Here is a 56,812-nt window from a genome sequence, read left to right on the forward strand (position 1 = left end):
CTTCGCGTTGCGCCGGATGACCCCGCTGGTGACCATGCAGCCGGCGATGTTGCCGATCTTGGACGAGCGGAAGATCGCACGGATCTCCGCCTGGCCCAGGGTCGACTCCTCGAACTCCGGCTTGAGCATGCCCTTCAGCGCGGCCTCGATCTCCTCGATGGCCTGGTAGATCACCGTGTAGTACCGGATCTCCACGCCCTCGCGGTCGGCCAGCTCCGTCGCCTTGCCCTGCGGGCGGACGTTGAAGCCGATGATGATCGCGTCGGAGGCGGCTGCCAGGTCGACGTTGGTCTCGGTGATCGCACCGACACCGCGGTCGATGACCCGCAGGTTGACCTCGTCGCCGACGTCGATCTTGGCCAGCGCGTCCTCGAGCGCCTCGACCGAACCGGACACGTCGCCCTTGAGGATGAGGTTGAGCTCCTGGCTCTCGCCCTTCTCCATGGAGGCCATGAAGTCCTCGAGCGTACGACGCACGCGCCGCTTGGCCTGCATGGCCGCCCGCTCGCGGGCCTCACGCTTCTCGGCGATCTGACGCGCCATCCGGTCGTCCTCGACCACGATGAAGTTCTGGCCGGCACCGGGGACGGCGCTCAGGCCGAGCACCATCGCCGGACGCGACGGACCGGCCTCGGACAGCTCGTGGCCGAACTCGTCGAGCATCGCGCGGACGCGGCCGTGGGCCGGTCCGGCGACGATCGAGTCGCCGACGTGGAGCGTGCCGCGCTGGACGAGGATGGTCGCCACCGGACCGCGACCACGGTCCAGGTGCGCCTCGATGACCAGGCCCTGGGCCTCCCGGCCCGCGTTGGCACGCAGGTCGAGCGACGCGTCGGCGGTGAGCACGATCGCCTCGAGCAGCTTGTCGAGGTTGAGCTCGGACTTGGCCGAGACGTCGACGAACATCGTGTCGCCGCCGTACTCCTCGGGCACCAGGCCGTACTCGGTCAGCTGGCCACGGACCTTGGTCGGGTCCGCCTCCGGCTTGTCGATCTTGTTGACCGCGACCACGATCGGCACGCCGGCCGCCTTGGCGTGGTTGAGCGCCTCGACGGTCTGCGGCATCACGCCGTCGTCGGCCGCGACCACCAGCACCGCGATGTCCGAGGACTGCGACCCGCGAGCACGCATGGCGGTGAACGCCTCGTGACCCGGGGTGTCGATGAAGGTGATGCGCCGCTCGTCACCGTCGACGTCGGTGCGCACCTGGTAGGCACCGATGTGCTGGGTGATGCCACCGGCCTCGCCCGCGACGACGTTCGCGTTGCGCAGCGCGTCGAGGAGCTTGGTCTTGCCGTGGTCGACGTGACCCATGACGGTGACGACCGGCGGCCGGGCCACCAGGTCCTCCTCGTCGGTGTCCTCGTCGTCGCCGAACTCGATGTCGAAGGACTCGAGCAGCTCGCGGTCCTCGTCCTCGGGCGAGACGACCTGGACGACGTAGTTGAGCTCCTCGCCGAGCAGCTCGAGGGTCTCGTCGTTGACGGACTCCGTCGCGGTCACCATCTCGCCGAGGCTGAACAGCATCTGCACGAGCTGGGCGGCGTCGACGTTGATCCGCTCGGCGAAGTCGGTCAGGGACGCGCCGCGGGGCAGCCGGACGGTCTCGCCGTTGCCCTTGCGGACGCGCACGCCGCCGATCGTCGGGGCCTCCATGGCCTCGAACTCCTGGCGACGGGCCCGCTTCGACTTGCGGCCACGGCGCGAGGGGCCGCCGGGGCGACCGAAGGCACCCTGGGTCTGGCCACGCTGGCCGGGACGACCACCGCCGGGGCGACCGCCGCCGCTCGGACCGAAGCCGCCGGGACGACCCGGGGCACCGGCACCGGCGCCGGGAGCGCCACCGCGACCCGGAGCGCCACCGCGACCCGGAGCGCCGCCGCGACCCGGGGCACCGCCGCGGGCGGGGGCACCGGGACGACCGCCCGGACCCTGGCCGAAGGCGGCCGGGGACTTGGGCATCATCGCGGGGTTCGGACGGGGCATGCCCGGGCGACCGCCGGCGGCCGGCGGCCGCGGCGGACGGTTGTCGCCGCCGCCGGTGGCCGGGGCGGGCCGGTCGGTGGGCGCCGGACGGCGACCCATCCCCTGGCTCGACGCGAACGGGTTGTTGCCCGGACGCGGCGTGCCGCCGGGACGGCCGACCGGCCGGGGCGCGGGGGCCTTCGGGGTCGGCGACGAGGCAGCAGGTGCCTCCGGCGCTTCGGGCGCCTCCGGGGCCTCGGGCTCCGCAGCGGCCGGCGGCTCGTCGGCCTTCGGGCCGGGACGCGGACCGGGGCGCGGGGCCGTCGGTGCTGCCGGCGCCGTGGCCGCGGGGGCCGCGGCCTCGGCCGCGGGCGCCTCGACGGGCGCGGACGGCTGCTCGGCGGGCTGCTCGGGAGCCGGGGCCGCGGCCTTCTTGGCCGGGGCCTTCTTGGCAGGAGTGGCCTTCTCCGCCGGCGCGGCGGGCGCCGCGGCAGGAGCGGCCGAGGTCTCGGCCTTCAGCTTGTCGCCGTACTCCTTGCGGAAACGCATCTCCGCGGGGAGCTCGACGGTCGAGCTCGCCGACTTGACGAACTCCCCCATCTCCTTGAACTTCTCGAGAACGAACTTGCTCTCGACTCCGAACTCCTTGGCGAGCTCGTGAACTCGGGTCTTAGCCACGCTTCTCCTTCTGGCCACAAGACCCGGTTCCAGTTCAGTGCTGGGGGTGACTTGCGACCGTTAGTGGTTGTGCAAACTCATCGGGAAGTACTCATCGAGTGCTCATGAGCTGCTGCTCCAGTTTCTGTCGGTCGGTGGTTCTGTCGGTCGGTCGATCGGTGCCAGCCGAGCCAGGTACTCGCCGAGCGGTGTGCTGGCCAGCCCTGACCCGTTCCCCCGCCCCTGAGTTCCAGGGAAGCGCAGGGCCCGAGCGAAGGCTCGCCGGCGCACCGCGAGCTCGTAGCACTCGGTCGTCGGGTGCAGGTGCGCCCCACGGCCGGGTGCGGTGGCTGCCGGATCGGGCACGACGGCCGGGTGGCCGTGCGCATCCGAGCCGACGGTCACCCGCAGCAGCTCAGCCTTGGCGGCTCGTGTCCGGCATCCCACGCAGGTCCGGACGGGCCCCACGGGTGCGGGTCGGTCCGGGCAGGCAGAAGAGATGTGTTCACGCGCCACTGATCGTCAAGCCTACCCCGCGAGCGCCTCCTCTTTCGAACTGGGGCGAGGCGGTCAGGCACCCTCGGGCTGCTCGACCGGCTGCTCGGCGGGCTGCTCGGCGGGCTGCTCGGCGGGCTGCTCGGCCGATTGCTGGGCCGGCTGCTCGTCGTCGCTGCGGATGTCGATGCGCCACCCGGTGAGCCGCGCCGCGAGCCGCGCGTTCTGGCCCTCCTTGCCGATCGCCAGCGACAGCTGGAAGTCGGGGACGACCACGCGGGCCGACCGGGCGTCGGCGTCGACGACCTCGACCGAGGTGACCCGGGCCGGCGAGAGCGCGTTGCCCACCAGCTCGGCGGCGTCGTCGGACCAGTCGATGATGTCGATCTTCTCGCCGTGCAGCTCGGCCATCACCGCGCGCACCCGCTGGCCCATCGGCCCGATGCAGGCGCCCTTGGCGTTGACCCCCGGCACCGTCGACCGGACGGCGACCTTCGTGCGGTGCCCGGCCTCCCGGGCGATCGCGGCGATCTCGACGGTGCCGTCGGCGATCTCGGGCACCTCGAGCGCGAACAGCTTCTTGACCAGGTTGGGGTGCGAGCGCGACAGCGTCACCTGCGGGCCGCGCATGCCCTTGCGCACCGACACGACCAGGCACTTGATCCGGGTCCCGTGCTCGTAGCGCTCCCCCGGCACCCGCTCGCCCGTCGGCAGCAGCGCCTCGAGCTTGCCGAGGTCGACCAGCACGTCGTCGGGGTTGCGCCCCTGCTGGATGATCCCGGAGATGACGTCGCCCTCGCGGCCGGAGAACTCGCCGAACCGGACGTCGTCCTCGGCGTCGCGCAGCCGCTGGAGCATGATCTGCTTCGCGGTCGTGGCGGCGATCCGGCCGAACCCCTCGGGGGTGTCGTCGTACTCGCCGACGACGTTGCCCTCCTCGTCGACCTCGGACGCCAGCACCGTGACGTGCCCGGTCTTGCGGTCCAGCTCGACGCGGGCCTTCTCGTGGGCGCCCGGCGTCTTGTGGTACGCCGTCAGCAGTGCCTGCTCGATCGCCTCGACGAGCACGTCGAAGGAGATCTCCTTCTCCCGCTCGAGCATGCGCAGGACGCTCATGTCGATGTCCATCAGGCCTCCTCCTCCACCGAGACGTCACCGGAACCACTGGGGCGGTTGAACTCCACCTGCACGAGGGCCTTCTTCACCGCGGCGTACGCGACGTCGTGACGCTGCCCGCTGACGTCCAGCGTCGCCTTCTCGTCGTCGGACGAGAGCACCCGCCCGGTCAGCGACGAGCCGTCGGCCAGCGTCACCTTGACCAGCCGACTGGTGTTGCGACGCCAGTGGCGCGGCAGGGTGAGCGGCCGGTCGACCCCACGCGAGGTGACCTCGAGGGTGTAGGGCTGCTCGCCCATCACCTCGGAGCCGTCCAGCACGCGGTTGACCTCCCGGGTCGCCTCGGCGACCTCGTCCAGCGTCACGCCGCCGTCCTTGTCCACGGCGACCCGCAGGATCCGGCGCTTGCCGGCCGGGGTGATCTCGACGGCCTCGATGTCGAGGCCCAGGGCACGCAGGGGGTCGTCGAGCTCGGCCTCGATCCGTTCCCTGGTGGCGTCCTGGTTGGCGCTGCTCACGGGTGGGCGACCTCCTTGTGCTGTTGTTGATCGACCACCATAGCGGCTGTTCGGCCGCCCGCGGAGCGGGTGGATAGGGTCGGCGACGTGCCTGCCCGTCCCCTCCTCCGCCGCCGCTCGGCGCTCGCCGCCGGGCTGGCCGGCCTGACCGGCCTGGCGGCCGTCGGCGGGTGTGACCTGGGCGACTCGGCACCACGGTCGGGCCCGACCTCGACGCCCGGCACGGACCCCGACCCCGACGCCGCGCTGGTCGAGGAGGTGCTCGCCGAGCTCGGCCGTGCGGAGCGGGTCGCCACCGCCGGCGGCGCCCTCGAGCTGGCCGCCCTGCACCGGGCCCACATCGCCGCGCTCGACGGCGAGCCGCCGGCCGAGCGGACGTCGAGGACGGCCACCCCGGCCGTCGTACGCCGCCGCGAGCAGCACCTGCAGGTCCGGCTGGTCGAGGCCTCGGTGGCCGCCCGCAGCGGGTCCCTGGCCCGGCTCCTGGCGTCCATGAGCGCGGCCGTCTCCCAGCGGCTGGCCCTCGACGGGACGGCCGCATGAGCGAGACCGCCGCCCTGCAGACCACGCTCGCCGCCGAGCACGCCGCCGTCTACATGTACGGCGTCCTCGGCGGCCGCACCTCGCGCGCCGCGACCCCGCAGCTGTTCGACGCCGTCTCGTCGGCGTACGCCGCGCACCGGGCGCGACGCGACCACCTGGTCCGCGAGCTCACCGACCTCGGCGTCGACCCGGTCGCCGCGGACCCGGCGTACGAGCCCCCGCGGCCGCTGGACACGCCGGCCCAGGTCGAGCGAGCTGGTCTGGACCTGGAGCGGTCCTGCGCGCGGACCTACGCCTACCTCGTGGCGAGCACGGTCGAGGACCGGCGCCGGTGGGCGGTCGAGGCGCTGAACGAGACAGCGGTCCGCGAACTCGCCTTCCGGGGAACTCCCGAGACGTTCCCCGGGGCCGACGAGCACGCGGACCGCTGAGGCCAGTTGGCCGGTGAGCGGGTCTCCCGCCGGGATGTGGGGGGACTGGCGGGAGGACCGCTCTTGCAAAAGCATGCAACAGCCCACGTCAGCGCCGCGACAAGTTCGCCCCTCACGTTTTCGCATTGCACAAACGTGCAATCACGGCGGGGTCAGCGCCAGGAGCGGACGACCTGCGCGACGTCGGCGATCCGGTGCACCACGGCGTCCGGCTCGCCCTCGGTGTGGCCCACCTGCTCGGCCGGGATCCGGCTGTGCGGGACGTGGATCGCCCGCATCCCGGCGTGGTGGGCGCCCCAGACGTCGTCGAAGAGCCGGTCGCCGACATAGACGCAGCGCGCCGGGTCGGTCACGCCGACCGCGTCCATCGCCGCCGCGAACGCGTGCGGCGACGGCTTCGTCCACGGGATCTCGCTGGTGTAGACGTCGCCGTCGATCAGGTCGGCGACGCCGTCGCGCTCGAAGAACCCGACGTGCCAGGCCCGCGGCCAGATCGTGTTGGAGAGGACGCCGACCTTGACGCCGTCCGCGCGCAGCGCCTCCCAGAGCGGACCGACCTCGGGATCGGTCAGGGTGTGCGGCTCCCAGAACTCGAAGTACGCCGTCAGCAGCTCCGGGTCGTGCTCGAGCCCGGCCTCGGCGAACAGGTCCGCCACGGTCGCGCTCTGCTGGTGGTCGCGCGAGCGGCCCCAGATCGCCTGGTTGGCGGCGTGCAGCCGCGCCTGCGACACCTCGACGTCGTGGTCGACGTTGACGACCGCCTGCGCGAGCGCCAGCGACTCGGCGTGGAAGTCGATGTCGTGCCAGCGGGTGAGCGTCCCGCCCCAGTCGAAGACGACGGCGTCGACGCTCATCGCCGCACGAGGCGGACGACGTGGTCGACGACGTGGTCGGCCGGGACGTCCTCGCGCTCGCCGGTGCGGCGGTCCTTGACCTCGACCGTGCCGTCGGCGAGCCCCTTGCCGACGACGACGATGGTCGGGACGCCGATCAGCTCGGCGTCCTTGAACTTCACGCCGGGGCTGACCTTCACGCGGTCGTCGTAGAGCACCTCGATCCCCTGCCGGTCGAGCTCGTGGACGATCCGGTCGGCGGCCGCGTGCACGTGCTCGTCCTTGCCGGTGGCCACCAAGTGCACGTCGGCGGGCGCGACCTCGCGCGGCCACACGAGCCCGATCTCGTCGAGGGTGTTCTCCGCGATCGCGGCGACGGCCCGCGACGGGCCGATGCCGTAGGACCCCATCGTGACCGTCACGAGCTTGCCGAACTCGTCGAGGACCTGGAGACCGAGCGCGTCGGCGTACTTGCGGCCGAGCTGGAAGATGTGGCCCATCTCGATGCCGCGGGCGGCCTCGAGGACGCCGTCCTCGCAGTTCGGGCAGGGGTCGCCGTCGCGGACCTCGGCGGCCTCGATCGTGCCGTCGGGGGTGAAGTCGCGGCCGGCCACCAGGTCGATGACGTGGCTGCCGTCGACGTCGGCGCCGGTCACCCAGCGGGTGCCCTCGACGATGCGCGGGTCGACGAGGTAGCGGATGCCGGACGCGTTCTTCTCCCCGAGCACGCCGGGACCGATGTAGCCCTTGACCAGGCTCGGGTGCTTCTTGAACTCGGCCTCGTCGAAGGGCTCGACCTCGGTCGGCTCGAGCTGGCCCTCGAGCCGCTTCTGGTCGACCTCGCGGTCGCCGGGCAGCCCGACGGCGATCGGCTCACGCGTGCCGTCGGGGTGCTTGAGGGTGAGCAGCACGTTCTTGAGGGTGTCGCCCGCGTTCCAGGGGCGGTCGGCCCGCGGGAACCGCTCGTCGAGGTGGGCGACGAGCGTGTCGATCGTCGGGGTGTCGGGCGTCTGCTCGGCGTGGGCGGCCGGCGCGTCGTCGTACGGCACGGGCGAGGGCGGCCGCACCTGGACCGCCTCGACGTTGGCGGCGTAGTCGCACGTCGTGCAGCGGACGTAGGTGTCCTCCCCGACCTCCGCCTTGGCGAGGAACTCCTCGGACTTCGAGCCACCCATCGCCCCCGAGGTCGCCTTGACGATGACGTACTCGAAGCCGAGCCGGTCGAAGATCCGGATGTAGGCGTCGCGGTGGCGCTGGTAGCTCGCCTCGAGGCCGGCGTCGTCGACGTCGAAGGAGTAGGAGTCCTTCATGACGAACTCGCGACCGCGGAGCAGCCCGGCCCGGGGACGAGCCTCGTCGCGGTACTTGGTCTGGATCTGGTAGATCGCGAGCGGCAGGTCCTTGTAGGAGCTGTAGAGGTCCTTGACGACGAGGGTGAACATCTCCTCGTGCGTGGGGCCGAGCAGGTAGTCGGCGTCCTTGCGGTCCTTGAGCCGGAAGATGCCGTCGCCGTACTCGGTCCAGCGGCCGGTGGCCTCGTAGGGCTCGCGCGGGAGCAGCGCGGGGAACAGCAGCTCCTGGGCGCCGATGGCGTCCATCTCCTCGCGGATGACGTTCTCGATCCGGCGCAGCACCCTCAGGCCCAGCGGCAGCCAGGAGTAGATGCCGGGCGCGGCACGGCGGATGTAGCCCGCGCGCAGCAGGAGCCGGTGCGACGGCACCTCGGCGTCCGCCGGGTCCTCCCGGAGGGTCCGCACGAACAGGCTCGACATCCGCATGATCATGGTGAGCAGGCTACTGTCCGCGGCCTGCAACCTTCCTCCGGGTTATGCCGTCCTCCGAGCATGAAGACTGCGATCCTCTCGGCCCTGCTCACGCTGGCGGCCCCCTCCGTCACGATCCACCCGGCGCAGCTCGACCGCGGACCCGACGTCGCCGGGCCGCACGTCGAGGGGCGGACCCTCGTCGACGGGTCGACCCGGCTGACCTTCCACGACCCCGTGGTGACCTACCTCGGACGGTCCGGGGACCGGTACGTCGTGCACCTGATGACCCGCAACGGCGACCGCCCGCGGGTGGTCGCCGTCGGGGGCGGCGAGCACCGCACGGTCCTGGCGCGCGGCGTCCAGGCGGCCGAGACGGTCCTGAGCGACGACGGGAAGGAGCTGCTGACGGGGCGCTGGGGCGGCCGGACCGGCACGATCGTCCGGGTCGTGTCCGCCCGGACCGCCCGGCCGGTCGCGGAGCGGCACTTCCGCGGGGCCGTGTCGCTGCTGGACGCCGACGCGGGCCGGGTCGTGCTCGGCGGCTGGCGCCCGGCTCGGACGCTCACGTGGGACTACCGGTCCGGGGAGACGCAGCGGGTCAACGGGCACTCCGGCTACCTCGCGTCGATCTCGGCGGACCGGCTGGCGTCGTACACCGGCGACCCCTACGACGGGGGCTGCTCGGTGCTGACGACGCTCGACGGCGAGCGGCTCTCGCGGTCGTGCGCGGAGCGGGTGGTCGCGATCTCGCCGTCCGGCGACCGGGTCGCGACCGTCGGGCTGCTCTCCGACGGCCCCGGCCCGGCCGCGGCGCACGTGCGTCGCGCCGCGGGTGGCCGCGAGCTGGTCGAGTACCGGGCGCCGTACGTCTTCGGGAGGATCTCGTGGGAGGACGACCGGACCCTGCTGCTGGACACCCTCACGACCCGCAAGATCGCCACGGTCCGGTGCGTGGCCGAGGAGTGCGAGCGGGCGTCCGCGATCCGACCCAGCCCGATCAGCTGAGGGTCGGTCCGGGCTGGGCTGGGGTGGGCTGGGCTGGGGTCGTCGCAGGTTCACCATGGTCTCCAGCCGAACCTGCACTTCCCATGGTGTGCTCGCCGTGGGAAGTGCAGGTTCATCCCACGTACCGTGGTGAACCTGCGACGGGCGGGCCGGGCCGCGTGACGACCGGCGCGACGTCATACGTCGTGGCCGCGCCGACGACCGGGCCGCATGACGTCCCGCGCATCGTCATACGTCCTGGCGGCCCCGACGACCGGCCCGCATGACGTCCGGCGCAGCGTCATACGTCGTGGCCGCCCCGACGACCGGCCCGCATGACGTCCCGCGGGAGCGCGGCCTCAGTCGCCGACGAGCACCGGCCGGGCCGTGACGACGCGTAGTGCCTCGGGGCTGCCCGGGATCGTCACCGTCCCGGCCACGTCGCGCCACGCTCCCCCGTTCACGCGGAACTGCGCCGCGTAGGTCGTGTCCACGCTCGGCGCCACCCGCCCCTGGCGGAGGTAGCGGTGGGTGATCTCCAGGTCGGGGTACGCCGACCCCGGGCTGGTCGTCCACCGCACCGCGCCGTCGCCGAACCGCCACCCGTAGCGCGCCGGCCAGATCCGCAGCTCCACCCGTTGCCCGAGGAGGCTGACGGTCCGGGTGAGCTCCCCGTCGTCGGTGTAGAAGTTGGTCGCGAAGTTCACCAGGGTGCGGTGGTTGGGGGGCTGGATCCGGAGCTCGGACTCCGGGAGCGGCACGCGGCGGAAGGCCGCGGCCACGAGGCCGGGGGTGACGGTGGGTACCGGTGTCAGATCAGATGGCCTATCGCAGTACTCGCTCGGCGCCTGATCCGTGCTGAGGGCGACACGAACACAGATCGAATCCCAGTCAGAGTCGCGCGGTGGAAGGTCGGTGTCAGTGGCCGACTCCGTTGTCGACCCGTCGCACGCGTACACGAAGTGAATCTGGACGAGCCCATTGACCATCTGAGTCTGCCGAATCCACCCACAGTCGGCGTGGGCGGCGGATGGCAGCACTGCAACGCCCGCTACCGCCATGAGTAACGCGAGAACGAAACGCCTCATGAGAGGAATCCGACGAATGAGACAACCCATCCGCGACCTTCCCGTGACAACTTGAAGACAAGAAGGTGCTTCTCGGATTCGTAAGTGACCGGCTTGGCGCCAGCGCTCTTAATCGTTGTTCCGCCGGCGACCGTGACTGCGGCGTCCACTACCTGCGGACCCTCCCGGTTTGCGCGCAGATGCGACCCGTTTAGAACCCACCCCTCTGTTTCGAACCGTCCACCCTCTGCGTAGACGCGCTCGATCGGATCGATGAACTGCTCACACGCCTCGCACGGCTCCCGGCTGAGCTCCCGAATCCGGCTGGTATCCCCCGACTTGAGCGCCTCGTTCTGGGCCGCGATCCAGGCCGCAACAGTGGCCTCCGGGCCTAGATCCGCAGCCGCCGGCGAGGTGCTCGGCGAGCTGGGCGCGGAGGACGAGGGGGCAGCCACGTGCGGCTCGGGGTCACTCCCCGAGCAGGCAGTGACCCCGAGCAGCAAGACACCCCATGCGGCGATGACCGCCCGAGTTCCGGTCATGCGCCGATCATGCCCCGGCTCGCGCACCGGCGAAACCGGCGATCTCCGGCCTGTGGACAACCGCTCAGCGACCGTCGACCTGGCGACCCGCGAGGCCTCAGAGCATCAGAACATCACGGTGGCGAACCGGGCGGTCTCCTGGAAGCCGACCCGCTCGTAGACCGCGCGGGCGGACTCGTTCCAGTCGTTGACGTAGAGCGAGACCACCGGGGCGATCTCGCGGCGGACGATGTCGACGACCGCGGCCATGCCGGCGGTGGCGATGCCGCGGCCGCGGTGCAGCGGCGGCACGTACACCCCCTGGATCTGGGCGGCGTACGGCGTGGCGCAGGCGACCTCGGCCTTGAAGATCAGCCGCCCCCGGTCGTAGCGGGCGAAGGACCAGCCGCGGCTGATCAGCTGGGTGACCCGGGCGCGGTAGAGCTCGGCGCCCCCGCCGTACTCCGGCGAGATGCCGACCTCCTCGGTGTACATCGCCACGCACGCCGGGTAGAGCTGGTCGAGGTCGGCGCGGACCGAGCGACGCACGGCGGGGTCCGGTGCGACCTTCGGGAGCCCGGAGATCTCCAGGTGCGGCTGCTCCCAGCGCGCCTCGCGCGGGCGACCCCAGGCGGCGGCGACGCCGTTCCAGAAGGCCCGCACGGCGTCCTGCGGGCCGACGATCGTGGAGACCGAGCGGCCCCGGGTCAGCGCCCGCTCGGCGAACGCCGCGGCGTCGTCCGGCGTCGCCTGGACCGGCACCAGGTTGGCGCCCACGTGGCAGGCGGCGACGAGGTGGCCGTCGTCGAACCGGCCCCACATCTCCCCGCCCAGCCACCGCGGCTCGAGGTTGGTGGTCGTCGCGCGGTAGTCGACGAAGGCGTTCACGACCGGGTCCTGGCGCGCGAGCGCCAGGAACTCGTCCAGGTCCGCGCCTCCGAGGGGGCGGACGCCGTGGCGGGTCGTGAGCACGGCCGAAGCCTACGGCCCCCGGGCTGCCCCAGGGCGCTAGTTCGACTCCCAGCCGGAGTTGTAGACGTCCAGGCCGAAGGTCTCGACGCCCTCGTCCCGCGCGTACCCCAGCAGCGGCAGCCCGAAGATCTCCTCGATCGACCCCAGCAGCGAGTAGTGGTTGTACGGCGAGGTGCTCCACGTGCCGGGTCGGATGAACCTCGAGACCAGCAGCGCGCCGATCTTCCCGCCCCCGGGCCCGGCGATGCCCGGCATCGGGCTGTTGACCGAGGTCGCCGGCCCGCAGCACGCCGTCGCGTCCGACTGCGGGCCGTCGGACTCGTCGGCGGTGATCACGAGCAGGCCGTCCTTGCGGAACGCCGGCGACCGCAGGATCCGCGGCACCCACCGCTCCATCCAGGCGTTCACCGTCTTCAGGCCTCCGGGGCGGCCGTCGGCGCACGGCTCGTCGTGGCCGTCGTGGCACAGGTCCGGCGTGATGTAGGCGAGGTTCGGCGTGGTGCTCACCCGCCGCAGGTCCCGCGGGAGCCGCTCGAGCCCGACGACGCGGGCCTTGCAGTAGCGCGGGTGGTCGATGATCGAGGCGAAGTAGACGAACGGGTTGTGCCGGGCCGCGTAGTTGTGGTCGGCCGTCGCGTGCTGGGTCGGGTCGAGCGTGTCGAGGTCGGGGTGCTGGCAGGGCCGCTCCATCCCGTCCATGTAGCCCTTCCACGTCTTCCCAGCGTCCGTGAGCTGCCGCGGCAGCGTCGGGACGTCGGCGGGGAAGACGCAGCCGGTCCCGACCGCCTGGTCCGGCTCGACCGTCGACGTCCGCGCGAACGTGGAGAACACCTGGCAGTCGGACTGCATCTGGACGTTCGGCCCCTGCCCGGACACCTGCGCGACGTAGTTGGGCTGCGAGTTGTGCGCGGTGCCGTAGTAGGTGTTGAGCAGCACCCCCTTCGCGCGCAGCGTCTTCGCGAGGTACGGCGCCGCGGAGCCCGGGCCCCAGGTCTCGTCGTAGCCCTTGTTCTCGATGTTGATCACGAAGACGTGGCGGACCGGCGGCACGTACGGCGGCCGCGCGGCCGCCGACGCACCCGGCGCCGGCCCCGGCGCCGGTGCCGCGACCACGGCGGTCGCGGACGGCACCACCAGGCCCGCGACCACGAGCGCCAGGGCTCCGAGCGTGCGCGCGATCATCGGGGCAGCTCCCAGCCGAGCCGGACGGCGAGGTGCTTGAGCGCCTCCCAGTCGTCGGACTTGGTCTGCTCCGGCGCGCAGCCGGCCGACGTGAAGGGCGGGACGTCGTACGTCGGCGCGGTGGTGTCCGGGCCCGAGGAGAAGTCGAGCGCCTCGGCCATGTTGCGCGCGTGCTTGTCGCGCGGCGTCAGGTGCCGCAGGCCCCAGCGCCACTCGATCATCTTCAGCACCGAGGTGTGGTCGTAGACGTGGTGCGACACGTGACCGCGCCGGGCCAGCGGCGAGATCATCAGCGCGGGCACCCGGAAGCCGCGCAACGCGGTCCTCGACGAGACGTCCGGCGCGCGCCGCGGCCGGACGTGGTCGAAGAAGCCGCCCCACTCGTCGTAGTTGATGACGAGCACGGTCTTCTCCCACCCGGGGCCGGTGCGGACGGCGTCGTACACCTGGTTGAGGAACGCCTGCCCGGCCCGGATGTCGGCGAGCGGGTGGTCGTCGTTGGAGCGGCCGCTCTCCTCGTCGAGGAAGCGCGGGTCGACGAACGAGACGGCCGGCAGGGTGCCGGCGGCCGCGTCGGCGAGGAAGCTCGCGAACGGGTGCGAGATGCTGGCGTACTTGCCGTACCAGAGCAGCGTGAACGGGATGTCGCTGAAGTAGTACTTCCCGCTGACGCCCTTCGCGGCCAGCCGGTCCCAGATCGTCGGCAGGTGGCACTGGTCGGTGTTGTTGTGGAGCCGGTCGGTCTGCGCGGCGTGCTGGTAGAAGCGGTTGGGGTAGGTCTCCGCCATCACCGCCGAGAAGTAGCGGTCGAAGACGGTCCAGTCCCGGGCGGCGTGACGGTAGAAGGACAGGTCGTCGTCGGTGTAGTAGCCGATCGCCATCAGGTCGTTGTTGCCCGACTTCAGGAAGCCGTCGAGCTTGCCGCCGTTGAGCTGGATCCGCCCGCCCTCCCAGGAGTGGTCGGGGTCCTCGAAGCCGCAGCCGTCGTACGCCGTCAGGTGGTGCGTCTCGTGCCGGACCCCTCGACGGTCGACGTAGCTGAGCCCGGCCTGCTGGCCGTCGGCGCCCGGGAGCCAGCCGAGGTAGTGGTCGAAGGACCGGTTCTCCATCATCACGACGACGACGTGCTCGATGCCGGAGTCGTCGGGGGCGGGGAGGTCGAGGGGCGCGGCCGAGGCGGGCAACCAGCGCGCCGCGCCGGTCGCGGCGGCGACCCCGGAGACCGAGGCGGCGCCGAGGAGGTTCCTCCGAGAGATCGTCACGGAGGCAGTGTGCGCCACGGACGGGCCGACGTCACGGGTGCGGAGGCGGTGTTCGCCCTCCGTTCAGGAGACGGTGACCTCCGCGGCGGCGCCGTCGACCGACTCCATGCCCTCGGCGATCCGCATCGCCTCCTCGATCAGGGTCTCGACGATCTGCGACTCCGGGACGGTCTTGATGACCTCGCCCTTGACGAAGATCTGGCCCTTCCCGTTGCCCGACGCCACCCCGAGGTCGGCCTCCCGGGCCTCGCCGGGGCCGTTGACGACGCACCCCATGACGGCGACGCGCAGCGGGACCTCCATGCCCTCGAGGCCGGCGGTCACCTGCTCGGCCAGCGTGTAGACGTCGACCTGGGCGCGGCCGCACGACGGGCAGGACACGATCTCGAGCTTGCGCGGGCGCAGGTTGAGCGACTGGAGGATCTGGATGCCGACCTTGACCTCCTCGACCGGAGGGGCCGAGAGCGAGACCCGGATCGTGTCGCCGATGCCCTGGCTGAGCAGGGCGCCGAACGCCGTCGCCGACTTGATCGTGCCCTGGAACGCCGGCCCGGCCTCGGTCACGCCGAGGTGGAGCGGCCAGTCGCCGGCCTCGGCCAGCAGCTCGTAGGCGCGCACCATGACGACCGGGTCGTTGTGCTTCACCGAGATCTTGAAGTCGTGGAAGTCGTGCTCCTCGAAGAGGCTGGCCTCCCAGACCGCGGACTCGACCAGCGCCTCCGGCGTGGCCTTGCCGTACTTGTCGAGGATCCGCTTGTCGAGGCTGCCGGCGTTGACGCCGATCCGGATCGAGGTGCCACGGTCCTTGGCGGCCCGCGCGATCTCCTTGACCTGGTCGTCGAACTTGCGGATGTTGCCCGGGTTGACGCGGACGGCGGCGCAGCCGGCGTCGATGGCCGCGAAGACGTACTTGGGCTGGAAGTGGATGTCGGCGATCACCGGGATCTGCGAGTGCTGGGCGATCTCGGCCAGCGCGTCGGCGTCGTCCTGGCTGGGGCAGGCGACCCGCACGATGTCGCAGCCGGTGGCGGTGAGCTCGGCGATCTGCTGGAGGGTGCTATTGACGTCGCTGGTGAGCGTCGTGGTCATCGACTGCACGGAGATCGGGTGGTCGCTGCCGACCCCGACCTTGCCGACCTGGATCTGGCGGGTCTGGCGGCGCGGGGCGAGCACGGGCGGCGGGGCCGCGGGCATGCCCAGGTTGATCTCGGTCATGATGTCGATCCTAGGGCGGGTCCCCAGCGGGCCCCCAAAGCGGAGCCCCGCCCTACGAGGCGATGTGGATGGGCACGACCAGGTCGCCGATGATCAGCACGACGCCCATGACGAGCAGCACGGCCGCGACGCAGTAGGCGATCGGCAGCAGCTTCGCCACGTCGACGTACCCCGGGTCGGGGCGGCCGCGCAGCCGCGCGAACGCCCGGCGCAGCGCCTCCCACAGCGCACCGGCGATGTGACCACCGTCGAGCGGCAGCAGCGGGATGAAGTTGAACAGGCCGATGAACAGGTTGAAGCCCGCGATCAGCATGAGGAGGAAGACCGCCTTCTCGGTGACCGGGAAGGCCTCCTGCGAGACGGTCTCACCCGCGAGCCGGCCGCCGCCGACGATGCTGACGGGACTGTCGACCGCGCGCTCCTGGACGCCGACGATCGCCTCGCCCACGCCCCAGACCTTGACCGGCAGGGTGCCCAGCGCGACCACCGTCTGCTTGGTCATGGTCCCCATCTGCTGGAGCGTGTAGACGGGCCCGCCGGTCTCGACGGCGATGTGGGTGGTCGGCGTGACGCCGAGGAAGCCCACCTGGCGCAGGGTCTGGTCGGTGTCGGACGTCGGACGGGCCTCGACGGTCGTGCTCGTGGTGCCGGTGAGCTGCTGGCCGTCGCGCTCGTAGCCGATGACGGCGGTGCCGTCGTCGTTGCCGCGGATCAGCGCGCGGAGCTGGTCCCACCCGGTGACCGGGGTGCCGTTGAAGGTGGTGACCACGTCGCCCGGCCGCAGCCCGGCCTCGGCGGCCGGGCTGACCGGGTCGGAGTCGCGGCAGGTGGTGCGGTTGTCGACGTAGGGGATCACGCACTCCGAGACCTGGTCGATCACCGGCTTGCCGGCGTCCGGCTCGACCGTGCGCTGGCCGTAGAACGCGAAGACGCCCCAGAAGATGAAGAAAGCGATGAGGATGTTCACCGTGGGCCCGCCGGCCATCACGATGACCTTCTTCCACCAGGGCATCTTGTAGAAGAGCCGGTCGCTGTCCTCGGGCTGGATGGTCTCCCACTCGGCAGCACGCGCGTCGGAGACGAGCTGGGTGAACATGCCGGTGTTGGACTTGCGGACCTTGACGACCTGGTTGCCCTCGGCGTCGAGGGTGACCTCGTCGGCGAGCTCCTCCGCACCCGGCGGCAGCATCCCGACGATCTTGACGTAGCCGCCGAGGGGGATCGCCTTGACGCCGTACTCGGTCTCGCCGACCTGCTTGCTCCACACCGTCGGCCCGAAGCCGATGAAGTACTGGGTGACCTTCCCGCCGAACTTCTTCGCCGGGATCATGTGGCCGAGCTCGTGCAGGCCGATCGAGGCGAGGATGGCGAGCACGAAGATCACCACGCCCAGCAGGTAGAACAGACTCGTCACAAGCTTCCCTCGATCAGCAGGCGGGCCGTCTCGCGAGCCCAGGCGTCGGCGTCGAGGATGCCCTCGATCGTCACCTCCGAGGGTACGTCGTGGCGGCTGAGAACCTCCTGAACCACGTCGACGATCCCGGTGAAGGCGAGCCGGCCCGTGCGGAAGGCCTCGACGCACTCCTCGTTCGCCGCGTTGTAGACGGCGGGCGCGGTGCCGCCGCGCTCCCCCGCGGCGCGCGCGAGGGCGACGGCCGGGAAGGCGTCGTCGTCGAGCGGGAAGAACTCCCAGGTCTCCGGGCGGGTCCAGTTGACCGGGGGCGCGGCGTCCGGGACCCGGTCGGGCCACGCCAGGCCGAGCGCGATCGGGATCAGCATCGTCGGCGGGCTGGCCTGCACCAGCGTCGAGCCGTCGACGAACTCCACCATCGAGTGCACGACGCTCGTCGGGTGCACCACGACCTCGATCCGGTCGAAGGGGATGCCGAAGAGCAGGTGCGCCTCGATCACCTCCATGCCCTTGTTGACCAGGGTCGCGGAGTTGATGGTGATGACCGGGCCCATGTCCCACGTCGGGTGCGCGAGCGCCTGGTCGGGCGTGACGCCGGCGAGCTCGGCGCGGGTCCGCCCGCGGAACGGGCCGCCGCTCGCGGTCAGCACCAGCCGGCGTACCTCCTCCGGGCTGCCGCCGCGCAGGCACTGCGCCAGGGCGCTGTGCTCGGAGTCGACCGGGACGATCTGGCCCGGCTTGGCACGCTCCAGCACGAGCGGGCCGCCCATGATGAGCGACTCCTTGTTGGCGAGCGCGAGGGTGTTGCCGGCATCCAGCGCGGCCAGGGTCGGCCGCAGGCCGACGGCGCCGGTGATGCCGTTGAGGACGACGTCGCAGGGCCGGGCCGCCGCCTCGACGCTGGCGTCCTCGCCCAGCCCCGACCACAGGTCCGGGTACGTCGCGGTGAGCTCGGCCACTTGCTGCTCGAACAGCTCCGGCTGGGAGCCGCCGGCGGTGAGCGCGACCACCCGGAACCGGTCCGGGTTGGCCCGGACCAGGTCGAGGGCCTGGGTGCCGATGGACCCGGTGCTGCCGAGGATGACCACGTCTCTCACCGATCCAGTGTCCCGCACCCCTCCCGGCCTGCTGAATCCGCAGCCGTCGCGACGAAATCGTGAGCATCACCCCCTCCCGGGAACGGAACCCGTCGCACTACGCTCCTCGGCATGACCGATTCTGCTGTCGGCGGACCCGCCCTCCCCCAGGAGCGCCGCCTCGTCACCGAGATCCCCGGCCCCGGCTCGCTCGAGCGCCTGGACCGCAAGAAGGCGCACGTGGCCGACGGCGTCGGCACCACGCTGCCGATCTTCGTCGTCGCCGCGGGCGGTGGCGTGCTGGTCGACGTCGACGGCAACTCGCTGATCGACCTCGGCTCCGGCATCGCGGTGACCTCGGTCGGCAACGCCGCCCCGGCCGTCGCCCGCAACGTGCACGCCCAGGTCGACGCCTTCACCCACACCTGCTTCATGGTCACGCCGTACGACGGCTACGTGGACGTGTGCGCCGCCCTGGCCGAGCTGACGCCGGGTGACCACGCCAAGAAGAGCGCGCTGTTCAACTCCGGCGCGGAGGCGGTCGAGAACGCCGTGAAGATCGCCCGCGTGGCGACCGGCAGGGACGCGGTCGTCGTCTTCGACCACGCCTACCACGGCCGCACCAACCTGACGATGGCGATGACGGCCAAGAACATGCCGTACAAGAACGGGTTCGGGCCGTTCGCCGGCGAGGTCTACCGCGCCCCGATGTCCTACCCGCTGCGCGACGGGCTGAGCGGCGAGGCGGCCGCGGCCCGCGCGATCGACGTGATCGACAAGCAGGTCGGCGCCGCCAACCTGGCCTGCATCGTCATCGAGCCGATCCAGGGCGAGGGCGGCTTCATCGTCCCCGCGCCCGGCTTCCTGCCCGCGCTCGCGGCCTGGGCCGAGGCGAACGGTGTCGTCTACATCGCCGACGAGATCCAGTCCGGCTTCTGCCGCACCGGCGACTGGTTCGCCTCCGACCACGAGGGCGTGGTCCCCGACCTGGTCACGACCGCGAAGGGCATCGCGGGCGGTCTGCCGCTCGCCGGCGTGACCGGCCGGGCCGAGCTGATGGACTCCGTCCACGTCGGCGGTCTCGGCGGGACGTACGGCGGCAACCCGATCGCCTGCGCCGCCGGCCTCGGTGCCATCGAGGAGATGCGCGAGCACGACCTCGTGGGCCGGGCCCGGGAGATCGGCACGCTCATGCAGCGCCGCCTGGACGCGCTGCGGACCGAGCACGACGTGATCGCCGACGTCCGGGGCCGTGGCGCGATGATGGCGATCGAGCTGTGCCGCCCGGGCACCACCGACCCGGACCCGGCACGCACCGCCGCGGTGTCGGCCCACTGCCACCAGCACGGCGTCGTCACCCTGACCTGCGGCACCTGGGGCAACGTGTTCCGCTTCCTGCCGCCGCTCTCGATCGGCGACGCGCTGCTCGAGGAGGCCTTCGACGTGGTGGCGGAGGCGTTCGCGGCCACGGCCTGACGAGCGCCGGGCCGCGGCCGCGCCGCGCCCGGGCCGGCCGCAGATCCAGACTGGACCGGTCCGCAATTCGCCCCTGCCCACCTTGACGGGCGTCAACTGGAACCTGTTCCATTCCTAGGCATGGGCTTCGACGTGATCATCAGGGGCGGCCGCTGGTTCGACGGGACCGGAGCCGCGTCGGCGGTGCGTGACCTCGGCATCCGTGACGGTCACGTCGTGGCCGTGAGTGCCGAGCCGCTCGACGCGACCGGGTGCCCCGAGGTGGTGGACGCGGCCGGGAAGTGGGTGCTGCCGGGCTTCGTCGACATCCACACCCACTACGACGTCGAGGTGCTCGAGGGCCCCGGCCTGCCGGAGTCGGTCCGTCACGGTGTCACGACGCTCCTGATCGGCTCGTGCTCGCTCTCGACGATCCACGTCGGCCCCGTCGACGCCGGCGACCTGTTCGGCCGCGTCGAGGCGATCCCCCGCCAGCACGTGATCGAGGCGATGCAGAAGCACCAGGCCTGGACCACCGCCGAGGAGTACGTCGCCGCGCTGGAGTCGCTGCCGCTCGGCCCCAACCTCGCCGCCTTCGTCGGGCACTCGGACATGCGCACGGCGACGATGGGGCTCGACCGGGCGACCCGCAAGGAGGTCCGGCCGAGCCGCCGCGAGCAGGCCCGGATGGAGCGGATGCTCGACGAGGCCCTGGACGCGGGGTTCGTCGGGATGTCCGCCCAGCAGCTGCTCTTCGACAAGCTCGACGGCGACCTGTGCCGCTCGCGGACGCTGCCCTCGACGTACGCGAGGAGCAAGGAGATGCGGAGCCTGCGCTCGATCCTGCGCCGCCGTCGCCGCGCGCTGCAGGCCGGCCCCGACGCCAGCCACCCGCACACCATCCTCATCCAGGCGTTCAACTCGATCGGCTGGCTCCGCCGGCCGGCGCTGCGCACCAGCCTGCTGTCGGCCGCGGACCTCAAGGCGCTCCCGTTCATCATCCACCTGATGCGGCCCCTCGCCCGGCTGGTCAACCGCCTCGGTGCCGACTTCCGCTGGCAGCACCTGCCGGTGCCGTTCGAGGTCTACGCCGACGGCATCGACCTGGTGATCTTCGAGGAGTTCGGCTCGGGCGCGGCCGCCCTCCACCTCCAGGAGAAGATCGCCCGCGACGAGCTGATGCGCGACCCGGAGTACCGCACGCAGTTCCGCAAGGACTACGAGCGCAAGTACGACCCGCGGGTCTGGCAGCGCGACTTCTTCGACGCCGAGATCGTCGAGTGCCCCGACCCGTCGGTGATCGGGAAGTCCTTCGGGCAGGTCGGCGTCGAGCGCGGTGGCAAGCACCCGGTCGACGCGTTCCTCGACCTGGTGCTCGAGCACGGCACGGCGATCCGCTGGCACACCACGATCAGCAACCACCGCCCCGCCGTGCTCAAGAAGCTCGCCCAGGACCCCGGCGTCCAGATGGGCTTCTCCGACGCGGGAGCCCACCTGCGCAACATGGCCTTCTACAACTTCGCGCTGCGCCTGCTCAAGCACGTGCGGGACGCGGAGGTGGCGGGCAAGCCGTTCATGTCCGCCGAGCAGGCCGTGCACCGGCTGACCGGCGAGCTCGGCGAGTGGTACCGCATCGACGCCGGCTTCCTGCGCGAGGGCGACCGCGCCGACCTCGTCGTGCTCGACCCCGAGCGGCTCGACGCGTCGCTCGAGGAGTACTGCGAGAGCCCCGTCGAGCAGTACGGCGGCCTCTCGCGGATGGTCAACCGCAACGACGCCGCGGTCCCGGCGGTCTTCATCAGCGGGCGCCGCGTGGTGACCGACGGTGAGCCCACTCCCCTGCTCGGCCACGAGCGCACCGGCCAGTTCCTGCGGGCCGAGCAGCCGGCGGCCGCCGTCCCGGTCGAGGTGGCTCCTCCGCAGGTGGTCGAGACCGCTTCCTGATCCAGCCGCGGCCGAGGTCTGGCCCCGGCCCGAGGCGGGTACGACGGCGGCGTGACCGCCGACCTCGTCTACCTGGTGGCCGGCGTCAGTCTCCTGCTCGCCGTGGTGCTGCCGGCGCTGCTCGACCGCTGGGCCGTCTCCGCCCCGATGGTCCTGGTCGGGGTGGGCCTCCTGATCGGCTTCACCCCGCTGCCGGACGGGATGCCGCTCGACCCGCAGGCGAACCGCGCCACGATCGAGCACGTCACCGAGGTCGCGGTCCTGGTCGCGCTGATGGGGGTCGGGCTCGCGCTCGACCGTCCGCTGGACCTGCGCAAGCGGGCGTCCTGGCGGCGCTGGGGCGCGACCTGGCGGTTGCTCGGCATCACCATGCCCCTCTCGATCGGCGTCGTGGCGCTGCTCGGCTGGGCGGCCGGCCTCGGCGCGGCCGGCGCGGTCCTCCTCGGGGCGGTGCTCGCCCCGACCGACCCGGTGCTCGCCTCGGACGTCCAGGTCGCGGGCCCCCAGACCGGCGACCGCGAGGTCGACGAGGACGACGAGGTCCGGTTCACGCTCACCTCGGAGGCCGGGCTCAACGACGGCCTCGCGTTCCCGTTCGTCTACGCCGCCATCCTGCTCGCGACCCAGGGCGCGGTGTCGGGCTGGGCGTGGGAGTGGGTGGGCTGGTACCTCGTCGGCAAGGTCGTGGTGGGCGTCCTCGCCGGGATCGTCGTCGGCCGGGTGCTGGCCTACGCCGCGTTCCGCTCCCGCAGCCGCTCGCTCCGCGTCGCCGAGCGCGGCGAGTCGCTGCTCGCGCTGGCGGCCCTCGTGACGGCGTACGGCGTCGGCGAGGTCGTCGGCGGCTACGGGTTCCTCTCGGTGTTCGCGTGCGCGATGACGTTCCGCGCCGCCGAGCGGTCGCACGACTACCACGCGGCCATGCACGACGTCGCGGAGCGGCTGGAGCGGCTGCTGACCCTCTTCGTGCTGCTGGTGCTCGGGATCGCGCTGAGCCGCGGCCTGCTCCAGAGCCTCGACTGGAAGGGCGTCGGGATCGGGGTCGCCCTGGTGTTCCTCGTCCGGCCGGTCACCGGGCTGCTCGGGCTGCACGGCTGCCTCGGGCGGGGCGAGCGCCGGGCGGTCGCCTTCTTCGGGGTCCGTGGCATCGGCTCGATCTACTACCTCGCGTACGCCGGCGGCCAGGCCGACCAGCTCGCGGCCGACTGGCTGTGGTCGACGGTGGCGTTCACCATCGTCCTGTCGGTCGTCGTGCACGGCGCCCTCGCGGGGCCGGTGATGCGGCGCCTCGACCTGGCCCGCTGACCGGGCCCAGCGGGTCGAGGGACCGGATGTCATCCGACCTGGTCGCCCCGGCGACCGTCTCGGATGACGTTGCAGGGACCGGGCCGTGTCGGATCCGGCGGTCGCCGTTCGTGGGAGAGGGTGGAGGCGGCCGCACGGGCCGCCACGGAGGAGGACACCTGATGAAGCTGCTGCTCACCTCGGGGGGCGTCACCAACCCCAGCATCCGCGACGCGCTGGTCGAGCTGCTCGGCAAGCCGATCGCCGACGCCGACGCGCTCTGCATCCCGACGGCGCAGTACGGGCACCCGATGGTCGGCCCGGGCGTGATGCCCTGGAGGTTCATCACCGGCGCCAGCGACTCGATGGCCGGGCTGGGCTGGCGGTCGGTCGGCGTGCTGGAGCTCACGGCGCTCCCCAGCCTCGACGAGGAGCGGTGGGTGCCGGTGGTCCGCGCCGCCGACGTCCTGCTGGTCGCCGGCGGCGACGTCCTCTACCTGTGCCACTGGATGCGGGAGTCCGGGCTGGCCGACCTGCTGCCGTCGCTGCACGACACGGTGTGGGTGGGGATGAGCGCCGGCAGCATGGTGCTGGCCCCCGAGGTCGGGGACGACTTCATCCAGTGGCGGCCGCCGAGCGGCGACGACCGCACGCTGGGCCTCGTCGACTTCTCGATCTGCCCGCACCTGGCACCCGACGGCCTGCCAGGGAACTCGATGGCCGAGGCCGAGCAGTGGGCGGCGGGCATCACCGCTCCGGCGTACGCGATGGACGACCAGACCGCCATCCGGGTCGTCGACGGCGCCGTGGACGTCGTCTCCGAGGGGCAGTGGACGCTGCTGCCCACCTCGGCCTGACCGATCGCACCGCCTCCCGCGCCCGCCGGGACGACGATTCTGCCGCGCGACCGCCCGGGTTTGGGTGAGAGTGTGAGCCTCACGAAGGAGTGGGGTCATGGAGCTGCCCGGAGCAGGGGCGCAGGACGCGATCGTCCTGGCGGAGACACGCACGTCGTTCGAGCGCCGCGCGGTGCAGGAGTGGGCCGCACGCACCCATCCCGGCGTCCCGGTGTGCGACCTCGGCGACGCCGACGTGGCCGGCCTGGCGCCCGGCACGGCGCTGATCCCGGCGCGGGTCGTGTGGCTGCCGGCGGTCCGCGGCGGCGAGCGCCGCGTGACCATGGCCGACCTGCTGGTGCTCACCAACCCGCACCGCCCCCGGGCCGCGGCCCAGGCCCGGATCGGGGCCCGGTCCCCCGACCGGGTGCGGGTCGTGGCGGGCGAGTCGGCCACGATCGAGGAGCTGCGCGAGCGTTACGACCAGGCCGCCCACGACGACGTCCCCTTCGCCGACTGGGTGGGCGTGCAGGCGACCCTGGCGGCCGAGCGTGCCGAGCGCCAGGTGATCGGCGACCGCTACAAGGTGCCGCGCCTGGTCGCCGAGCAGATCTCCTCCAGCGCCCGGTTCCGCGCCGGCGCCGCGGAGCTCGCCGAGTCCCTGGGGCGCCCTGAGCCCCAGGTCGTGCAGGAGGCCACGGACAAGCTGTCGACCTTCGTGGCGACCCAGAGCCGGCTGATGGGCGACCTCTTCTCCGCGATGCTGAGCCAGATGCACGAGCGGACCTGGACCGTCTCGGTCGACCTCGCCACCCTCGACGGCCTGCGCCAGCTCAACAAGACCGCTGCCCTCATCTTCCTCCCGTCGCACCGCTCCTACGTCGACCCGCTGGTGCTCGCCGAGGTGCTGCGCAAGCACGACTTCCCCCCGAACCACGTCCTCGGCGGTGCGAACCTCCGGATCTGGCCGCTCAGCACCATCGCGCGACGCTCCGGCACGATCTTCATCCGCCGCAAGTTCGGGGACGACCCGGTCTACAAGTTCGCGATGCGCTCCTACCTCGCCCACCTGGTCGAGAAGCGGTTCAACCTCGAGTGGTACATCGAGGGCGGTCGCAGCCGCACCGGCAAGCTCCGCAAGCCGATGCTGGGCCTGCTCTCCTACGTCGTCGACGCGACCGAGCAGATCCCGGACGCCAACGTCATGGTCGTCCCGACCTCGATCGTCTACGACCAGCTGCACGAGGTCGGGGCGATGGCGCAGGAGGCGGCCGGTGGCGCCAAGAAGGCCGAGGGCCTCGGCTGGCTGGTCTCCTACGTGAACGCCCAGCGCAAGCTCAACCTGGGCACCGCCCGGGTGCGCTTCGGCGAGCCGTTCTCGCTGCGCGAGGCTCTGGCCGAGGCCGGAGAGGGACGGGCACGACTGGAGAAGGTCGCCTTCCGGGTGATGGAGAGCATCAACGCCGCCACCCCGATCTCCGCCACGTCGCTGGCGACCTTCGCGCTGCTCGGCGCCGAGGAGCGCGCCTTCACCGAGCGCGAGGTCGAGGAGATCGTCGCCCCGCTGCTCGACTACATCGACCGTCGTGGGCTGCCCGGGCCCGACCCGGCGCTGCTGCGCGGCCTCGGCCTGCGCCGTACCCTCGGCGAGCTCACCGGCGCCGGGGTCCTCGACCTCTACGACGGGGGCACCGACCCGGTCTGGTCGGTCGCCGCCGGCAACCACGTGGTCGCCGCCTACTACCGCAACGGCGCCCTGCACCACCTGGTCAACCGGGCGATCGTCGAGCTCGCGATGCTCGCCGCGTCGAGCGGCAAGCTCGCCACGGTCGCGCCGCTGGACGGCGACGAGGGCGCCGACCTGCTGGCGGCCTCCCAGGCCGAGGCGCTGCGGATCCGCGACCTGCTGAAGTTCGAGTTCTTCTTCCCGCCCAAGGAGCCGTTCCTGTCCCTGCTCGGGGCCGAGCTCGACCTGATCGCCCCCGAGTGGCGCACGGTCGTCCCGAGCGTGGAGTGGGCGCAGACGACGCTGCGGGAGCACGCCAGCGTGCTGATGGCGCGTCGCACGCTCCAACCCTTCTTCGACGCCCAGCTGGTGGTCGCCGAGCAGCTGGTCGCCCTGGGCGCGGAGCCGGCCGAGCGCGAGTCGTTCCTCGCCGCCTGCCTGGGCTACGGGCACCAGCTGGCCCTGCAGGGCCGGGTCAAGGCGCGCGACTCGGTCTCCAAGGAGCTCTACTCCGCGGCGTTCGAGCTGGCCGGCAACCGCGGGCTCGTCGAGGCCGGTGCCGAGGACCTGCTCGCGGACCGCCAGGCCTTCCTGGCCGAGGTCGAGGAGCTGCGCAGCCGCCTGGCCCAGCTCGCCGCGATCGAGCAGGCGGCCCACGCATGACACCCCTCGCGGCCCGCCTGGCCGAGATCCAGGCCGCCCCCAGCGGCGACCAGGTGGCGGCCTTCTTCGACTACGACGGGACCCTGATCGAGGGCTTCTCGGTCTCCGCGATCTACCGGGACCGGATCCGGCGCCTCGACGTCGGGCTCGCCGAGCTCCTGCAGACGTTCCTCATCGCGCTCCGCGGTGTGGAGAACGAGCAGGACTACGCCGCCGTCCTCGAGGTCACCCGGCCGGCCCTGGCCGGCCAGACGTACGACGAGATGCTGGCCGCCGGCGAACGGCTCTTCAAGGAGCAGACCTCGGCCCTGCTGCGACCCCAGATGTGGCAGATCCTGCGCGCCCACAAGGAGAAGGGGCACCGCATCGTCATCGCCTCGAGCGCCACCCGGTTCCAGATCGCGCCCATCGCGCGGGAGATCGAGGCCGACCACGCGCTGTGCACGGAGGCGGAGGTGGTCGACGGCGTCCTGACCGGCAACTACAGCGGCCGGCCGCTGTGGGGCCCCGGGAAGGCGGCCGCGGTGCGGGCCCTCGCCCGCGAGCACGACATCGACCTGGACGCCTCGTTCGCCTACTCCGACGGCAGCGAGGACGTCCCCTACCTCGAGGCCGTCGGCCACCCCGCCGCCGTCTCACCGCGGCACGGGATGCGCGCCGAGGCCGAGAGCCGCGGCTGGCCGGTGCTCGACCTCAGCAACCCGCGCCACAACCGCGGCCTCATGCTCGCGCGGACCAGTGCGTTCTACGGCGCCTTCGTGGCCGCCGCCGCGGCCGGCATCGCCGGCAGCCTGGTCCGGCGCGACCCGGCCGTCCTCGTCGAGCAGGCGCTCCCCCGGGGCAACGAGATCGGCATGGCACTGGGCGGCGTCCGGGTCCGGGTCGTCTCCGGCCGCGAGCACCTCGAGGCGCACCGGCCGTGCGTCTTCGTCTTCAACCACCAGTCCAAGCTCGACGTCCCGGTCCTGATCCACCTGCTCAAGCACGACTTCACGGGCGTCGCGAAGAAGGAGGTGCGCACCGTCCCGGTGATGGGGCAGATCTTCGACGTCGCCGGCATGGTCTTCATCGACCGCGGCGACCCCGCCAAAGCGCGCGAGCAGCTCGAGCCGGCCGTGCACAAGCTGCGTGAGGAGGGCATCTCGCTGGTGCTGGCGCCCGAGGGCACCCGCTCCTCCACGCCGCGGCTGGGCCCGTTCAAGAAGGGTGCCTTCCACATCGCCATGCAGGCCGAGGTCCCGATCGTGCCGATCGTCCTGCGCAACACCGGCGAGCTGATGTGGCGCGGCGCCCAGCTGATCGCGCCCGGCACCGTCGAGGTCCAGGTCCTGCCGCCGGTCGACACCTCCTCGTGGACCCCGCAGACCGTGGACGTCCACGTCGCCGAGGTGCGCCAGCAGTTCCTGACCACGCTGGCGGACTGGCCGACCCCGGAGGAGCAGTGATGACCGACCCGACCGTCGACCGGCCGCTCGACTGGGCCAACGAGCCGGCGATGTCGCCGGTCGACGCCGTGATGTGGCGCGGCAACGCCGACCGCCGCCTGCGCGCGACGATCTGCATGCTGGAGATCTGGGACCAGATGCCCGACTGGGACCGGCTGGTCGCGGCCCATGAGTGGGGCAGCCGGATGGCGCCACGGTTCCGCCAGCGGGTCGTCGACTCCCCGTTCGGGACCGGGACGCCGACCTGGGCGGTCGACCCGGACTTCGACCTCGACTACCACCTGCGCCGGCTCCGCGTCGGGGGCGACGGGTCCTACGCCGAGCTGCTCAAGACCTGCGCCCAGCTGGCAATGACGCCGCTCGACCCCATGCGCCCGCCCTGGGAGGGCTACCTCGTCGAGGGGCTCCCCGACGGCCGGACGGCCTACTTCCTCAAGGCCCACCACGCGATGACCGACGGTCTCGGCGCCATCATCGGGCTGGCGCAGCTCCACTCCAGGACGCGCGAGCCGAGCCCCTCCAAGCCGCAGCCCCCTGCCCCCGCCCCGGACCTGGTGACCGGCCTCGACGTCGTACGACGCCAGGTCGGCGAGGAGGTACGCCGGCTGCCCGCCCGCCTCGACGTCGCCACGGACGTGGCCCGCTCGCTGGTGCGCCCGCGCGAGGCGCTGCGCAAGACCCTGCGCTACGGCCGGTCGGTGCCGCGCGTGGCCGGGCTCGCCGGCCCGGCCGGGTCGCCGCTGCTCGCCCAGCGCAGCCTCTCGTGGCGGTTCAGCGCCTTCGACGTCGCGTTCGCGGACCTGCGCGCGGCGGCCAAGGCGGCGCGCGCGTCCGTCAACGACGCCTACCTCGCCGGCCTCGTCGGAGGCTTCCGGATCTACCACCAGCAGCTCGGCGCCCCGCTCGGCGCCCCGCTCGGCGCGATGCCGGTCGCGATCCCCATCTCCGTGCGGACCGCGAGCGACACCGCCGGCGGCAACCGGATCGCGGTCGGCCGGCTGGCCGCGCCGGTGGAGATGGAGGACCCCTTCGAACGGGTGCTCACCATCCGCGAGCAGGTCCGCCTCGCCCGGCACGAGCCGGCCCTCGACATCTTCAACACCCTCGGCCCGACCCTGGCCTGGCTGCCGGCCGGGATCCTGGCGAAGTTCGGCGGCACGACCGCCATGAACGACCTCCAGGCCAGCAACGTGCCCGGCATCCCCTTCGACGTCTACGTCGCCGGCGCCAAGGTGGAGCGGATGTACCCCTTCGGCCCGCTCCCCGGTTGCGCGGTGATGGCGACGATGATCACCCACGGCCCGACCGCCTGCCTGGGCATCAACGCCGACGCGGCCGCGATCACCGAGCCCGACCTCTTCGCCGAGAGCATCGTCGCCGGCATCACCGAGGTGCTCTCGCTCGCCCCGGACGCCGGGCCGGTCACCCAGCTCGCCTGAGCCCGTCGCGGGCCGTCCTGCGCGCCGGGCTCACCTCAGACGGGCGAGATCCCGCCGGACGTAGCGCAGGTGCGCCCACTCCTCCTCGAGGATCACGCGGATGCAGTCACCGACGGTGGGATGCCAGTCACCGCCACCCCACGGGTCGTCACGCTCCTCGGCGAGCAGCTCCGGTGTGGCCGTTGCGAGGAAGTCGGTCACCAGCCGCTGACGCTCGGCCCGCACCGCGAGGACCTCGTCGTAGGGCGGCGGGTCGACGCGGAAGACCGACATGTCGAAGCCCATCCGGTCGGCACCGGTGAAGATCTGGCCGATCTCGTGGAACGGCTGCTCGATCCGCAGGATCCCACCGCGGAGCCAGGCGTCGGTCGCCAGGACGAGGTGCCGCAGGGTCTGGGCCAGGGACCACTCGTCCTCGACGTGGGCGTCCACCAGGTCCGGTGGTGTGTCCGCCACCGTCGTCTGCCACGCCGACTGCACCGCGACCCAGGCCTCGCGCAGGCCTGCGGGCGTCTGCGCCTTCTGCAGCTCACGGCCGGGGAACTGCCGGTTGAGCTCGGCGTCCACGAGCGGCACCACGTCGACCCCGTTGACGTAGAGGCTGCCGGAGAACAGGTCGTGGCTGTCGATGTCGAGCCCGCCCACGTCGACGCTGCGCATCGTCACGCCACTGACATCGGAGTACCGCAGGGTGGCGCCCTTGAAGCTCGCGTGCTGGAAGGTGGCGCCCTCGAACTCGTTGGTGTCGGAGTAGGTCGTCATCGCTCCATGATCGCCGGTGCCGGGGACAGTGCGGCGCCACGACCGCGGGCCGGGGCTCAGCCGGCCAGGTGGCCCCAGGTGCCGGCCAGCTCCGGCCAGGGGCCGACGGCGGCGACCCGACCGTCGACGAGCACCACGACCCGGTCGGCCTGGGCGAGCGCAGCCCGCTTCGAGGTGGCACCGACGACGGTCGCGCCCCGCTCGCGCAGGGCGCTCCAGAGCTCGATCTCCGTGGCGGCGTCCAGCGCCGACGACACGTCGTCGGCGAGCAGCAGCTCGGCCTCGCAGGCCAGGCCACGGGCCAGCGCGAGACGCTGCACCTGCCCGCCGGAGAGGCGGACGCCGCGGTGGCCGACCAGCGCGTCCGCACCGCCGGCCGCCGCCACGTCGGGGCCGAGCCGGGCGGTCTCGAGGGCGGGGTCGACCCGCCGGTCGACGTGGTCGAGCCGCACGTTGTCGGCGAACGTCCCCGAGAGCACCCGGGGCACCTGGGCGACGTGCGCGACCCGACCGGGCCGCAGGAAGGTCTGCGCGTCGACGGCCGGCTCCCCGTTCCAGCGCACCTCCCCGGTGGTCGACACGAGCCCGGCCAGCGCCGCCAGCAGGCTGGACTTGCCGGACCCGACCTGGCCGAGGAGCAGCACGAGCTCGCTCGAGCCGATCGTGAGGTCCACGTCGCTGACGCCGACGGTGCCGTCGTCGTGGACAGCCGTGAGCCCGACCAGCTCCAGCGCGCGCAGGGGGTCCCGGACCCCGGGCACCGGGAGCGGGCTGCACCCCGCGACGAGGTCGACCCCGTCGGGCAGGTCCATCAGGTCGCCGCCGCCGGCGAGCCTGCTGGTGGTCTGCATCCACGCCCGGGTGCCGGGCGCCTCGGTGATCACGGAGCCGGCGACCCGGCCGAACCAGTCGAATCCGTTGACGGCCCCCGCGACGAGCAGCGCGGTCGCCAGGCCCCACCCGCCCGCGACGTGGACGGCCCACGCGGCGACGACGCCGCACTGCACCATCACGATCGGCACCCCGTCGAGCATCGCCTGCACCCGGTGCTCGCGCACCGCGGCCTCGACCCGGCCGCTGTCGACCTCGCGCAGGTGGGCGTGCACGCTCGGGGTCGACGCCGCGAGCTTCACGGTCCGGACGGAGTCCAGGGCCGACACCAGTGACCGCCCGAACCGGGCCCGGGCCGCTGCCGACGCCGCTGCGGACCTACCCGCGACCCGACGTCCGAGCGACGAGGCGAGCGAGGACGCCAGCATCACGGCGAGGAGCACGCCGCCGGCCAGCAGGCTCTGGGCGACCACGGCCGTCACCGCGGCGATGACGAGGCCGTTGAAGAAGTCGACCCAGCGGTCGGCGTACCGCGCGAGCCGGTCGGCGTCCATCGTGCGGGCGACCACCTCGCCCGGCGGGGTCCGCTCGAGACGGTGCTGGTCGGTCTGGCCGGCGAGGACGGCGGTGCGCACCCGCAGCATCACCGCGACCCACCACCGCGGGTAGCGGCGGAAGGCGGCCGCGAGCAGCAGCGGCGAGACCATGAGCGAGACCACCAGCGCGACGGTCAGCCCGACCGGGTCCTCGCCGGCCTGGAGCGCGACGACCAGGTGTCCCCAGATCCAGCCGGAGATCGCGCCGAGCGCGCCGGTGAGGGCCGAGGCCAGGAACAGCCAGACGCTGACCATCCCCCACCGGGGCTCGATGACCAGGGCGGACCACGTCGCCCGGGCCAGGCCGGGCACGTCGCCCAGCCGCGGCCGGGTCGGCGGCTCGCCGCTACGCCGGGCGGTGCCCACCGGGCGCAGCGTCCGCTCGGTCGTCGCCACCGTCGCCCGGTCGTCCTCGGCCGACGCCTCGAGCAGCGCCCGGAACGGGCCGGGCTCCGCGGCGAGGCGGCGGCGCGGGCCGCGCTGGGTGACCCGGCCGCCCTCGAGCACGGCCACCTGCTCGGCCCGCTCGGTCGTGGACAGCCGGTGGGCGACCAGGAGGCCGGTGCGCCCGGAGAGCAGCCGGTCGGCCGCCCGGACCACGTGCGCCTCGGTGACCGGGTCCATCCGGGCGGTCGCCTCGTCGAGGACGACGACCCGCACGTCGCGCACCAGCAGCCGCGCGAACGCGACCAGCTGCTCCTCACCGGACGACAGCGTGGTGCCGCCCGGGCCGAGCAGCGTGTCGAGGCCGTCGGGGAGCCCGGCGACCCACACGTCCAGGCCGAGCTCGGTGACGGCGCGCTCGACCTCGGTGCGGGTGACCGGCTCGAAGAGCGAGATGTTCTCGGCGAGGGTGCCGGCCAGGATCTCGGTGCGCTGGGTGACCACGCCGACCGCGGAGCGCAGCTCCTGCAGGTCGAGGTCGAGGACGTCGACCCCACCGAGCAGCACCGAGCCGCGCTCGGGCTCGACGGCCCGTGAGAGGAGCGAGGCCAGGGTGGACTTGCCCGACCCCGTGCGGCCGACCAGGGCGCAGGTGGTGCCGGCGCCGACGTGGAGGTCGACGTCCTGGAGGGCGAACCGACCCTCGGCGTAGGCGAAGTGCAGGTCGCGGAAGGCGACGTCGAGCGACCCCTCGGGCAGCGCGCCGCCGCCGACCGGCTCCCGCGCCGCGCCGAGCAGGCCGCGCAGCCGCAGCACGGCTCCGAACCCGGCCTGGAGGTCGGGCAGGTGCCGGGCGAGCTGGTCGACCTGGCCGACGAACATCGTGGTGACGAGGTAGAGGGTGACCAGGGCCGCGGTGTCGAGCCGGCCGTCGACGACGAACGCGACGCCGATCAGCGCGGTCGCCGCGAGGACGCTGTGCAGGAGCGTGCCGGTGCGCCGGGTGACCCGGGCCTCGAGGGCGAGCACCACGCCGAACCGGTCGTGCACCCGGGCCGCGAGCTCGGTGGTGCGGCGCAGCACGTGGGCCTGGCCCAGGGCGGCCCGCATGTCGTCCCGGCCGGCGACGCCCTCCTCCATCGCGGCGGCGTGGTCGGTCCACGCGGCCTCCTCCTCGACCTTGCGCGCCGCGATCTCGGGCAGCACCTGGCGGACGCTGAGGAACGCCGCGGTCCCGGCGGCCGGCAGGAGCAGGAAGGCCGGCCACCAGGTCGTGCCGGCGACGACCCACAGCGGACCGGCGGCGAGCAGGGTGCGGATCGCCTGCCAGGCGCTCTGCCGCAGCAGCGTCCCCACCTCGTGGGTGTCGTCGTCGACCCGGTCCAGGACCTCGCCGACGGCCTGCTCGGTCAGGGCGTCCAGCGGCTGGTGCATCGCCGCGTCGAGGAGATCGGCACGCAGCTGCCCCTCGGCACGGTCGACCACGCCGGCCCACAGGGTGCGCGCCCCGGAGTCGAGCAGGGCGGCGCCGACCACGCAGATCGCGAGGACGACGACGAGACGGGTCGTGGCGTCCTCGGCCAGCCGGCCCGCGACCAGCGTGCCGAGCGCCGTCCCGACGGCCGCCACCGCGCACGCGACCAGCGACCACAGCGCCACGGGCGTGCGCAGCCGTCGCCAGTCGACCGTCCGTGCGGGCTCGGGCGGGGTGGCCGGCGAGGTCCCGGGACGGCGGTCGGTGTCGAGCTGCGCGAGAGACATGGGAGGACGACCGTATGTCGTCGCACCGACAGCCGTCGCTCCAATATCGGCCCTACGGCGAGGCGGTCAGTCCCTCCGCCTGGGTCCCGGACAGCCGCTGGGCCAGGTAGATCGGGATCGCGGAGACGATCACGAGCACCGCGGCCACGACGTTCACGATCGGCGCCTGGTTGGGCCGGAACAGGTTCTGGAAGATCCAGAGCGGCAGCGTCTGGTCGTGGCTGCTGGCGGTGAAGGTCGTCACGACGATCTCGTCGAAGGACAGCCCGAACGACAGCAGCGCGCCGGCGAGCAGCGCCGAGCGCAGCATCGGGAAGGTGACCAGCCGGAACGTCGTCCAGCGCCCGGCGCCGAGGTCCATCGACGCCTGCTCGAAGTTGCCGCCGAGCCGCTGGAAGCGGGCCTGCACGTTGTTGAAGATCGTGACGATGCAGAAGGTCGCGTGCGCGATCACGATCGTCCAGAGGCTCAGCGGGATGCCGAGGATGGTGCGGAACCCGTTCTGGAACGCCAGACCGGTGACGATGCCGGGCAGCGCGATCGGCAGGATGATCAGCAGCGACACGACGTTGCGCCCGAAGAAGCGGGTGTGCCGCAGCCCCATCGCCGCGAGCGTGCCGAAGAGCAGGGCGACCGCGGTCGCCGCGATCGCGACCTTGACGCTGGTCAGGAGGGCGTCCCGCGCGCCCTTGCTCTGCCACGCCAGGTCCCACCAGTGCAGCGTGTAGCTCGGCGGCGGCCAGCCGAAGGTGTTGTCGGAGTTGAACGAGTTGAGCACGACGAGCGCCAGCGGCACGTAGATCACGACCAGCACGACGACGGTGAACGCCGTCAGCGAGGTGCGCAGGCCCCGGGCCATGGTGGTGTTCTGGGCCATCAGAGGTTCTCCAGGGCGCCGGTACGACGGGCCGCGGCGAGGTAGGCGAGCATGACGACGATCGGGATCGTGGCGACGGCGGCCGCGAACGGCAGGTTGTTGGCGGCACCGGAGTTGTCGTAGACGACGTTGCCGAGCAGCTGCGTGGTGCCGCCGACGATCTTGACGGCGATGTAGTCACCGAGGGTCAGCGAGAAGGTGAAGATCGAGCCCGCGACGAACGCGGGGAACGCCAGCGGCAGCACGATGCGGCGCAGGGTGTGCAGCGAGCCGGCCCCGAGGTCGGCCGACGCCTCGAACAGTGAGTCCGGGACGCGCTCGAGGCCGGCGTACAGCGGCAGGATCATGTAGGGCAGCCACATGTAGGACAGCGTCACCGCCGTCGCCGTCAGGCCGTAGCCCGGCGTGCTCAGCCCGAACGGCTGCAGGATCCACTCGATCATGCCGTCGGAGGAGAACATCCCGCGCCAGGCGTAGGCCTTGACGAGGTAGGACGCCCACAGCGGCATCAGCACCGCGATCACCAGCAGCCGCTGGGCGCGCGGCGAGGCGATCTTCGCCATGTAGAGCGCGATCGGGAACGCCAGCACCGCGTCGATGACCGTCACCAGGGCGGCCAGGCCGATCGAGCGGGCGGTGATCGTGCGGTAGACGTCGACGGTGAAGAGCGTCTTGAAGTTCTCCAGCGTCCAGACGCGCTCGATGTTGCCCGTGAAGTCGTTCTGGGTCCACAGCGAGGTGATGAGGAGTGCCGCCAGGGCTCCCAGGTAGGCCACTCCCAGCCACAGCATCGGTGGCGTCAGGAGCAGGCCCACCCGGAAGCCCGGGCGGCGGTCGATCAGGGACAAGGGTGGATCCCTATCCCTTGACCTCGGTCCAGGCCGTCGTCCAGTCGCCGTAGTCGGTGCACGTCACGTCCGTGCGGCCGTCCAGGCACTGGGAGATCGGCGTGGTCCAGTAGTGGATCTGGTCGGCGTAGGCGGCGTCCTCGGCGTGGTAGGTGTCGCAGAACGACTTGTCGGACGTCAGCGTGCACGCCTTGGTGTTGGCCGGCGCCTCACCGAAGTACTCCGCGACCTGCGCCTGCGCCTCCGGGCTGGTGATGTAGTCCATCCAGAGGTAGCTGCAGTTGGGGTTCTTGGCCTCGGAGCTGATCATCCAGGTGTCCGACCAGCCCGTGGAGCCCTCCTCGGGCAGCACGGCGTCGACCTTCGCGCCCTCGCCCTGCGCGACCGCGTTGATGACCTCCCAGGTGGTGCCGATGACCGAGTCGCCGCTCTTGAAGGCCTGGACCTCCTTGAGGTAGTCCGACCAGTACTCCGACACGTTCTCCTTCTGCTTCTTCAGCAGGTCGACCGCGGCGGCGAGCTGGTCCTGGTCGAGGGCGTAGGGGTCCTCGATGCCCAGGTCGGGCTGGGTCTTCATCAGGTAGAGCGCCGCGTCCGCGATGTAGATCGGCGAGTCGTACGCCGTCACCTTGCCGGCGTAGTCCGACGCACCGTCGAACACCGCACCCCAGCTCGTGGGTGCCGGCTTGACGACATCGGTGTTGTACATGAGCAGGTTGGCGCCCCAGCCGTGCGGGACGCCGTACATCTGACCGTCGACGGAGTTCCACGGGCGGTCCTTGAGGAACGGCGCGATGTCGGCGTAGTTCGTCAGCAGGTCGGTGTTGACCGGTGCCACGTCGCCGGCCGCGATGAGGCGCAGCGTCGCGTCCCCGGAGGCCGACACGACGTCGTACTCCCCCGACTTCATCAGCTGGACGGCCTCGTCGGAGGTGCCGAAGTACTTGACGTTCGCCTGGCAGCCGGTCTCCTTCTCGAACGGCGTGACCCAGTCGACCGACTTGTCGGTGGACCCGTCCTCGGCGTAGCCCGGCCAGGCGAGGATGTTCACCTGTCCCTCGCCGTCGCCGATGGAGTCCTGCATCGGGACGTCCGGCGCGGTGAAGCCCTGGTCGGCCGAGCCGTCGCTCCCGCTCCCACTGTCTCCCGAGCTGGTGCCGCAGGCCGTCGCCGCCAGGGCGAGCACCCCGGCGCACGCCATGGCGGCCAGCCGCCTCGATCCGATCTTCGTCATGCTGTCTCCTCCTCAGGGGACGTCGCCGGGTCGGAGCCCAGGGACACCAGGTGGTCGCGTCGCCAGGTCACCACGACGCGTTCGTCACGCCGCTCGACCGCGGCATCGATGGCGGTGTCGGTGTTGGGGTGCGACACCGTCACCGTCGGTCCGTCGTCGAGGTCGACGACGCTGCTGGTGGTCGATCCGAGGTAGACCACCTCGCGGACGACGCCGTGCGCGATGCACAGCCCCGTGGTGTCCGCGGGGGCACTGGCGGCGAGCCGGAGCTTCTCGGGGCGCACGGAGAACATGCCGTCCGCGCCCACGAGCCTCCGGGCGTCCTCGCCGCGGAACAGGTTGGAGGTGCCGACGAACCCGGCCACGAACGCGCTGGCCGGCTGCTCGTAGAGCTCCACCGGGGTGGCGAGCTGCTCGATGCGGCCCCCGTTGAACACCGCGACCCGGTCGCTCATCGTGAGCGCCTCCTCCTGGTCGTGGGTGACGAAGACGAAGGTGATGCCGACCTCGCGCTGGATCTCCTTGAGCTCGATCTGCATCTCGCGGCGCAGCTTCAGGTCGAGGGCGCCGAGCGGCTCGTCGAGCAGCAGCACCTTGGGCCGGTTGACCAGGGCGCGCGCCAGGGCGACCCGCTGCCGCTGACCTCCCGAGAGCTGGTGCGGCCGGCGGGCGCCGTACTCCTCGAGCCGGACGGTCGCGAGCGCTTCCTGCGCACGGCTGCGGCGCTCGGCCTTGGCGACCTTCTTCACGCGCAGGCCGTACTCGACGTTCTCGAGCACGCTCATGTGCGGGAAGATCGCGTAGTCCTGGAAGACCGTGTTGACGTCGCGGGCGAACGGTGGCTTGCGGGTCACGTCGTCCCCGCCGAGCATGATCGTGCCGGCGGTCGGCTCCTCGAAGCCGGCGATCAGCCGCAGGACGGTGGTCTTGCCCGAGCCCGACGGTCCGAGCATCGAGAAGAACTCGCCGTCGGCGATGTCCAGGTCGAGGTCGTCGACCGCCTTGACCTGGTCGAAGTGCTTGCTCAGACCGCGCAGCGAGATGGCCGTCGCCGTCATCGGGCTCCTTGCGTGATCGGGTGGGACCGGGGGCTTCCCAAACGGGTGTGCGTCCATAAGATATGGAACCGGACATTAGATGAATAGCCCCTGTTCGGTAACAACTTCGTTGCGGAGGAGCGCGCCATGGCCGACGTACGCCGGCACGGCAGCCGCGCCCGGAGCGCGATCTTCGCGCCGCTCTCCGACGTCGGCCGGGCCGGTCAGGTCGAGCAGCGGCTCACCGGGGCGATCCGCTCGGGGGTGCTGGCCGAGGGCGAGCGGCTCCCCAGCGAGCCCGAGCTGGCCGCGATGCTCGGCGTGGCGGTCGTGACCGTGCGCGAGGCGCTGGTCGGCCTGCGCGCCCAGGGCCTGGTGACGACGAGCCGGGGTCGCGGCGGTGGCACCTTCGTCGCCGCCGGGGCGGCCGCCGACGAGGAGGCGCTGGCCGAGCGGCTCGGGTCGATGTCGCGCGCCGAGCTGCACGACCGCGGCACCCAGTACCTCCTGGTGCTCGCCGGGTGCGCCGAGCTCGCGGCCGAGCGCGCCGACCCCGGCGACGCCGAGTCGCTGCGGACCCTCCTCCCCGACCCCGAGGCGGCGGTCGGCGCGTGGCGGCACGCCGACGCCGAGCTGTGGCTCTCGCTGGCCGCGCTGACCCAGTCCTCGCGGACCACCCGGGAAGTCGTGCGCCTGGAGGCGGACTTCGGCATGATCGTCCGCATCCCCCTGAGCGACCCGGACGTCCGGGCCCGCACCGTCACCGCCCAGCAGCGCCTGATCGACGCCGTCGAGGCCGGTGACGCCGACGCCGCCCGCCGGTGCGCACGAACCCACCTGCAGGCGACGCTGGACCGGGTCGCCCGGACCCAGGCCGAGGTCCACGACCGCCACCGGATGCCGAGGAGCGCCTCATGAGCACCACCACGACGACCACCCCCCTCGGCGCGCTCGACCGCTGCGCGGACGCGGTGACGTCGTACTTCGAGTCCCTCTTCACCTCGCTCGAGGCCGTCGCCGACACGGTGCGCCGGGCGATCGACCCGCGACTCGGCCTCACGGCCGCCGCGCTCAGCGACCTCGTGCACCCGCTGGCCACCCGCACCCTGGCCGAGCACCCCGTCGTCGGCGGTGGCTTCGTCGCGACGCCCGGGTGGCTCGCCGACCGCGACCTGTTCCTCGCCTGGTGGCAGGGCGAGGACCGCACGCTGCTGGCCGAGCGCGGGGTCCCGCTGGGCCACCACGTCTTCGACTACACCCGGCACGAGTGGTTCCGGCGGCCGCTGGAGACCGGCGCCCGGCACGTCACCGGCCCCTACGTCGACTACGTCTGCACCGACGAGTACGTCCTCACCGCCACGCTCCCGGTCCTCGTCGGCGGCGAGATGGCCGGCGTCGCCGGCGCCGACACCCGGCTCGAGACGTTCGAGCAGCTGATGCGCGAGCCGCTGCGCGGCGGCGGCGACGTGGTGCTCGTCAACCCGCACGACCGGGTCGTCGTGGCCGCCGATCCGCTGCTCCGGTCGGGGCAGAAGATCGACCCGTCGTCGTACGCCGAGTGCCACCCGCTCGACGGGCTGCCGTTCCGCGTGCTCGGCGGGGCCTGACCTCCCGCTCGCGGAGGGCCGACAGACCGGCTGCCCCACGCGTTCGCCCACCGCGTCGATCGGAGAGCGTCCCCCGACCTCTTCGGGATCGCGGTGGTCGGACCGCGGGGCCGGTCCTTCGAGATCGGCGACGTCGGTGCCGGCTTCTCGATCCAGAGCGTCTCCAAGCCGTTCGTGTTCGCCCTCGTCTGCGACACGCTCGGCTACGAGGAGGCCCGGGTCCGGCTCGGGGTCAACAGCACCGGCTTCCCGTTCGACTCGCTGATGGCCGTCGAGCTCAACGACCAGCGGACCATGAACCCGCTGGTCAACGCCGGCGCGATCGCGACCACGAGCCTGGTGCCGGGCGCGACGGCCGAGGAGAAGTGGGAGGCGGTCCGGCAGCGACTGTCGGCCTTCGCCGGTCGCGAGCTCGTCGTGGACGAGGAGGTCTACGCCTCCGAGTCGGCCACGAACCTCCGCAACCAGGGCATCGCGCACCTGCTCCGGAGCTACGAGCGCCTGTACTCCGACCCCGACGAGGCGACCGACGTCTACACGCGGCAGTGCTCGCTCGGGGTCACCGTGCACGACCTCGCGGTGATGGCGGCGACGCTCGCCAACGGCGGCGTCAACCCGATCACCCACGAGACGGTGATCGGGCCCGGCGTGTGCCGCCGCGTCCTCGCGGTGATGGCCAGCGCCGGGCTCTACGAGCTGTCGGGCGACTGGCTCTACCAGGTCGGCGTGCCGGGCAAGAGCGGCGTCAGCGGCGGGATCGTCACGGTCGCTCCCGGCAAGGGCGGCCTGGCGACGTACTCGCCGCCCCTGGACGACGCGGGCAACAGCGTCCGCGGCCAGCTCGCGACCAAGTACCTCGCCGAGCGGCTGGGCCTCAACCTCTTCGCGTCCCTGCCCGCCGACGGCCCCCCGGCCTGAGGGGCTGCTCGACGGGGCTGCTCGACGGCCTGCTCGACGGGGCTACTCGGGGATGCCCGGACCCACGACCTCGAGCCCGTAGCGCGGCCCGACCTCGGCCCACTTCGGCAGCTCGACCTCCGGGGTCTGGCCGTCCTCGCCCGGGAGGCGGCGCTCGGCCGCCGGGATGCCGACCTCGTCGTAGAGGCCCATCAGGCCGCCCGGTGCGGTGAACGCGAGGAACCGCGCCGGCACGGTCCCGCGGATGCGGAACGCGTGCGGCAGGCCCCGGGGCAGGTAGATGAAGGACCCCTCCTCCAGCTCGTGCAGCTGCTCCCCCGCCTGGTAGCTGATCCGGCCGTCGAGGACGAAGAACGCCTCGGCCTCGCGGGTGTGCCGGTGCAGCGGGGTGGCGATGCCGGGCGGCTGGGTCACCACGGACACCCCGAGCAGGCCCTCGGTATCCGCGGCACCGACCAGGTGCTCGAAGAGCCCGCCCATCGCCCAGGTCGCCGGACCGGACCCGGGGCTCCGCACGACGACGCCGTCGCTCATGACCTGCCTCCCATTGACCCGAACTCGATTCGGGTCAATTGGTAGCGTAGGAACCGTGACCGATCCCGTCAAGAGGAGCTACCGCTCGCCCCGACGCGAGGCCCAGGCGGCCCGGACCCGCAGCGCCGTCCTCGACGCGGCCCGGGAGCTGTTCCTGCGGCAGGGGTACGCCGGCGCGGCGATCGGCGAGATCGCGACCGCGGCAGACGTCAGCGTCGACACCGTCTACAGCTCGGTCGGGCGCAAGCCGCAGCTGATGCTGGCCGTCATCGACCAGGTCCTCGGCTCGTCGGACCGACCGTTGCCGGCCGCCGAGCGCGACTACGTCCGGGCGGTCCGCGCGGCACCGACCGCCGAGGAGAAGCTCCGCACCTATGCCGACGCGCTCGGCACCCTGATGCCCCGGGTCGCTCCCCTCTTCACCGCCCTCCGCGAGGCGGCGACGGCCGATCCCGAGTGCGCCGCCCTGCTCGACCACGTCGCGCGGCGACGTGCGGCGAACATGCGGCTGCTCGCCGCCGAGCTCCGCGCCACCGGTCGGCTGCGCCCGGACCTGGACGACGACCAGGTCGCCGACCTGATCTGGTCGACGAACGCGCCGGAGTACTACACGCTGGTGGCGTCCCGTGGCTGGACGCCGGCGGAGTACGCCGACCGGCTGGCCGACCTCTGGACCCGGGTGCTGCTGGAGCCGTGAGCCGGCCGGCCGGTGGCGGTCATCCTCCCGCGAGCACCTCCCGCGAGCACCTCCCGCAGCCGGACCGCGAAGGCCGCGGGGTCGTTGTCGGGCGACCAGTCGTTGGTGAGGAAGCCGCCGTGGTCGCCGGGGAACGGCACGGCCTCCACACCGAGCAGCGCGGCGAGGGCCTCGCCGCCGCGGTGCGGCATCGTGCCGGTGCTGGTCGCGCCGACGGCGGGGACGACCCGCACCCCGGAGGCGCGGAGGGCGTCGCCGTCGGGACGGTACGTCGGCATCCGCATGTTGCGGCCGAGCAGGGCGTCGTCGCGGCGGCCGTCGTCCTCGGCGGAGAACCCGAACCGGGCGGGGTCGGGCGGCGGCCCGTCGAGGTAGTCGTCCGGGAACGGGCCCTCGTGGACCACGACCTGGATGAACTTCGCCATCGCCGGCCCCTGGCCGAGCTCCTGGTAGGTCGCCGCGATGTCCGCCATGACCCGCTCGAGCACCTCGCAGTCCTCGAGGAGGGCGATGAGCGGCGGCTCGTGGGCGACGACCGTCCCGACCTCGGCGGGGTGCGCCGACAGCCAGGGCAGCACGGCGACCGCGGCGCCGCTGGAGGCGAAGACGTCGACCGGGCCGAGGCCGGCCGCCGCGACCACCCGATGGGCGTCGTCGCCGTGCACCTCGTAGGACACCTCGGCACCCTCCTCGAGCACGCTGCGGCCGCTCACGCGCGGGTCGAGGGTGATCACCGTCCGGTCGTCGAGGTGCGGCACCAGCTGCGCGAAGCCGTCCGCGGCCATCGGCGAGCCGAAGACCAGCAGGGGCCGGTGCGGGCCGGGCGTAGCCGGATCGCGGACGTCGTACGCCAGGACGGCACCGGGCACCTCGATGTGGTGCGTGGTCGGGTCGGTCATCGCTCCTCCTCCGGGACGGGTCGCCAGGGCTGACCCGCCCCAGGCCCCGGACTCATCGGGGCGACCGGTCTCAGGGCAGCTGCGGCGGACCGATCAGCGGCGCGCGGACCGGGGCGGCCATGCCGAGGTAGGCCACCAGCCCGCGACCGAACGGGTTCACCTGGAGCGGGATCTTCTTCCAGTTGTTGGTGAGCCAGACGTTGCCGGAGGGGTCGACCTGCACGCCGGTGTTGCGCTGGAGCCCGTCGAACGCGTAGCCGCCCGACGGCGAGATCGGGTCGCCGGGCGTCCCGGTCGGGCAGGTGGCCGGGCGGGCGCCGCACAGGTGGGACACCCGCTGACCGGTGAAGTTCGCGACCCAGATGTTGTCGTCGCCGTCGACCGCGATCCCCCACGGGATCGTGAGGCCGGCGCCGGTGAACCTGGTCAGCGCGCCGTCCGGCCCGACCTGCACGATCGACCCGTGGTGCGTGCCCGAGACGGCCGGCAGGCTCTGTCCCGACTTGCAGGGACTCGGGATGGCACCGGAGTTGGACACCCAGGTGTTGCCCAGCCGGTCGCTGGCGATCCCGAGCGGCAGGGAGAAGGTGCTGCTGTCGCCGTACGGGGACCCCGGCAGGGCGGTGCCGTCGGGGGCGAAGCCGAAGACCTGCTCGCCCTGGTTGGCGGTGACGAAGACGTTGCCCTCGGTGTTCACGGCCACGTCGAAGGCGCGGCCGATGCCCGTCGCGGTCACCGTCGCATGGTCGGGCTTGCCGTCCGGGTACTCGACCAGGCTGCTGTTGCCGCAGCTGGCGATCCAGATGTTGCCGCTGCGGTCGGACACCAGCCCCTGCGGCCAGCTCAGCGGACCCTGCCGGTAGCCCCGCGGCGGGGAGAGCGGGTGCCCGTCGAGCCGGAACTCCGAGACGCTGTTCGACGTCGGCGGGGTCGGGCACCGCTTGCCGCTGAACCCGAAGTTGCCGACCCAGACGTGGTGGCTCGGGTCGAAGCCGACCCCGAAGCCCGCTCCGTTGATCCCACCGCCCGTGTACTGCTCGACGGGCTGGCCGGGGGCGAACGGGTCGAGCTTGAAGAGGCCGAGCCCGGGACAGACGTTCTTCAGCTTGACGGCCCACTGGGCGTTGTTGATGATCCAGACCGCGCCGTGCTTGTCGAACGCCACGTTGCCGGGGCCGTTGAACTCGTGGCCGTTGCCGACGAACTGGAGCGCGAGCACCCAGTCCGTCGGGGCCTCGTGGAGGACCGGCCGGTACGACGGCTTCGCGGGGACCTGCTCGAACACCCCCGCGGGATCGCCGGACGGGTTCTGCGGGAGCAGGGCCATCGCCTCCCACGTGGTGCGCGGGCGGTGTCCCCAGGCGTCGGTCGCCGCCCGCAGGAACTCGGGGCAGTCGCTGCGGCCGGTCGCGCAGCCGCCGATGATGCTGGCCAGCGAGTTGAAGGTCGGCCAGGTCTGCGTCGAGGTGCCGTTCGGCGACTCACGGAGGAACGGTGAGACCCGCCCGGTGCGCACCGTGACGAGGTTGCGCGTCATCCGCATCGCGTTGGACAGGCCGGGCTGGGCACCTCCGATCGACCCGCGCTCGGCGAACTGGGCCAGCGAGAACCCGGCCGCCACCGTGGTCGCCTCGTTGACGACCACCTGCCCGCTCCTGCGCCCGTCCAGGGCGGTCGCGAGCACGACGGTGCGGGGCACCCGGTGGCCGTCGAGCCGACCGTGCGCGGCCGTCAGGTAGAACGGCCCGTCGGCGTGCCGCGGCACGCGCAGCAGGAACCGGCCGCGCCGGTCGGTCTCGGCGACCCGCAGCTGCCGCGCGCGCTCCGGCCGGTCACCGGCCCGGAGGAGCCGGACCTCGGCGTTGCGCACCGGCCGCCCGCCGACCTCGACGGTGCCGGCGAGCACGCCGCTCCGGGCGAGGAGCGTCGCGGCGCCCGGGGCTCGCGGCGGCGCCTGGGCGGGGGTCTGGGACTCTGCCCCGACCGGCAGGGCGACCAGCCCTGCGGCCAGCCCGAGCCCGACCAGCCCGACGACCGCCCCGTGACGGAGCCTGCGGCGTGCTGGTGCGGAGGTGTGTGCGGTCGTCATCGGCGCAGGTCCCATCTCGAGGTCGACACCCCGAGACGAGCTGACGACCGCATCCTAGATCGACGCGTCATCATGAGGTGGTGAGTCGACCGCACGGCAACCGGACGGGCCCGGCGTGCGTCCCCCTGTCGTGAGGGTGCGCGTCCTGCTCGCCGCGCTGGCGGCGGTCCTGGTCCTGCCGACGGTGCCGGCGGCGGCCGCACCGCCGCGGCACCACCCCGGCCACCAGCGACCTGGGCACCAGCAGCCGGTCGTGCCGTGCTCGCGCGGGCTGGTCGCGCTCACCTTCGACGACGGCCCGCTGGACAGCGTCACCCCGCGCCTGGTCCGGGTGCTCCAGCGGCTCGGCGTGCCGGCGACGTTCTTCATGGTCGGCAGCCGGGTGGCCGAGCACCCCGAGCTGGTCCGCCTGGTCGACCGGGCCGGCTTCGCCATCGGCAACCACACCTGGGCGCACTCCGACCTCACCACGCAGACCCCGGCCCAGGTCCGGCACGCCCTGGTGACCACCCGGAGGGCGCTGCTCGACGCCGGCGTGCAGCCGACCGACCTGGCGCGGCCGCCGTACGGCGCCATCGACGACGCGGCCCGGCGGGTGCTGGCCGACCTCGGGCTGGTCCCGGTGCTCTGGACGATCGACTCGCGCGACTGGACCGGCCTCACCCCGCGCCAGATCCGCGGCCGCGTGGTCGACGCGGTCCGCCCGCACCGGACGAACGTCGTGCTCCAGCACGACGGGGTCGCGAACTCGCCCGCGACCCTGGCGGCGCTGCCCGAGGAGGTCGCGACCCTGCGCCGGCGCGGCTACTGCTTCGCGTCGCTCGACGAGGGGGGCAACCCGACGCCCCCGGTGCCGCTCGCGAGCATCGAGGCCGACCGCGCCCGCATCACCGAGGGCGACCGGGTGGGGCTGACCGTCCGACTCGACCGCCCGACGACCCGGGACGTCACCATCCGCACCACCGCCGGCACGGTGCGCGTCCCCGCGGGCAGCCGGAGCGCCGGCCTGGGCTACCGGGCCCGGCAGGACCGGACCGACGAGGCTCCCGAGGACGTCCGGTTCGACGTGACCGGCGGCCGGGGCGTGGAGCCGGTGGCCGGCGGGGCCGTCGTCCGCGTGGTCGACGACGACCCGGCGCCGGTCGTGGCCGTCGACGACACGACGGTCACCGCCTCCCCGCTCCTGGCGACGGCCGCGCCCGTCCACGTGCGGCTCGACCGGTCCAGCGACCGGGACCTGCCGGTCGTCGTGCGCTCCGCGCTCGGCCCGGTCCGGGTCACCGTCCCGGCAGGGTCACGCTCCGCGACCGGCGCCCTGACCGTGCCGGTCGGCCGCCCGTCGCAGCAGGTGCGCGCGGTCGCGCTGCGGGCGGACGGCGCGACCGCGACGCTGACGGTCCGGCCGCCGCGGCAGACCTGGCTCGAGGCGGCCCGGGCAGCGGCCGCGCAGGTGCGGTGGCCCACCGTCCGGCTGTCCCGGTTGCTCTAGGCGCGGCGGTCTCCCGGGATATCGCCGCGCGAGCGCCCGCGACCGGGGATCATCGGCACCGTGGGAGCGAGGGGGAGCAGCCGCGTCGGTGCGGTCGTGGTGGCAGCGGCGTCGTCCGTCGTCGCGCTGCTCGGCGCCACCGTCCCGCCAGCAGCGAGCGGGGCGGCGCCGGCCGGGGCCGTCGAGCGCGTGGTGCGTCCGTGCTCCCGCGGGCTGGTCGCCCTCACCTTCGACGACGGCCCGTCCGGATCGGTCACGCCTGCCCTGCTGCGGGTGCTCCGGCGCCAGCACGTCCCCGCCACGTTCTTCATGGTCGGCAGCCGCGTGGCGAGCGCACCCGACGTCGCCCGTGCGGTCGACCGGGGCGGGTTCACGATCGGCAACCACACCTGGTCGCACACCGACCTCAGGACGCAGACCGACGCCGAGATCCGCGCCGCGCTCAGCTCGACCCGCCGACAGATGCTGCACCAGCACCTCCACCCCGGCTGGCTGATGCGACCGCCGTACGGCGCGATCGACGACCGGGTGCGGGACGTGGTGCGGTCGATGGGCTACACCCCGGTGCTGTGGACCATCGACCCGCGTGACTGGGCCGGCCGCAGTGCCGCGGAGATCGAGGCGAGCGTGGTCGGGGCCGTGCGTCCGCACGCCACCAACATCGTGCTCCAGCACGACGGCGTCGCGAACTCGCCGGCGACGCTGGCGGCCGTGCCCGGCGAGATCACGACACTGCGCGCCCGCGGCTACTGCTTCGCCGACCTCGACGCGGCCGGCCGGCCGACTCCGCCGGTCCCGGTCGCCCGGGTGACCGCCGACCACCGGTCGGTCGCAGAGGGCGGCCGCGTCGGGCTGACCGTCCACCTCGACCGCCCGACGTCCCGCCCGACGTCGGCCCGGCTGGAGCTGACGGTGCCTCCGTCGGTCGACCACGCGGTCTCGCTCTCGACCCGCACCGTGCGGTTCGGCGTCGGCCAGCAGCAGGCGCACCTGTGGCTGCACGCGCGCCAGGACCGGCTCGACGAGCACGACGAGGCGGTGACCGTCGGCGTCGTCGGCGGGAGCGGCGTGCGCCCCTCGACGACGGCGGCCCGGATCACCCTCGGCGACGACGACGCCACACCGCTCGCCGACCTCGAGGACATCGCGGTCCGGGCCGCCGCCGACGCCGTCACGCCGGTGGAGGTCCCGGTGCGGCTCGACCGCGCGAGCGACCTGCCGGTCCGCGTCCTGGTCTCCGGCGAGCTCGGCCGCGCGCGGGTCGTGCTGCCGCCGGGGACGACGTCCGGCGTGCTGGTGCTGACCGTGCCCCCGGAGAGCGCCGACGAGCCGAGCCGCGTCGTGGTCGTCGAGCTGGCCCGCGTCGTCAACGGACGGGCCGGCCGCGACGCCCGGGTGACGGTGGACCCGCCGGAGCCGACCGAGCCTCCCGCGCGGCTCAGCCGCCGATCCGCTGGCTGAGGCGTGCGGCCGCGATCATCACGACCCGCGAGTGCCGGTCCAGGTGGTCGATCACGTCGGACGTCGGGCCGGCGACCGACACGGCGGCGACGGCCACCCCGCTGGTGTCGATGACCGGGGCAGCGACGGAGGCGAGCCCCACCAGGTTCTCGGAGTCGGAGGCGGCCGACCCGCGCCGTCGTACGTCGGCCAGGCAGTCCTCCCACGCCTCGGCCGAGGCGATGGTGCGGTCGGTGAGCCGCGGGAAGCCGGCCGCCACCCGGGCCCGGGACACGTCGGCGTTGAACGCCGCCAGCGCCTTGCCCGCGCTGGTGCTGTGCAGCGGCACCCGCCGGTGGCGCTCACCGAGGAGCGCGATGCCCGACAGCGACGGCAGCCGCTCGACGAACACCACGTCCGGACCGTCCGCGATCGAGAGGTGGGCCGTCTGCCGGGTCCGCAGCCGGACCTCCTCGAGGAGCGGCAGCGCGAGGTGGCGCAGCGGCTCCCGGTCCTGCACGAGCTGGCCGAGCTCCCACAGGTGCAGGCCCAGGCGGTAGTGCCCGGTCGCCGCGACCCGCTCGACCATCCCCCGGGAGGACAGCGTCGACAGCAGCCGGTGGGCGGTGCTCTTCGCCACGCCGAGGCGCCGGGCGACGTCGGTGACGCCGAGGTCCTCGGACGTGGTGAAGCAGTCCAGGACGTCGAGCGCGGACGTGACCGAGTGCAGGGTCCCGCCGCCGGCACCCGCCGGCGGCGGCGTCACGGGCCCCTGCCTCATGGGCTCATGGTCGTGGCCCGCCGACCGCACCGACAGGGACGAACGGCCCCTCCTCGCCCGCGCTCAGCCGCGGTCGATCTGCATCACGACGGCCTTCGGCTCGGTGAAGAACTCCCGGCTGAAGGTGCCACCCTCCCGGCCGACGCCCGAGTCGCCCACCCCGCCGAACGGCGTGCGCAGGTCGCGGATGAAGAAGCAGTTCACCCACACCGTGCCGGCCCGCAGGCGGGAGGAGACCCGGTGGGCACGCGAGAGGTTCTCGGTGAAGACCATCGCGTTCAGCCCGTAGCGGGTGTCGTTCGCCAGCCCGACGACCTCGTCCTCGCTGTGGAACTTGTTGACCACCACGACGGGGCCGAAGATCTCCTGGCAGTACTGCGACGCCTCCAGGGGCAGGTCGACCACGATCGTCGGACGCACCACCCAGCTCCCGTCCTCCGCCACCCCGCCCGTGAGGACCTTGCCGCCCTCCTCCGCGACGGTGTCGACGTAGCCCTTGACCTTCCGGAAGTGCTCCTCGCTGGCCAGGCAGGAGAACTGGGTGGCCGGGTCGGTCGGGTCGCCGAACCGCAGCGCCTCCGCGGCGGCCCGGAACCGGTCGAGGAACTCGTCGTAGAGCCCGTCCTGGACGAACAGCCGCGACCCGGCCAGGCAGACCTGTCCGGCGTTGCGGAAGATCGCCTCGACCGCCCAGTGGACGGCGTTGTCGAGGTCCGCGTCGTCGAAGACGATGTTGGCCCCCTTGCCGCCGAGCTCGAGGGAGACCGGGGCGAGGTGCGACGCGGCCGCCTGCATCACGACCTTGCCGGTGCCCGACTCGCCGGTGAAGGTCACCCGGTCGACGCGCGGGTCCTCGGTCAGCGACGAGCCCGCCGGGACGCCGTACCCGTTGAGCACGTTGAGGACGCCGGGCGGGAACCCGGCCTCGACCGCGAGCCGCGCCAGGTGCACCACCGACGTCGGGGTGTCCTCCGCGGGCTTGATGACGACCGTGTTGCCCCAGGCGATCGCGGGCGCGATCTTCCACGTCGCCATCATCAGCGGGAAGTTCCATGGCGAGATGGCGACGACGACGCCGGCCGGGCCGTACTCCACGTAGGTGTGGTGGCCGGTGTCCATCGGCATCACCTCGGCCGTGCTGTCGCGCTGGTGGTCGGCGAAGAACCGGAAGTTGAGGACGGAGCGGGCGACGTCGTGGAGAGCCTGCGTGCTCGGCTTGCCCATGTCGGAGGTGTCGAGCGCCGCGAGCACCTCGGCGTCGCGCTCCATCAGGTCGGCGAGCCGGTGGATCAGGGCCGCGCGCTCGTGCCGCCCGAGCCGGGGCCAGGGGCCCTCGTCGAAGGCGCGGCGCGCGGCGGCGACCGCGCGGTCGGCGTCGGCGGCGCTCCCCTCGGCGACCTCGGCCCACGTCTCCCGGGTCCACGGGTTCACGGTGTCGAAGCGCGCCCCGTCGAGAGACTCGACCTCGACGTTGTCGATGACGTGGCCGAAGAACGGATGCTGCTCAGCGGACATGGCTGTCCTCCTCTTCCTGCACGGGTGTGGAGCGCTCGGCGATGGTGACGTCGCCGGCCGCGAAGTGCGTCGCCGGCACCTCGCGGAGCACGACGCGCACGGAGTCCTGGGGCGCGTCGATCGCGTCGACGGCCGCGGCGGTGAGCGCGGAGATGAAGGCGCGCAGCTGCTCGGGGCTGCGCCCCTCGACCAGGGTCACCTCGATGAGCGGCATCAGGCGCTCCCGGCCGGCGGGCCACCGTTCAGGTGGACCGACCCGAGGTGGGTGAAGTGGCAGGCGACCGAGGAGCCCGGCGGCGCGAGCACCGCGTCGGTCATCCCGCCGGTGAGCACGATCCAGCCCGCCTCGATCGCGTGCCCGCGCGTGGCGAGGTCGTTGGCCGCCAGGGCGAGGGCCTCGGCCGGGTGGCCGAGGACGGCCGCGCCGGTGGCGGAGTCCACGACCGCTCCGTCGACCTCGACAAGCACGCCCTCGAGGGCGAGGTCGAGGCTCTCGGGCGGCCGCCCGATGCTGCCCGTCACGAACGCGCCGGACGACGCGTTGTCGGCGACGACGTCTCCGGCCCGGAACCGGAAGTCGGCGTAGCGGCTGTCGATGACCTCCGCCCCGCCGTACACCCGCGAGACGGCCGCCATCGCCTCCACCGGCCCGACGCCGGGCCCCGCCAGGCGCGAGCCCATCTCGAACACGATCTCGGGCTCGATCCGCGGGTGGATCAGCTTCTCCTGCGGCACCGGCAGGCCGGCCGGCAGCAGCATCGCGTCGGTCAGCCACGCGACGAACGGGAGGTGGACACCCATCCGCTGCTGCTTGGCGCGGCTGGTGAGACCGAGCTTCACCCCGATCAGCCGCTCGCCGCGGTCGAGCCGGCGCTGCAGGTTGCGGTCCTGGATGCGGTAGCCCGTCTCGACGTCGAGGCCGTCCCACTCGTCCGTGAAGGGTGGCCGGTCGCGCCGCTCCGCCTCGCAGGCGAGCAGCTCGTCCGCGACGCTCTCCTCGGTCCAGGTCGTCCCGGTGCCGGTCATCAGCGCACCCCCACCGCGGCGAGGTCACCGAGGTCGCGCTCCTCGGCGAGCTGGAGGGCGATGTCGATGATCATGTCCTCCTGGCCGCCGACGTAGCCGGCCTCACCGACCCGCTGCAGGATCGCGTGCGCCGGCACGTCGTACCGCTCGGCCGCCCGCTCGGCGTGCAGCAGGAAGCTGGAGTACACCCCGGCGTACCCCTGCGTGATCGAGGCGCGGTCCATCCACGGCAACCGCGGGATGAACGGGCGCACGACGTCCTCGGCGGCGCTGAGCACGCCGCCCAGGTCCACCCCGGTCCGGATCCCGAGCCGCTCGAAGGTCGCCGCCAGCACCTCGGTCGGCGAGTTGCCCGCCCCGGCCCCGAGGGCGCACAGCGCGCCGTCGATCTGGCGGGCGCCCGCCTGGTAGGCGAGCACGGAGTTGGCGATGCCGAGGCTGAGGTTCTGGTGGCCGTGGAAGCCCACCTGCGCCTGCTCGCCGACCTCGCCGATGACCGCGGCGATCCGCTCCTGGGCGTCGCTGAGGACGAGCGCGCCGGCCGAGTCGACGACGTACACGCACTGGGCGCCGGCGTCGACCATGATCCGGGCCTGCTCGGCGAGCTTCTCGGGGCTGGCCCGGTGGCTGAGCATCAGGAACCCGACGGTCTCCATGCCCAGCCGGCGGGCCTCGCCGAAGTGCTGGATCGAGACGTCGGCCTCGGTGCAGTGGGTCGCGATGCGGGCCACCGAGGCACCGCAGTCGTGCGCCTTCTGCAGGTGGTGCACCGTGCCGAGGCCGGGCAGCATCAGGATCGCGATCTTCGCCTGTGTCGCCTCGTCGACCGCGGCCCGGATGAGCTGGAACTCGTCGACGAGCGAGAAGCCGTAGTTGAACGTCGAGCCGCCGAGGCCGTCGCCGTGGCTGACCTCGATCACCTGGACGCCGGCCGCGTCGAGCGCGTTGACCACGCCGCGGACCTGCTCCTCGGTGAACTGGTGGCTCATCGCGTGCGAGCCGTCGCGCAGGGTCGAGTCGGTGATCCGCAGGTCGGCCGGGCCCCCGCCGTCCGGCGTCAGGGCGCGCACCTCGCTCTCGGAGAGCTCCTCGGTGACCGTCGGGACCTGGTCGGGGGTGATCGTCATGTCGCCCATGGCTCAGACACCTGCCTTCTCGTCGGCGTGCTCGCCCAGCGCTGCGGAGGACTTCCAGGTCGGGTCGACCCCGAGCCGGTGCGCCATCATCAGGTCGCCGACGCGGGCGGCCGCGGCGGTGATGATGTCGAGGTTGCCCGCGTAGTCGGGCAGGTAGTCGCCGCGACCGCGCACCTCGATCGGCACGAAGACCCGGGCCATCCCCTTCCACGTGTCGCGCGCGTGGTCGAACTGCGGCGCGGCACGCAGGTGGTAGCCGGGGACGTACTCCTGCACGGTCGCCTCCATCGCGTGGATCGACTCCAGGACGCGGTCCTGCAGCTCTCCCGGCTCGGCCGCCTCGGCGGGGATGGAGCAGAAGACCGAGTTGCGCATCATCAGCGGCGGCTCGACCGGGTTGAGGATGATGATCGCCCGCCCGGCCGCCGCGCCGCCGACCTTCGACACGGCGTCGGCGGTCGTCTCGGTGAACTCGTCGATGTTGGCCCGGGTGCCCGGCCCGGCGGAGCGGGACGAGACGGACGCGACGATCTCGGCGTACGGGACGTCGACGACCGAGCTGACCGCCTTGACCATCGGGATCGTGGCCTGGCCGCCGCAGGTGATCATGTTGACGTTGAGCGCGTCGAGGTTGAACTCGAGGTTGACCGGCGGGCACAGGTAGGGGCCGATAGCGGCCGGGGTGAGGTCGACGGCGAGGATGCCGGCCTCGGCGTACCGCGGCGCGTTGGCCTCGTGCGCCTTGGCCGAGGTGCACTCGAAGACGATGTCCGGCAGCTCGTCCTGTGCCAGCAGCCAGTCCACGCCGTCGGCGCTCGCCTCGAGCCCGAGCCGCGCGGCCCGGGCGAGCCCGTCGGAGGTCGGGTCGACGCCCACCATCCAGCGCGGCTCGATGATCTCGCTGCGCCGGATCAGCTTGAACATCAGGTCGCTGCCGATGTTGCCGGGGCCGACGATGGCGGCCCCGACCATGCCCGGGGTACGCCGGGGGGCGGTGCTCATGACGCGGTCTCCTCTCCTGCGAAGCGTGCGGTGACGCTGCTCAGCCCCGAGAAGGTGGCGGTGAAGGTGTCACCCGGTGCGACGGGCTGCATCGCGGTGATCGCGCCGGGCAGGACGACCCAGCCCGCCTCCAGAGCGGTGCCGAGCGCACCGACGGTGTTGGCGAGCCAGACCAGGGAGCTGATCGGCGACCCGAGCACGGCGCCACCCGCGCCGGTGCCGACGACCTCGCCGTTGCGACGGAAGACGCAGCCGCCGAGCCGGAGGTCGACCTCGTGCAACGGGGTCGGCGTGCTGCCGAGGACCAGTCCCCCGCTGGAGGCGTTGTCGGCGACGGTGTCGACGATCGAGATCTTCCAGTCCGCGATCCGCGAGTCGACGATCTCCAGCGCCGGGAGCACGAAGTCGACGGCCGCGACGGCCTCGTGGACGGTCACACCGGGACCGCGGAGCGGCCGCTTGAGGACGAAGGCGACCTCGGGCTCGACGCGGGGCTGCAGGAACCGGCCGGCGAGTGGGATCGGCTCGTGCTCGAGGAAGAAGAAGTCGTCGAGCAGGTGCCCGAAGTCGGGCTGGCGCACGCCGAGCAGGTTCTGCATCGCAGCGCTGGTGAGCCCGACCTTCATCCCCTTGACGGTGCGGCCCGCCTGCACCATCGACTCGACCTGCGCCAGCTGGACCTCGTAGGCGTCCTCGATCGTGAGTCCGTCGAAGATCGAGACCAGCGGCGCGACGGGCGTGCCGCTGGCGTAGGCGTCGAGGAGGAGCTTGGCCGCGCGGTCGCGGGTGTCCTGGGATGTCACGGGTGCCTTCCTTCGGTTGCCTGGTCTCGGGTTGCCGGTCTCAGGGGAGCTCGGCGGCGATCCGCCGCGACGCGGTCGCGAGCAGGACCCGGAGCCGGTCGAGGTCGGCAGCGATCTGGTCGGTGGGGCCGAACGCGGAGATGCTGGCCACGGCCACCTTCCGCTGCATCACGGGGAGCGCGATGGACGTCATGCCGTCGAACGACTCGCCGTGCGACACGGCGAACCCCTGCCGTCGTACGTCGGACAGGGCCCGGCTCCAGGCGGTCTCGGTGCGGATCGTGCGGCGCGCGTACGGCGGGAAGCCGGCCGTGCGCCGCGCCTGGTCGACCGCGGGGTTGAAGGCGGCGATCACCTTGCCCGAGCTGGTGCAGTGCAGCGGGAGCCGCCGGCCGACGTGGCCGAGCACCTCACCGCCCTCCCCTGTCTCGATCCGCTCGACGAACACCAGGTCGGCCCCGTCGGGCACACCGAGGTTGACCGTGTACCCGGTGCCCGTGGCGATCGCCTGGAGATGGGGCAGCGCGGCGTGCCGGAAGGTGTTGCGGGCCTGGGCGAGGTGCCCGAGCTCGTAGAGGTGCATGCCGAGCCGGTACTTGCCGGTCCCGCGGTCCTGCTCGACGAAGCCCCGGGTGACCAGGGTCTGGAGCAGCCGGTGGGCGGTCGCCTTCCCGATGCCGAGCCGCCGGGCGACGTCGGAGACACCGAGCGAGCCGTCGATCGCGAAGCACTCGAGGACGTCGAGGGCGGTCCCGACCGAGCGCAGGCCGCCGGCGGTCCGGTCACTCTCGCCGCGCAGGCCCTTGGGGACCGACGAGACGGTGTTGTCGTCCGCACCCTCCCGGCCGACCCGGCGGGACGATCGGGGCTGGGTCACGGTGCTCATCGCTTGATCAGCGGCGACTTCACGCCACCCGCGGCCTTGTCGGCCTCGTTGAAGAAGTCCTCGCGGTAGATGTCGCGCGGGAACAGGCGCTTGCCCATCATCGTCCGCAGGGCCGCCTCCACCATGGCCGGCGGCCCGCACAGGTAGCCTGCGCAGCCGGTCAGGCTCTCGTGGTCGGCGGCCAGGACGTCGGTGACCGTCCCGTAGGCGTAGGCCGACGGGTCGTCACCGCTCGCGGCGACCTCGGCCTCGGTCTCCTCCGAGAGGCACGGCCGGTAGGTGAACCGGTCCGGGTGCTCCTTGGCCAGCCGGCGGAACACGTCGACGTCGTAGAGCCAGGCCCGGGTCCGGCCGCCCGCGTAGAGCGTCAACGGGCCGCCGTACGCACCGGCCTCGAGGGCGTGCAGGACCATCGACTTCAGGGGCGCGGTGCCGGTGCCACCCCCGACCAGGACGGCATGGCGGTCGTCGCCGGTGTGCAGGACGAACCGGCCGTACGGACCGGACACGGCCACCCGGTCGCCGACCACGAGCGAGCCGAAGACCCAGTCCTCGGTCCCGCGCCCACCCGGCACCAGCCGGACGTGGAACTCGAGGCGGAGCCGCTCGCCGGGGGGTGAGCCGATCGACCAGGTCCGGTCGACCGACGGCTTGCCGTCGGCAGCGGGCACCGTGAACTTCAGGTACTGACCGGCGTTGAAGCGGATCTCGCGGTCGAGCTCGACCACCAGCCGGCGGGTCTGCTCCGCGATGTCGGACAGCTCGACGACGGTGCCCGTGTAGTCCTCCACCGGGAAGACCTCGACCGACTCGTCGACGTCGATGTCCGCCTCGATGACCACGTCGGACCTCGGCGTGGCGCAGCAGGGCAGCACCTTGCCCTCGTCGCGCTCGAAGTCCATCAGCGCGAACGCGCTCGAGGCGCCGTGGTCGACGTCGCCGTCGAGCACCTCGGCCTTGCAGGTGGCGCACGTGCCGTGGGTGCAGGAGTGCGGCAGCCAGACCCCGTTGCGCAGGCAGGCGTCGAGGATCGTCTGGTCCTCGGCGCACTCGACCTCACGACCGAGCGGCTCGACGGTGACCGTGTACGACGTCATGGCTGCTGCACCCCTCCCGACGCTCCTACTTCTTGACCATGCGGATGACGGACTTGTGGCCGACCCCGAGCGACTCGAGGCTGGCTCCCTCGGCGGGCGTCCACGGCGCGTCATCGAGACCCCAGTCGAAGTCCGCGGGCGTCCACGACGCCTGCCAGTCCGGGTCCTCCTCGTGGTAGGGCACGAGCAGCGCCGACCAGAAGTCGCCGAAGGCCATCGCCCTGGGCGCCCGGAAGCAGGCGGCCGCGACGAACCACGGGTTGCCGTCGTACCAGACGTGGACCAGCTGGTCGTCGCCGTAGAGCGCCTGCGCCGACCGGGACGGGAAGTCGTAGGTCCCGATGCTGCGGATCTCCGGCCGCTCGATCACCTTGTTGAAGCCGCTCATGTCAGTCCTCCCCCAGCTCGGAGTGGTCGGCCTGGTCGTGCCAGCGCAGCCAGTTCTGGTGGTCCGGCGACCCGAGGTACTCGCCCCCGTCACCGGGTTGCATCCCGTACCACTGCATGACGTCGCCGAGGTCGGCGCCGCCGCAGTTGCCCTGGTAGATCTGGTGCACGGGCAGCCAGGCCTGACGGAACTTCACCGGCTCGTGCTCGAAGATGTTCTGGCAGCCGTCCGAGCAGAAGTTGTAGCGCTCCCCCTCGAAGACGACCGACCGCTGGCAGATCGTGAACGGCGAGTCCGCCTCCGTGAAGCCCATCGGGATCTGGCAGACCTGGCACAGCTGCGGCAGGCCACGGACGAAGTGCCGGCCGCCGTTGGCTACGTTCTTCTTCTCCTTGTCCCACAGGGCCCGGTACGTCGGGAACGTGTCGGGGTACTGCTGCTCGAGCCAGTCGAGGGTCTCGTCGCTCGGGATCGAGGTCGTGAACGCCGCAGCGTGGCTGAACTGGTAGAGGATCCAGTACGCCTGGTGCGAGAGGTGCTCCTTCTCCTGGATCGCCTTCTCGACGTCGCGGGGCGGCTTGATGCCGTAGTAGGCGAGGTCCTGGAACAGGCCGCCGAGCATCTGCTGCTCGAAGTAGAGCTCGAAGGCCTCCTTCCAGCTCATCACCTTGCGCGGCAGCATGTAGTCGAGCATCTGCGCGACCAGCGCGGTCACCCGGTAGCCCCGCCAGAACCACTTGTCGATCCAGTGCTGGACGATCGGCACATTGTCGGGGTCCTGCTCGAGCAGGAACTTGATGGCCTCCAGGCCGAGCGTCATGTGCCGCGACTCGTCGGACTGCGCCGAGAAGCCGAAGGTCATCGTCGGCAGGTCGCCGTTGAACGACGCGCCGGACATGAACGGCACGAACAGCAGGTTCGTGAGCAGGTACTCGAACGAGAAGCCGATCGCAATCAGGAACTCGAACGGCCCGGCCGAGAGGGCGTCGTCGAAGAACGACTTCGGCACGGAGAGGTACCAGACCCGGTCGTGCATGTGCAGGTAGGAGTGGAACCCCGAGTAGTACTTGTTGTAGTTGCTCAGCGTGTGGATCTCGGTCTGGGCGTGGCGGATCTCGTCCAGGCTCTGGCACAGCGAGGCGAACCGCGGGCCGGGCCCGTTGAGGTGCCGGCTCAGGTACGCGAAGTTCCGGTGCGCCTGGTACTCCAGCGGGCTGACGCCCTGGAGGAAGAGCTTCATCGCGTTCAGGTACGACGCGTCGGTCAGCCCGAGGTGACCCTGGCTCTGGGCGAACCCGTCCAGGACGGCGTACAGCCGCCGGTCCTTCTCGGCCTGGTACTTGGTGTAGGAGTCGACGGTGAGCCGGAACGG

The 56,812-nt window shown here is 72.6% G+C and carries 50 protein-coding genes (1 of these 50 cut by a window edge); 16 read left to right on the top strand and 34 right to left on the bottom strand.

The genetic code is table 11. The annotated features are described in order from the left end of the window. From infB to rimP, 4 genes are all read right to left on the bottom strand, one after another. A partial coding sequence (infB, locus tag ACILQ5_RS12120) for a translation initiation factor IF-2 (RefSeq protein WP_395658260.1) occupies positions 1-2,643 on the bottom strand: 2,643 nt, incomplete at its 3' end. Between the two features lie 102 nt (positions 2,644-2,745). Beyond that, positions 2,746-3,138 (bottom strand): YlxR family protein, encoded by a 393-nt coding sequence (locus ACILQ5_RS12125; protein ID WP_395658261.1) that lies wholly within the window; start codon positions 3,136-3,138, stop codon positions 2,746-2,748. Positions 3,139-3,192: 54 nt separating this feature from the next. Further along, a complete protein-coding gene (gene nusA, locus ACILQ5_RS12130; RefSeq protein WP_395658262.1) occupies positions 3,193-4,245 on the bottom strand; it encodes a transcription termination factor NusA in 1,053 nt (350 codons plus the stop codon). Further along, entirely contained in the window at positions 4,245-4,751 is a 507-nt protein-coding gene (rimP, locus tag ACILQ5_RS12135; protein ID WP_395658263.1) for a ribosome maturation factor RimP, read from the bottom strand. The genes nusA and rimP overlap by 1 nt, the downstream gene beginning before the upstream one ends. An 87-nt stretch (positions 4,752-4,838) precedes the next feature. On the opposite strand from rimP, the gene ACILQ5_RS12140 reads away from it, so the two are divergent. Then, positions 4,839-5,294 carry a hypothetical protein gene (locus ACILQ5_RS12140; protein ID WP_395658264.1) on the top strand — a complete coding sequence of 152 codons (456 nt, stop codon included), beginning with the start codon at positions 4,839-4,841 and terminating at the stop codon, positions 5,292-5,294. Beyond that, positions 5,291-5,725 carry a ferritin-like domain-containing protein gene (locus tag ACILQ5_RS12145; RefSeq protein ID WP_395658265.1) on the top strand — a complete coding sequence of 145 codons (435 nt, stop codon included), beginning with the start codon at positions 5,291-5,293 and terminating at the stop codon, positions 5,723-5,725. Before ACILQ5_RS12140 ends, ACILQ5_RS12145 begins: the two co-directional genes overlap by 4 nt. A 152-nt stretch (positions 5,726-5,877) precedes the next feature. Here the strand turns inward: ACILQ5_RS12145 and ACILQ5_RS12150 are convergent, their stop codons facing one another. Beyond that, entirely contained in the window at positions 5,878-6,579 is a 702-nt protein-coding gene (locus ACILQ5_RS12150; protein ID WP_395658266.1) for an HAD family hydrolase, read from the bottom strand. Further along, entirely contained in the window at positions 6,576-8,342 is a 1,767-nt protein-coding gene (locus ACILQ5_RS12155; RefSeq protein WP_395658267.1) for a proline--tRNA ligase, read from the bottom strand. Before ACILQ5_RS12155 ends, ACILQ5_RS12150 begins: the two co-directional genes overlap by 4 nt. A gap of 60 nt (positions 8,343-8,402) precedes the next feature. Between ACILQ5_RS12155 and ACILQ5_RS12160 the strand changes: the two genes are divergently transcribed. Continuing rightward, positions 8,403-9,329 carry a hypothetical protein gene (locus ACILQ5_RS12160; RefSeq protein ID WP_395658268.1) on the top strand — a complete coding sequence of 309 codons (927 nt, stop codon included), beginning with the start codon at positions 8,403-8,405 and terminating at the stop codon, positions 9,327-9,329. Between the two features lie 338 nt (positions 9,330-9,667). Here the strand turns inward: ACILQ5_RS12160 and ACILQ5_RS12165 are convergent, their stop codons facing one another. From ACILQ5_RS12165 to ACILQ5_RS12200, 8 genes are all read right to left on the bottom strand, one after another. After that, positions 9,668-10,090, bottom strand: a complete 423-nt coding sequence (locus tag ACILQ5_RS12165) for a hypothetical protein (protein ID WP_395658269.1) — start codon at positions 10,088-10,090, stop codon at positions 9,668-9,670. 302 nt (positions 10,091-10,392) lie between these two features. After that, on the bottom strand, positions 10,393-10,917 hold the full coding sequence (locus ACILQ5_RS12170; RefSeq protein WP_395658270.1) for a DUF6318 family protein: 525 nt from the start codon (positions 10,915-10,917) through the stop codon (positions 10,393-10,395). Between the two features lie 105 nt (positions 10,918-11,022). Next, positions 11,023-11,868, bottom strand: coding sequence for a GNAT family N-acetyltransferase (locus ACILQ5_RS12175; protein WP_395658271.1), 846 nt, complete (start codon positions 11,866-11,868; stop codon positions 11,023-11,025). Between the two features lie 36 nt (positions 11,869-11,904). After that, positions 11,905-13,050, bottom strand: a complete 1,146-nt coding sequence (locus tag ACILQ5_RS12180; RefSeq protein WP_395658272.1) for an alkaline phosphatase family protein — start codon at positions 13,048-13,050, stop codon at positions 11,905-11,907. Further along, positions 13,047-14,312, bottom strand: a complete 1,266-nt coding sequence (locus ACILQ5_RS12185; RefSeq protein WP_395658273.1) for an alkaline phosphatase family protein — start codon at positions 14,310-14,312, stop codon at positions 13,047-13,049. Before ACILQ5_RS12185 ends, ACILQ5_RS12180 begins: the two co-directional genes overlap by 4 nt. Positions 14,313-14,375: 63 nt before the next feature. Beyond that, a complete protein-coding gene (gene ispG, locus ACILQ5_RS12190) occupies positions 14,376-15,527 on the bottom strand; it encodes a flavodoxin-dependent (E)-4-hydroxy-3-methylbut-2-enyl-diphosphate synthase (RefSeq protein WP_395658274.1) in 1,152 nt (383 codons plus the stop codon). 52 nt (positions 15,528-15,579) lie between these two features. Continuing rightward, positions 15,580-16,941, bottom strand: coding sequence for a M50 family metallopeptidase (locus tag ACILQ5_RS12195; protein ID WP_395658275.1), 1,362 nt, complete (start codon positions 16,939-16,941; stop codon positions 15,580-15,582). After that, a complete protein-coding gene (locus ACILQ5_RS12200; protein ID WP_395658276.1) occupies positions 16,938-18,035 on the bottom strand; it encodes a 1-deoxy-D-xylulose-5-phosphate reductoisomerase in 1,098 nt (365 codons plus the stop codon). The genes ACILQ5_RS12195 and ACILQ5_RS12200 overlap by 4 nt, the downstream gene beginning before the upstream one ends. A 111-nt stretch (positions 18,036-18,146) precedes the next feature. On the opposite strand from ACILQ5_RS12200, the gene gabT reads away from it, so the two are divergent. From gabT to ACILQ5_RS12235, 7 genes are all read left to right on the top strand, one after another. Then, positions 18,147-19,490 (top strand): 4-aminobutyrate--2-oxoglutarate transaminase, encoded by a 1,344-nt coding sequence (gene gabT / locus ACILQ5_RS12205; protein WP_395658277.1) that lies wholly within the window; start codon positions 18,147-18,149, stop codon positions 19,488-19,490. Between the two features lie 120 nt (positions 19,491-19,610). Then, positions 19,611-21,413, top strand: coding sequence for an amidohydrolase family protein (locus ACILQ5_RS12210; protein WP_395658278.1), 1,803 nt, complete (start codon positions 19,611-19,613; stop codon positions 21,411-21,413). Between the two features lie 51 nt (positions 21,414-21,464). Then, positions 21,465-22,715: a cation:proton antiporter gene (locus tag ACILQ5_RS12215; RefSeq protein ID WP_395658279.1), complete on the top strand. Its 1,251-nt coding sequence runs from the start codon at positions 21,465-21,467 to the stop codon at positions 22,713-22,715. A gap of 161 nt (positions 22,716-22,876) precedes the next feature. Further along, positions 22,877-23,551 carry a Type 1 glutamine amidotransferase-like domain-containing protein gene (locus ACILQ5_RS12220; protein WP_395658280.1) on the top strand — a complete coding sequence of 225 codons (675 nt, stop codon included), beginning with the start codon at positions 22,877-22,879 and terminating at the stop codon, positions 23,549-23,551. A 97-nt stretch (positions 23,552-23,648) separates the two neighbouring features. Next, entirely contained in the window at positions 23,649-25,919 is a 2,271-nt protein-coding gene (locus tag ACILQ5_RS12225; protein WP_395658281.1) for a glycerol-3-phosphate 1-O-acyltransferase, read from the top strand. Beyond that, the gene (locus ACILQ5_RS12230) at positions 25,916-27,364 is read left to right on the top strand and encodes an HAD-IB family hydrolase (RefSeq protein WP_395658282.1); all 1,449 of its coding nucleotides are present in this window, start codon (positions 25,916-25,918) and stop codon (positions 27,362-27,364) included. Before ACILQ5_RS12225 ends, ACILQ5_RS12230 begins: the two co-directional genes overlap by 4 nt. After that, positions 27,364-28,803 carry a wax ester/triacylglycerol synthase domain-containing protein gene (locus ACILQ5_RS12235; protein ID WP_395658283.1) on the top strand — a complete coding sequence of 480 codons (1,440 nt, stop codon included), beginning with the start codon at positions 27,364-27,366 and terminating at the stop codon, positions 28,801-28,803. The genes ACILQ5_RS12230 and ACILQ5_RS12235 overlap by 1 nt, the downstream gene beginning before the upstream one ends. Before the next feature lie 30 nt (positions 28,804-28,833). Here ACILQ5_RS12235 and ACILQ5_RS12240 read toward each other — a convergent pair whose 3' ends face one another. From ACILQ5_RS12240 to ACILQ5_RS12265, 6 genes are read right to left on the bottom strand one after another with little or no spacing between them, the layout of a single operon-like run. Beyond that, positions 28,834-29,565: a DinB family protein gene (locus ACILQ5_RS12240; RefSeq protein ID WP_395658284.1), complete on the bottom strand. Its 732-nt coding sequence runs from the start codon at positions 29,563-29,565 to the stop codon at positions 28,834-28,836. A gap of 56 nt (positions 29,566-29,621) precedes the next feature. After that, the gene (locus ACILQ5_RS12245) at positions 29,622-33,137 is read right to left on the bottom strand and encodes an ATP-binding cassette domain-containing protein (protein WP_395658285.1); all 3,516 of its coding nucleotides are present in this window, start codon (positions 33,135-33,137) and stop codon (positions 29,622-29,624) included. 52 nt (positions 33,138-33,189) lie between these two features. Next, positions 33,190-34,014: an ABC transporter permease gene (locus ACILQ5_RS12250; protein ID WP_395658286.1), complete on the bottom strand. Its 825-nt coding sequence runs from the start codon at positions 34,012-34,014 to the stop codon at positions 33,190-33,192. Then, positions 34,014-34,862 carry an ABC transporter permease gene (locus ACILQ5_RS12255; protein WP_395658287.1) on the bottom strand — a complete coding sequence of 283 codons (849 nt, stop codon included), beginning with the start codon at positions 34,860-34,862 and terminating at the stop codon, positions 34,014-34,016. The genes ACILQ5_RS12250 and ACILQ5_RS12255 overlap by 1 nt, the downstream gene beginning before the upstream one ends. A 10-nt stretch (positions 34,863-34,872) precedes the next feature. Continuing rightward, on the bottom strand, positions 34,873-36,096 hold the full coding sequence (locus tag ACILQ5_RS12260) for an ABC transporter substrate-binding protein (RefSeq protein WP_395658288.1): 1,224 nt from the start codon (positions 36,094-36,096) through the stop codon (positions 34,873-34,875). Continuing rightward, positions 36,093-37,154 (bottom strand): ABC transporter ATP-binding protein, encoded by a 1,062-nt coding sequence (locus ACILQ5_RS12265; RefSeq protein WP_395658289.1) that lies wholly within the window; start codon positions 37,152-37,154, stop codon positions 36,093-36,095. The genes ACILQ5_RS12260 and ACILQ5_RS12265 overlap by 4 nt, the downstream gene beginning before the upstream one ends. Before the next feature lie 126 nt (positions 37,155-37,280). On the opposite strand from ACILQ5_RS12265, the gene ACILQ5_RS12270 reads away from it, so the two are divergent. Genes ACILQ5_RS12270 through glsA form a run of 3 tightly spaced genes read left to right on the top strand, consistent with a single transcriptional unit; the run spans position 37,281 to position 39,658 of the window. Further along, complete coding sequence (locus tag ACILQ5_RS12270; RefSeq protein WP_395658290.1) at positions 37,281-38,051, top strand: FadR/GntR family transcriptional regulator; 771 nt, start codon at positions 37,281-37,283, stop codon at positions 38,049-38,051. Beyond that, complete coding sequence (locus tag ACILQ5_RS12275) at positions 38,048-38,740, top strand: cache domain-containing protein (RefSeq protein ID WP_395658291.1); 693 nt, start codon at positions 38,048-38,050, stop codon at positions 38,738-38,740. Before ACILQ5_RS12270 ends, ACILQ5_RS12275 begins: the two co-directional genes overlap by 4 nt. Before the next feature lie 30 nt (positions 38,741-38,770). Continuing rightward, the gene (gene glsA / locus ACILQ5_RS12280) at positions 38,771-39,658 is read left to right on the top strand and encodes a glutaminase A (protein ID WP_395658410.1); all 888 of its coding nucleotides are present in this window, start codon (positions 38,771-38,773) and stop codon (positions 39,656-39,658) included. Positions 39,659-39,700: 42 nt separating this feature from the next. Here glsA and ACILQ5_RS12285 read toward each other — a convergent pair whose 3' ends face one another. Continuing rightward, positions 39,701-40,192 carry a cupin domain-containing protein gene (locus ACILQ5_RS12285; RefSeq protein WP_395658292.1) on the bottom strand — a complete coding sequence of 164 codons (492 nt, stop codon included), beginning with the start codon at positions 40,190-40,192 and terminating at the stop codon, positions 39,701-39,703. Between the two features lie 55 nt (positions 40,193-40,247). Here ACILQ5_RS12285 and ACILQ5_RS12290 point away from each other — a divergent pair, with 55 nt between their 5' ends. Further along, positions 40,248-40,889, top strand: coding sequence for a TetR/AcrR family transcriptional regulator (locus ACILQ5_RS12290; protein ID WP_395658293.1), 642 nt, complete (start codon positions 40,248-40,250; stop codon positions 40,887-40,889). On the opposite strand, the gene ACILQ5_RS12295 is transcribed toward ACILQ5_RS12290, so the two are convergent. Both ACILQ5_RS12295 and ACILQ5_RS12300 read right to left on the bottom strand, forming a co-directional pair. Continuing rightward, positions 40,799-41,788: an alpha/beta fold hydrolase gene (locus ACILQ5_RS12295; RefSeq protein ID WP_395658294.1), complete on the bottom strand. Its 990-nt coding sequence runs from the start codon at positions 41,786-41,788 to the stop codon at positions 40,799-40,801. The two genes, ACILQ5_RS12290 and ACILQ5_RS12295, sit on opposite strands and share 91 nt — an antisense overlap. Before the next feature lie 70 nt (positions 41,789-41,858). Next, on the bottom strand, positions 41,859-43,877 hold the full coding sequence (locus ACILQ5_RS12300; protein WP_395658295.1) for an NHL repeat-containing protein: 2,019 nt from the start codon (positions 43,875-43,877) through the stop codon (positions 41,859-41,861). 115 nt (positions 43,878-43,992) lie between these two features. Between ACILQ5_RS12300 and ACILQ5_RS12305 the strand changes: the two genes are divergently transcribed. Then, the gene (locus ACILQ5_RS12305; protein ID WP_395658296.1) at positions 43,993-45,366 is read left to right on the top strand and encodes a polysaccharide deacetylase family protein; all 1,374 of its coding nucleotides are present in this window, start codon (positions 43,993-43,995) and stop codon (positions 45,364-45,366) included. 60 nt (positions 45,367-45,426) lie between these two features. Then, positions 45,427-46,827 (top strand): polysaccharide deacetylase family protein, encoded by a 1,401-nt coding sequence (locus tag ACILQ5_RS12310; protein ID WP_395658297.1) that lies wholly within the window; start codon positions 45,427-45,429, stop codon positions 46,825-46,827. Here the strand turns inward: ACILQ5_RS12310 and ACILQ5_RS12315 are convergent. From ACILQ5_RS12315 to ACILQ5_RS12365, 11 genes are all read right to left on the bottom strand, one after another. Continuing rightward, entirely contained in the window at positions 46,805-47,587 is a 783-nt protein-coding gene (locus ACILQ5_RS12315) for an IclR family transcriptional regulator (RefSeq protein ID WP_395658298.1), read from the bottom strand. The two genes, ACILQ5_RS12310 and ACILQ5_RS12315, sit on opposite strands and share 23 nt — an antisense overlap. Before the next feature lie 63 nt (positions 47,588-47,650). Further along, positions 47,651-49,102: an aldehyde dehydrogenase gene (locus ACILQ5_RS12320; protein ID WP_395658299.1), complete on the bottom strand. Its 1,452-nt coding sequence runs from the start codon at positions 49,100-49,102 to the stop codon at positions 47,651-47,653. Then, on the bottom strand, positions 49,092-49,316 hold the full coding sequence (locus ACILQ5_RS12325; RefSeq protein WP_395658300.1) for a 4-oxalocrotonate tautomerase family protein: 225 nt from the start codon (positions 49,314-49,316) through the stop codon (positions 49,092-49,094). Before ACILQ5_RS12325 ends, ACILQ5_RS12320 begins: the two co-directional genes overlap by 11 nt. Next, a complete protein-coding gene (locus ACILQ5_RS12330; protein ID WP_395658301.1) occupies positions 49,316-50,128 on the bottom strand; it encodes a 2-keto-4-pentenoate hydratase in 813 nt (270 codons plus the stop codon). Before ACILQ5_RS12330 ends, ACILQ5_RS12325 begins: the two co-directional genes overlap by 1 nt. After that, the gene (gene dmpG / locus ACILQ5_RS12335; RefSeq protein ID WP_395658302.1) at positions 50,128-51,264 is read right to left on the bottom strand and encodes a 4-hydroxy-2-oxovalerate aldolase; all 1,137 of its coding nucleotides are present in this window, start codon (positions 51,262-51,264) and stop codon (positions 50,128-50,130) included. Before dmpG ends, ACILQ5_RS12330 begins: the two co-directional genes overlap by 1 nt. Positions 51,265-51,267: 3 nt before the next feature. Further along, positions 51,268-52,266: an acetaldehyde dehydrogenase (acetylating) gene (locus ACILQ5_RS12340; RefSeq protein ID WP_395658303.1), complete on the bottom strand. Its 999-nt coding sequence runs from the start codon at positions 52,264-52,266 to the stop codon at positions 51,268-51,270. Next, positions 52,263-53,069: a 2-keto-4-pentenoate hydratase gene (locus tag ACILQ5_RS12345; protein ID WP_395658304.1), complete on the bottom strand. Its 807-nt coding sequence runs from the start codon at positions 53,067-53,069 to the stop codon at positions 52,263-52,265. The genes ACILQ5_RS12340 and ACILQ5_RS12345 overlap by 4 nt, the downstream gene beginning before the upstream one ends. 40 nt (positions 53,070-53,109) lie before the next feature. Further along, positions 53,110-53,955: an IclR family transcriptional regulator gene (locus ACILQ5_RS12350; RefSeq protein ID WP_395658305.1), complete on the bottom strand. Its 846-nt coding sequence runs from the start codon at positions 53,953-53,955 to the stop codon at positions 53,110-53,112. Next, the gene (locus tag ACILQ5_RS12355; RefSeq protein WP_395658306.1) at positions 53,952-55,052 is read right to left on the bottom strand and encodes an NADH:ubiquinone reductase (Na(+)-transporting) subunit F; all 1,101 of its coding nucleotides are present in this window, start codon (positions 55,050-55,052) and stop codon (positions 53,952-53,954) included. Before ACILQ5_RS12355 ends, ACILQ5_RS12350 begins: the two co-directional genes overlap by 4 nt. Positions 55,053-55,077: 25 nt before the next feature. Continuing rightward, positions 55,078-55,440, bottom strand: a complete 363-nt coding sequence (locus tag ACILQ5_RS12360) for a phenol hydroxylase subunit P4 (protein ID WP_395658307.1) — start codon at positions 55,438-55,440, stop codon at positions 55,078-55,080. Between the two features lies 1 nt (position 55,441). Beyond that, a protein-coding gene (locus ACILQ5_RS12365; protein WP_395658308.1) for a YHS domain-containing protein crosses the window boundary here: on the bottom strand, positions 55,442-56,812 show its 3' portion. 165 nt of this gene lie beyond the right edge of the window; only the last 1,371 of its 1,536 coding nucleotides appear in the window; its start codon lies off the right edge, out of view; its stop codon occupies positions 55,442-55,444.

Source organism: Nocardioides sp. (genome assembly GCF_044226305.1).
GTDB lineage: Bacteria > Actinomycetota > Actinomycetes > Propionibacteriales > Nocardioidaceae > Nocardioides.

Excerpts from the sequence above, each read along its gene's own strand:
- ACILQ5_RS12330 (WP_395658301.1), bottom strand. The coding sequence starts at position 50,128 with ATGACCGGCACCGGGACGACCTGGACCGAGGAGAGCGTCGCGGACGAG.
- ACILQ5_RS12315 (WP_395658298.1), bottom strand. The coding sequence starts at position 47,587 with ATGAGGCAGGGGCCCGTGACGCCGCCGCCGGCGGGTGCCGGCGGCGGG.
- ACILQ5_RS12340 (WP_395658303.1), bottom strand. The coding sequence starts at position 52,266 with ATGAGCACCGCCCCCCGGCGTACCCCGGGCATGGTCGGGGCCGCCATC.
- ACILQ5_RS12245 (WP_395658285.1), bottom strand. The coding sequence starts at position 33,137 with ATGTCTCTCGCGCAGCTCGACACCGACCGCCGTCCCGGGACCTCGCCG.
- gabT (WP_395658277.1), top strand. The coding sequence starts at position 18,147 with ATGACCGATTCTGCTGTCGGCGGACCCGCCCTCCCCCAGGAGCGCCGC.
- ACILQ5_RS12170 (WP_395658270.1), bottom strand. The coding sequence starts at position 10,917 with ATGACCGGAACTCGGGCGGTCATCGCCGCATGGGGTGTCTTGCTGCTC.
- ACILQ5_RS12250 (WP_395658286.1), bottom strand. The coding sequence starts at position 34,014 with ATGGCCCAGAACACCACCATGGCCCGGGGCCTGCGCACCTCGCTGACG.
- ACILQ5_RS12155 (WP_395658267.1), bottom strand. The coding sequence starts at position 8,342 with ATGATCATGCGGATGTCGAGCCTGTTCGTGCGGACCCTCCGGGAGGAC.
- ACILQ5_RS12265 (WP_395658289.1), bottom strand. The coding sequence starts at position 37,154 with ATGACGGCGACGGCCATCTCGCTGCGCGGTCTGAGCAAGCACTTCGAC.
- nusA (WP_395658262.1), bottom strand. The coding sequence starts at position 4,245 with ATGGACATCGACATGAGCGTCCTGCGCATGCTCGAGCGGGAGAAGGAG.
- ACILQ5_RS12270 (WP_395658290.1), top strand. The coding sequence starts at position 37,281 with ATGGCCGACGTACGCCGGCACGGCAGCCGCGCCCGGAGCGCGATCTTC.
- ACILQ5_RS12300 (WP_395658295.1), bottom strand. The coding sequence starts at position 43,877 with ATGACGACCGCACACACCTCCGCACCAGCACGCCGCAGGCTCCGTCAC.
- ACILQ5_RS12350 (WP_395658305.1), bottom strand. The coding sequence starts at position 53,955 with ATGAGCACCGTGACCCAGCCCCGATCGTCCCGCCGGGTCGGCCGGGAG.
- ACILQ5_RS12285 (WP_395658292.1), bottom strand. The coding sequence starts at position 40,192 with ATGAGCGACGGCGTCGTCGTGCGGAGCCCCGGGTCCGGTCCGGCGACC.
- ispG (WP_395658274.1), bottom strand. The coding sequence starts at position 15,527 with ATGACCGAGATCAACCTGGGCATGCCCGCGGCCCCGCCGCCCGTGCTC.
- ACILQ5_RS12235 (WP_395658283.1), top strand. The coding sequence starts at position 27,364 with ATGACCGACCCGACCGTCGACCGGCCGCTCGACTGGGCCAACGAGCCG.
- ACILQ5_RS12295 (WP_395658294.1), bottom strand. The coding sequence starts at position 41,788 with ATGACCGACCCGACCACGCACCACATCGAGGTGCCCGGTGCCGTCCTG.
- ACILQ5_RS12275 (WP_395658291.1), top strand. The coding sequence starts at position 38,048 with ATGAGCACCACCACGACGACCACCCCCCTCGGCGCGCTCGACCGCTGC.
- ACILQ5_RS12325 (WP_395658300.1), bottom strand. The coding sequence starts at position 49,316 with ATGCCGCTCATCGAGGTGACCCTGGTCGAGGGGCGCAGCCCCGAGCAG.
- ACILQ5_RS12260 (WP_395658288.1), bottom strand. The coding sequence starts at position 36,096 with ATGACGAAGATCGGATCGAGGCGGCTGGCCGCCATGGCGTGCGCCGGG.
- ACILQ5_RS12360 (WP_395658307.1), bottom strand. The coding sequence starts at position 55,440 with ATGAGCGGCTTCAACAAGGTGATCGAGCGGCCGGAGATCCGCAGCATC.
- ACILQ5_RS12160 (WP_395658268.1), top strand. The coding sequence starts at position 8,403 with ATGAAGACTGCGATCCTCTCGGCCCTGCTCACGCTGGCGGCCCCCTCC.
- ACILQ5_RS12240 (WP_395658284.1), bottom strand. The coding sequence starts at position 29,565 with ATGACGACCTACTCCGACACCAACGAGTTCGAGGGCGCCACCTTCCAG.
- ACILQ5_RS12230 (WP_395658282.1), top strand. The coding sequence starts at position 25,916 with ATGACACCCCTCGCGGCCCGCCTGGCCGAGATCCAGGCCGCCCCCAGC.
- dmpG (WP_395658302.1), bottom strand. The coding sequence starts at position 51,264 with ATGGGCGACATGACGATCACCCCCGACCAGGTCCCGACGGTCACCGAG.
- ACILQ5_RS12210 (WP_395658278.1), top strand. The coding sequence starts at position 19,611 with ATGGGCTTCGACGTGATCATCAGGGGCGGCCGCTGGTTCGACGGGACC.
- ACILQ5_RS12180 (WP_395658272.1), bottom strand. The coding sequence starts at position 13,050 with ATGATCGCGCGCACGCTCGGAGCCCTGGCGCTCGTGGTCGCGGGCCTG.
- ACILQ5_RS12320 (WP_395658299.1), bottom strand. The coding sequence starts at position 49,102 with ATGTCCGCTGAGCAGCATCCGTTCTTCGGCCACGTCATCGACAACGTC.
- ACILQ5_RS12145 (WP_395658265.1), top strand. The coding sequence starts at position 5,291 with ATGAGCGAGACCGCCGCCCTGCAGACCACGCTCGCCGCCGAGCACGCC.
- ACILQ5_RS12225 (WP_395658281.1), top strand. The coding sequence starts at position 23,649 with ATGGAGCTGCCCGGAGCAGGGGCGCAGGACGCGATCGTCCTGGCGGAG.
- ACILQ5_RS12150 (WP_395658266.1), bottom strand. The coding sequence starts at position 6,579 with ATGAGCGTCGACGCCGTCGTCTTCGACTGGGGCGGGACGCTCACCCGC.
- ACILQ5_RS12355 (WP_395658306.1), bottom strand. The coding sequence starts at position 55,052 with ATGACGTCGTACACGGTCACCGTCGAGCCGCTCGGTCGTGAGGTCGAG.
- ACILQ5_RS12220 (WP_395658280.1), top strand. The coding sequence starts at position 22,877 with ATGAAGCTGCTGCTCACCTCGGGGGGCGTCACCAACCCCAGCATCCGC.